This is a genomic window from Citrobacter sp. Cpo148 (assembly GCF_030332375.1).
Lineage (GTDB): Bacteria > Pseudomonadota > Gammaproteobacteria > Enterobacterales > Enterobacteriaceae > Citrobacter > Citrobacter portucalensis.
Genome location: NZ_JAOWHY010000049.1, coordinates 55,462 through 113,132 on the forward strand (window position 1 = coordinate 55,462; position 57,671 = coordinate 113,132).

Genomic DNA, 57,671 nt, shown 5'->3' on the forward strand with positions numbered 1-57,671 from the left:
GAGTCTGTTTACAGTATCATCAAAATTGAACTTACTAGGCAGCGTTTTTGTCCGCTCCGGCTTTCTCATCTGTCGTTCCTTTATTTATAGAATATTCATGAAAATACCCGCCAGCGAATGACGGGTATTGATAAATGCTAGCACAGTTATTTAGGCGTCACTTCGACAGAGCCCCAGCTGATACCATTTGGGTTGTTGTCTACCGGGAGCGTGTTCACTACCTTACGCTCATTAATGTCAATCATCGAGACAGAGTTTGCAAATGAGTTAGTTACGTAAGCATATTTGCCATTTTTATCGACAACCACGCCATGGGCCCCATTGCCAGTGGTGATAGTTTTCGCTACCGTAATGCTTGCGATATCAATCATGTTTATTGTGTTACCCGGCTTGCTCTTCGAGCCCTGATTGGTTACCAGCATGCTTTTACCATCCGGAGTGCCAAACAGCTGGATTGGTACGGTACCGACATTAATTTTCTTCACAACTTTACGCGTTGCTGTATCAATCACCGCTACAGCGTCTTCACCAGACAGGGAAACAAACACCCGTTTTCCGTCCGGTGAGAAACCTACCTGGGCTGGCATTTTACCTAATGGGATCTGCGCGACTTCTTTATTACTGGCTGTATCGACAACGGATACCGAGCCCCCTTTCATATTCGCGATATAAACTTCTTTACCGTCAGGACTCACTCTGAGGCCATGAGGGAATTTACCTACATTAATTGTCGTTAAATTTTTCAAATGTTCTGCATCAATCACGCTGATAGTGTTATCTGCACTATTTGAGATATACGCCATTTTCCCATCAGGGGTGACGACAACATGCGCAGGGTGTGCGCCAACCGGAAGTTTTGCAATAACCGTATCATTTTCGGCATTAATAACCCAAACTTCGCCATGTTCCTTTTTGCCTGCATGAGAATCTTTGCCCATATCCATTTTCTCAGAATGGGCATCTTTACTCATATCCATATGTTCAGAGCCTGATGAATGTGTCCCGTTAGCACCAAGGTTGGTTACCCAAACTGTTTTATTGTCTGGTGACACCTGAACGTTATGCGGCATTTTACCAACATGTACTTTATCTACAGTCTTTAAAGACGCAGCATCAAGTACATTAACTGAATCTGCACCTTCATTTGCTACATACACTCTGTCTGCTGCAAACGTATAACCAGACCATGCCAGCATACTAATTTGCATTGCAATTAAAATTTTATTTTTTCTTATCATCGCCGCCAATACCCCATTAGTTAAATATATTTACCGGATTAGTTTCAGCAACCAGCTATTGTAGGATTATTTAACATGTCACTAATATTACTCCATCGGGATCGTGTTAATTCTACCTATAACGAGTTACTGTATAAATTGCTTAGTCATTTCATTAATCAATCGCTATACATCATTGTATTAGATACTGCTATCCGTACTTGCGTATAAAGAGTATCAACCTTCCAGCAAGTGGAAGGTCAAGAAAAAAAGTAATAATTTAAAATAGCCTTACAAATCCGCAAGCTAAGCAATTGCCTAAGAATATCGCAGGAGAATTTATAAATATAAAGAGGTAGTCCGGTGCCGGGTAAAAATATAAAAGTTAACGATCAGTTCATCGATACTGAAAGCCAAACTTAACGACATGACAAACACCAGCCATATCGTTAAAGCTGGTACAAAGGATCCCGTGCCCGACCGGCGGTTAATTCACTGGCCTGCATCCGTACTACGTCCCACAGCGCCTGGGCCGCAGTCGATAAAGAACGATTTTTACGTCGTGCCAGCATCAATTGTCGTTCCACAACCGGCGTCAGGCGTTTAACCTGCAAATGGCTGCCCTGTGGCAGAGGAAGCGCCAGCGCAGGCAGCACGCTGATACCAATCCCCGCCTCAACCATCGGGAAAAGCGTGGCAGGGTGACCTATCTCCTGAACGATATTGGCCTCAATGGAAAAGTGAGCCAGTGCCGCATCGATCAACGGTCGACTGCCGGAAGCGTAATCCTGTAATACCAGGCGCTCATGATATAAATCCTGCCAATTTACCCATTCGCGTTGGGCTAGCGGATGATCCTCTCGACACAACAGCAGGAACGGTTCGGATAACACCGCTTCACACTGTAGATCGGTCACAGCACCTGGATCTATCACAATGCCAAAATCTACCTCGCCCTGACGAATACTCTCCAGCACCCACTGTTGCGGACGATCGTGCAGCACAAAATCGATTGCTGGATAAAGCTGATTACTCTGGGCAATACACTGTGGAATAAGGTGAGCAGATATTGTCTGGCTGGCGGCAACGCGCACCGTTCCGGTTAACTGCGTTCCCACCTGGCCTGCTTCGCGCAGCGTGCTGTGCAGTTCATCCAGAATACGTTCCAGCCGCGCCGCCAACTGGTGCCCTGCTTCCGTCAGCACCACTTCCCGCGTTGTTCTATCTAACAACCGCACACCCGTCTGCCCTTCCAGCTCTTTAACGCTGTGGCTGACCGCAGACTGGCTTAAGCCAATGATATCCCCCGCCCGGCTAAAGCTTTTGGCCTGAGCGACGGTAACAAAGATACGGAGCTGACGCAGAGAGTAATTCATCTATTCGATTCATATATGGATGCAATAAATCAATTTTATTTCTCAAACAGAAAAACGCAAAATGTTCCTACCGAATTTCAGGAGCTTTTATGAAACTTTTTCGTATCCTTGATCCGTTCACGATAACGTTGATTACGGTCGTTTTACTGGCGTCCTTTTTCCCGGCCGAGGGTGGCTTTGTACCTTTCTTTGAAGGCTTAACCACCGCCGCCATTGCCCTACTGTTTTTTATGCACGGGGCGAAGCTTTCGCGTGAAGCCATTATTGCCGGCGGTAGTCACTGGCGTTTACATCTGTGGGTGATGTGCAGCACGTTTGTTGTTTTCCCGGTGCTGGGCGTTCTGTTCGCCTGGTGGGCACCGGTAAGTGTTGACCCGATGCTGTACACCGGTTTCCTGTACCTGTGTATTTTGCCAGCCACGGTGCAGTCGGCAATCGCTTTTACGTCGCTGGCGGGGGGTAACGTTGCTGCCGCCGTGTGTTCCGCTTCGGCCTCCAGCCTGCTGGGTATTTTTCTCTCGCCATTGCTGGTTGGCCTGGTAATGAATATACACGGCGCAGAAGGCAGTCTGGAGCAGGTGGGGAAAATCATGCTGCAACTGTTGCTGCCGTTCGTACTGGGACATCTTTCACGTCCGTGGATTGGTAACTGGGTGTCCCGACATAAAAAATGGATCGCCAAAACGGACCAATCCTCCATCTTGCTGGTGGTGTACTCCGCCTTCAGTGAAGCCGTGGTTAACGGGATCTGGCACAAAGTGGGGATTGGTTCGCTGTTGTTTATCGTGGTGGTCAGCATCGTATTGCTGGCAATTGTGATTGGCATCAACGTCTTTGTTGCGCGGAAATGCGGCTTCAACAAAGCCGATGAGATCACCATTGTCTTTTGCGGATCGAAAAAGAGCCTGGCGAATGGGATCCCAATGGCAAATATTCTGTTCCCGACGTCAGTGATAGGAATGATGGTGCTGCCGTTGATGATCTTCCATCAAATTCAGCTGATGGTGTGTGCCGTGCTGGCACGTCGCTACAAGCAACAAACGGACGCATTGCAGGCGCAGCAGAAAAGCCGCGCCGCAAAGGCTTAGAGCGGGCGCTTCAGGGGCTGCACCAGTTGCGTCAGCCCTTCAGTTTTAATCAGCAGCGTGATTTGCATCAGCTCGCCGAGCTTGCCCGGCGGGAATTCATCTTTACGGGCAAACCACAGCAGATACTCTTCCGGTACATCAATCAGCCGACGCCCTTTATATTTGCCAAAGGGCATCACGGTATTGGCGATTTCAACCAGCTGCTCTTTTTCCATCTCAGGCACCCAGTAAGCGGATCATTTCAGCTTCATCGATCACGGCAATACCCAGTTCCTGCGCTTTTGCCAGCTTCGAACCCGCCGCTTCACCGGCAATCACCAGGTCGGTTTTCTTCGATACGCTGCCGGCCACTTTTGCACCCAACTCAGTCAGTCGCGCTTTGGCGTCATCGCGTGACATCAGGCTCAGGCTCCCGGTCAGCACCACCGTTTTCCCCGCGAAGGGGCTGTCGATTTCTTCAGCGTTGATGACCACCGGCGCTGGCCAGTGAATCCCCTGCGCCAGCAGTTGGACGATCACCTCGCGGTTACTCTCTTCAGCAAAGAAATTAAACACGTGGGTCGCTACCACAATGCCGACATCCGGCACTTTTTGCAGCTCTTCAATGGAAGCCGCTTCCAGCGCCTCAAGGGTGCCAAAATGCGCCGCCAGACCAGCCGCCGTGGCTTCACCGACTTCGCGAATACCCAGCGCGTAGAGGAAACGGGCAAACGTCGTTTCTTTCGCTTTTTCCAGCGCATTCACCACGTTTTGCGCCGATTTCGGCCCCATACGATCGAGTCCGGTCAGCTTGCCTGCCGTCAGAGTGAAGAGATCTGCTGGCGTATGGACATACTCTTTCTCGACCAGTTGATCGATAATTTTGTCGCCCATACCGTCAACATCGAGCGCGCGGCGAGAAACGAAGTGTTTCAGCGATTCCTTACGCTGCGCCCCGCAGATTAAACCACCGGTACAGCGAGTGACCGCTTCGCCTTCCACACGCTCAACGTCAGAGTTGCATACCGGACAGTGGGTGGGAAACTCAATTTCACGCGTATCGTCCGGGCGCTCGGAAAGCACGACATTCACTACCTGCGGGATGACATCGCCCGCACGGCGAATGACGACTTTATCGCCAATACGCAAACCAAGACGCTCAATTTCATCCGCATTGTGCAAGGTGGCGTTACTGACCAACACCCCGGCAACCTGAACTGGCTCAAGGCGGGCGACAGGCGTAATCGCCCCGGTGCGTCCAACCTGAAACTCAACATCACGTACGAAGGTCATCTGCTCTTGCGCCGGGAACTTAAAGGCCACAGCCCAGCGCGGCGCGCGGGCAACAAAACCCAGTTGTTCCTGCAACACCATAGAGTTGACTTTGATCACCACACCGTCGATATCGAATCCCAGCGTCGGTCGGTCTTCTTCAACCTTGTGATAGTAAGCAAGTACTTCCTCCGGAGAGTCGCAAAGCGTAACTCTGTCGCTCACCGGCAATCCCCACTCTTTAAATTGCAGCAGACGGCCCAGGTGGGTATCAGGCAGCACACCACCTTCCAGCACACCAACGCCATAGCAGAAGAAAGTAAGCGGTCGCTTCGCTGTGATACGCGGATCGAGCTGGCGCAATGACCCGGCCGCTGCGTTACGCGGGTTAGCAAACACTTTGTTGCCAGTGCGGCGGGCCTCTTCGTTAATTTTTTCAAATCCGGCCTGCGGCAGGAACACTTCACCGCGCACTTCCAGACGCGTCGGAATGTTATCGCCTCGCAGTTTTAACGGGATCGCACGAATGGTGCGCACGTTCGAGGTAATATCCTCACCCGTAGTACCATCACCACGCGTTGCGGCACTGACCAGCACACCGTTTTCATACAGGATACTGACCGCCAGCCCGTCCAGCTTCAGTTCGCAGCACCAGGTTAGTTTATCCGTACTCTTTAGTCTGTCCTGCACGCGCTTGTTGAAGGCGAGAAAACTCTCTTCATCAAACACGTTATCCAGCGACAGCATTGGCACTTCATGGCGAATCTGGCTGAACGCTGCTAACGGGGCGGCGCCAACACGTTGGGTTGGCGAGTCGGGGGTGATAAGTTCCGGATGCTGCGCTTCCAGCTCGCGCAGTTCACGCATCAGGCGATCGTATTCCGCATCGGGAATTTCCGGCGCATCCATCACATGGTAGAGATACTCATGATGGCGAAGCGTGGTTCGCAGTTCTGTCAGTTGTTGTTCGATTGATTCCATATCGCACCATCAATGATAAAAAACCCCCGACAGGCGGGGGTTTAGCAAGGATATGTCACGCCAGAGGAAAATCAGGCGTGAGATTCTTTAACTTCGCGGATGCGGTCCTGATACTCGCGCAGTTTCTGCGGCGTCATCATGCGACGTTGATCGTCGAGCACCACACCACCCACTTCATCGGCAATGTGCTGTGCGGACTGCAGCATCAGCTTAAAGTTTTGCAGCTCGTCACCGTAAGACGGAACCTGCATAAAAATAGTCACGCCAGGGGTGCTGAAATCACCCGTCATTTCGGGGTCAAACGTTCCTGGGTTAACCATATTGGCAAGGCTGAACAGCGAAGGACCGCTGCCATCCGGGCTCAAATGACGATGGAAAATATTCATATCGCCAAATTTAAAACCGGCTTGCTGAATGCTGTTGAGCAGCACTTCACCGTTGAGCTCACTACCGTGATGCGCCGCAACGTTCATAATAATGACCGCTTCTTTACGCTGCGGTTTTTCAGCAACAGGCGCTTCTTCAACTACCGGCTCAGGCTGCGGTTGATGTTCAACGGCAGGCTCTGCGGGCTGGAAAGCCTGCGGCGCAGGTTGCGGTGCTTGCTGCACGGGCTGCTGAACCTGCGGAGCAACGGGCTGATGCTGCATCGGCTGCTGCACAGGTTGTTGCTGAACAGGCTGATGCTGCACCGGCTGCTGCGGTTGTACAGGCTGCGGCTGCTGCTGAGCATGCGGCGGCGGTACCGGCGCTTGTGCAGGCTGCGGCGCGGGTTGACGCGGCTGAGCAGACGCATAAGGCGGCTGGTACTGGTGTTGCGGCGACTGAGGAGGAACACCATGTTCCTGCGCGTTACCGGGAGCATGATTCACACGATGAACGCGAACTTCGCCCACGCCTTCGTCTTCCTCGACGTTGTCGTCGAACGAATCCTCGTCTTCACGTTTAGACTTCATGCGTTTCAGTGGGCGATCGCGGAATATAGAAGACCGCTCTTTACGGCTAGTCCAAAAACCATGTACCAGTAAAGCGATTATGGCGATCGCGCCAACAATGATTAATATCAGACGCAAATCCTGCATCATTATATTCTCTGTTGTTCTAACACCTTGCCACCACGGCAAACATTTACTCACTAAGAGTATTTGTCGATTACGCCAAGTGCAAGTGCACTCTTGGCTTTCACGGCATAAAGATGAACAAAATTGTGCTTTTTGCTGTTTTTTCGAACATTTCTGAACAGCTTAACGCTCAACAACCCGGTAAGATACGCAAAGTTTACCAGAGCTTATATAACAAGGAGTATGTCCTGACCATGGTTTCATCATCTGCAGTCGTACCTCGCAGCGGCCTTTATTACTTTTCACAGGGATGGAAGCTCATCACCCAACCGGGCATTCGTCGCTTTGTCATCCTGCCTTTGCTGGTGAATATCCTGCTGATGGGCGGCGCATTCTGGTGGCTATTCACACAACTCGATAGCTGGATCCCCGCGCTGATGAGTCACGTCCCTGACTGGCTTCAGTGGCTCAGCTACTTGCTGTGGCCGATTGTCACTATCTCCGTACTACTGGTGTTCGGCTACCTGTTTTCCACCATAGCCAACTGGATTGCCGCGCCGTTTAACGGTCTGCTGGCAGAACAGCTGGAAGCACGCTTAACGGGCGCAACACCGCCTGACACCGGCGTTCTCGGCATCATGAAAGATGTTCCCCGTATTATGAAACGTGAATGGCAAAAGCTGGCGTGGTATCTCCCGCGCGCCGTCGTGTTGCTGATCCTCTATTTCATTCCGGGTATTGGTCAGACCGTAGCCCCGGTGCTGTGGTTCCTGTTCAGCGCGTGGATGCTGGCCATTCAGTACTGCGATTATCCGTTTGATAACCATAAGGTGCCTTTTAAGGAGATGCGCGTCGCGCTGCGCACACGCAAGGTCACCAATATGCAATTTGGCGCATTGACCAGCCTGTTCACCATGATTCCGGTGCTCAATCTGTTCATCATGCCGGTCGCGGTTTGTGGTGCCACGGCGATGTGGGTAGACTGCTATCGTGCTAAGCACGCGTTATGGAAGTAATGCAAAAATGTGTAAAAGCGGGCTGGCTTATGCCCGCTCTTATTCCATACTGCAACGCATTATTTCCTGGTGGCATATAGATATACGAATTCCTTACTTCCCCATACTTTCTCAACAGGTATGCTGAAGCGGTATCCCAATTTCATACAGTTAAGGACAGGCCATGAGTAAGATTTTTGAAGACAACTCGCTGACTATCGGTCATACGCCGCTGGTTCGACTGAACCGTATCGGTAACGGACGCATTCTGGCGAAGGTGGAATCACGCAACCCAAGCTTTAGCGTCAAATGCCGTATCGGTGCCAACATGATTTGGGATGCCGAAAAACGTGGTGTACTGAAACCGGGTGTAGAGCTGGTCGAACCAACCAGCGGCAACACAGGGATTGCGCTGGCCTACGTTGCCGCAGCTCGCGGTTACAAACTGACTCTGACCATGCCTGAAACCATGAGCATTGAGCGCCGCAAGCTCTTAAAAGCGCTGGGCGCAAACCTGGTGCTGACCGAAGGCGCAAAAGGTATGAAGGGCGCGATTCAGAAAGCGGAAGAAATTGTGGCCAGCGATCCGGAAAAATTCCTGCTGCTGCAGCAGTTCAGCAACCCGGCAAACCCGGAAATCCACGAAAAAACCACCGGCCCGGAAATCTGGGAAGATACCGATGGCCAGGTTGATGTCTTTATTTCCGGCGTCGGTACTGGCGGTACGTTGACTGGTGTGACCCGTTACATTAAAGGCACTAAAGGCAAAACCGATCTGATCACCGTCGCGGTTGAACCTACCGACTCCCCGGTTATCGCCCAGGCGCTGGCAGGTGAAGAACTCAAACCAGGCCCGCATAAAATTCAGGGCATTGGAGCAGGCTTCATTCCGGGTAACCTTGATCTGAAGCTTATCGATAAAGTCGTTGCCATCACTAATGATGAAGCTATTTCTACTGCGCGTCGTCTGATGGAAGAAGAAGGTATTCTGGCTGGGATCTCTTCCGGTGCTGCGGTTGCTGCCGCGCTTAAGCTCCAGGAAGATGAAACCTTTACCAATAAGAATATAGTGGTTATTCTACCGTCATCGGGTGAGCGTTATCTGAGCACTGCACTGTTTGCCGATCTCTTTACAGAGAAAGAACTGCAACAGTAGTGCCAGCATGTTAAAAACGCGTAAAAAAGCACCCTTTTGGGTGCTTTTTTGTGGCCTGCTTCAAAGTTTCAACTCGCCTGGCATTGATTCAGCCCGCCGGAACTGGTATTTAACCAAACTAATTATTTTGATGCGCGAAATTAATCGTTACAGGAAAAGCGCTAGCTGAATCGATTTTATGATTTGGTTCAACTCTTCCTTTCGCGGCATAATGTTTAATGACGAACGAAACGTCAGCGGCAAGAAGTTGCCAGCAACGGATTGCACCGAACTCCTTTTGTGTCGCGTCCAGTTTACGCCGATGCTAACAATACAGGCTAAAGTTGAGCCGCCAGGCTAGACTTTAGTTCCACAACACTAAACCTATAAGTTGGGGAAATATAATGTTCCAGCAAGAAGTTACCATTACCGCTCCGAACGGTCTGCATACTCGCCCTGCTGCTCAGTTTGTTAAAGAAGCAAAAGGCTTTACTTCTGAAATTACTGTGACTTCCAACGGCAAAAGCGCTAGCGCCAAAAGCCTGTTTAAACTGCAGACTCTGGGCCTGACTCAGGGTACCGTTGTCACCCTGTCCGCAGAAGGTGAAGACGAGCAGAAAGCAGTTGAGCATCTGGTTAAACTGATGGCTGAACTCGAGTAAGTTCAACGAGTTCTTTTAAATATCAGTCACAAGTAAGGTAGGGTTATGATTTCAGGCATTTTAGCATCCCCGGGTATCGCTTTCGGTAAAGCATTGCTGCTGAAAGAAGACGAGATCGTCATTGACCGGAAAAAAATTTCTGCCGACAAGGTTGATCAGGAAGTTGAACGTTTTCTGAGCGGTCGTGCCAAGGCATCTGCGCAACTGGAAGCGATCAAAACCAAAGCTGGTGAAACGTTCGGTGAAGAAAAAGAAGCCATCTTTGAAGGGCATATCATGCTGCTCGAAGATGAGGAGCTGGAGCAGGAAATCATAGCCCTGATTAAAGATAAGCACATGACGGCTGATGCAGCTGCGCATGAAGTTATCGAAGGTCAGGCCACAGCCCTGGAAGAGCTGGATGATGAATACCTGAAAGAACGTGCGGCTGACGTACGTGACATCGGTAAACGCCTGCTGCGTAACATTCTGGGTCTGGCAATTATTGATCTGAGCGCTATCCAGGACGAAGTTATCCTGGTTGCCGCAGACCTGACCCCGTCAGAAACCGCACAGCTGAACCTGAACAAGGTGCTGGGTTTCATCACTGACGCGGGCGGACGTACCTCTCATACCTCTATCATGGCGCGTTCTCTGGAACTGCCTGCCATCGTAGGTACGGGTAGCGTCACCTCTCAGGTGAAAAACGACGACTATCTGATTCTGGATGCCGTAAACAATCAGGTTTACGTCAATCCGACCAACGACGTTATTGAGCAACTGCGTGCCGTTCAGGAGCAGGTTGCAACCGAGAAAGCGGAACTCGCTAAGCTGAAAGATCTGCCGGCTATCACGCTGGACGGACATCAGGTTGAAGTTTGCGCCAACATCGGTACCGTTCGTGACGTTGAAGGCGCCGAGCGTAACGGCGCTGAAGGTGTGGGTCTGTACCGCACCGAATTCCTGTTCATGGACCGTGAATCGCTGCCAACTGAAGAAGAACAGTTTGCTGCGTATAAAGCCGTTGCTGAAGCCTGTGGCTCTCAGGCGGTCATCGTCCGTACCATGGACATCGGCGGCGATAAAGAACTGCCGTACATGAACTTCCCGAAAGAAGAGAACCCGTTCCTGGGCTGGCGTGCCGTGCGTATCGCCATGGATCGTAAAGAGATCCTGCGTGACCAGGTTCGCGCTATCCTGCGCGCCTCTGCTTTCGGCAAACTGCGTATCATGTTCCCAATGATCATCTCTGTTGAAGAAGTGCGTGCACTGCGCAAAGAGATCGAAATCTACAAACAGGAACTACGCGACGAAGGTAAAGCATTTGACGAGAGCATTGAGATTGGCGTGATGGTGGAAACACCAGCTGCGGCAACAATTGCGCGTCATTTAGCCAAAGAAGTTGATTTCTTTAGTATCGGCACCAATGATTTAACGCAGTACACCCTGGCAGTTGACCGTGGTAATGATATGATTTCACACCTTTACCAACCGATGTCGCCATCTGTGCTGACGCTGATCAAGCAAGTTATTGATGCTTCTCATGCTGAAGGCAAATGGACTGGCATGTGTGGTGAGCTTGCAGGCGACGAACGTGCTACACTTCTGTTGCTGGGGATGGGTCTGGACGAATTCTCTATGAGCGCCATTTCTATCCCGCGCATTAAGAAGATTATCCGTAACACGAACTTCGAAGATGCGAAGGTGTTAGCAGAGCAGGCTCTTGCTCAACCGACAACGGACGAGTTAATGACGCTGGTTAACAAGTTCATTGAAGAAAAAACAATCTGCTAATCCACGAGATGCGGCCCAATTTACTGCTTAGGAGAAGATCATGGGTTTGTTCGATAAACTGAAATCTCTGGTTTCTGATGATAAGAAAGACACCGGAACTATTGAGATCGTTGCTCCGCTCTCTGGCGAGATCGTCAACATCGAAGACGTGCCGGATGTAGTTTTTGCTGAAAAAATCGTTGGTGATGGCATTGCTATCAAACCAACCGGTAACAAAATGGTTGCTCCTGTTGATGGCACCATCGGCAAAATCTTTGAAACCAACCACGCTTTCTCTATCGAATCCGACAGCGGCATTGAGCTGTTTGTTCACTTCGGTATTGATACCGTTGAACTGAAAGGCGAAGGCTTCAAACGCATCGCTGAAGAAGGTCAGCGCGTGAAAGTGGGCGACCCGGTTATTGAATTCGATCTGCCGCTGCTGGAAGAAAAAGCCAAGTCTACCCTGACTCCGGTTGTTATCTCCAACATGGACGAAATCAAAGAGCTGATCAAACTGTCCGGTAGCGTGACAGTGGGTGAGACTCCGGTTATCCGCATCAAGAAGTAATTCTTTTTGCAGAGAAAAATGGCGCCATCAGGCGCCATTTTTTTTATCTGATGGATATCAAAACCCTGCCGGATGGCGCTACGCTTATCCGGCCTACAGCAAACTCCGTAACGTAGGCCGGATAAGACGTTCTCGTCGCCATCCGGCATTAAATCTGTGAGGTGACCGGTCGGTAACACGCCTCGCGCATCAGAATCTTCATCCCTTCCGGCCCGCTTTCCAGCATCCGTCGCTCCGAGTCTGCCACTAACAATTCACAGTCGTAGCCACCCGCAATACCAAACATGGCCCGCGCTACACAGATATCTTCCAGCGCTGCTGCCCCGTTGGTGTCAAAATGTCCAACCATACGCCCATTCTGGCGAACTACCAGCCGGTAACTCTTCATCGCGCCTCCCCTGCCGGTGGCAGAATTAATTCATCACAACCGCACAGGTGCGTCCACGTCATCACGTCCAGCACCCGCTGCGCGGCGTCGTGCGTCGCGGTCGTCAGCGCTTTCCCCAGTACAAGGCCGCTCACCAGCTCTGCACAAAACAGATCGCCAGTCCCCTTCAGATCCGTTTTCACTCGCGGATGGGCTAACACCTCAACCGTTTCAGCCGTCACCACCGCAACGTTAATAATCTCTTCGGTATCCCCCGGCGCGCTGGTTATTACCACCCATTTCAGGGTGTCATTGAGCAGTGATTGTGCCGCCGTAATGGCTTCATCAAGCGTACGACACGGCTTTCCGCTTAGCATTTGCAGCTCGAACACGTTCGGCGTCAGCCCCTGTGCCAACGGCAGCAGGTGCTGACGATAAGCTTCCGGGATTTCGGCTTTCACATACATGCCGCTATCCGTATCGCCAATCACGGGGTCGACCAAAATGCATAGGTCCGGATGCGTGGCCCGAACGGTTTCCAGCCACTGTGCCAGCAAGGCGATTTGCTCCGCGCTGCCCATGTATCCTGTTGTCACCGCCTTTAGCTCACGCAAGGCATCACGCTCGCTTAAGGCGCGGAGATAGCCGCTAAACCAGTCAGACGGAATAACGCCGCCGTAAAAGGTTTCATAATGCGGGGTATTACTGAACAGCACCGTGGGTACTGCCGTCACGCGTAACCCCTGCGCTTTAATGGCCGGGACGGCGATGCTGTTACCTACGCTGCCATACACCACCTGTGACTGGACGGCGACGATATCGGTCTGTAACGCCCGATTCGTGTCGTCAAAGAGCACTGACTGGATATCACTCTCCTGCTCCATAAATTTCTCCTCTCGCTGGACAGCGGGCCTACGCCTCACTATTATCGTCATATGCTAAAATTCATTTTGTCATAGGTCAATAATGATCGACGGAAAAACCGCTAACGAAATTTTTGACAGTATCCGTCAACATGTCACTACAGGCACGCTGGCAGCAGGCGAAACGTTGCCGCCAGTGCGGGAACTGGCAACGGAATTAAACGTGAACCGCAATACTGTCGCGGCGGCTTACAAACGCCTGGTCACCTCCGGGTTGGCGCAGAGCCTGGGACGCAACGGCACGGTGATTAAGGGGATTACTGCCCCCGTTGCGCTGGAAGGTGGTAATCCGGATACCCCGCTTATCGATCTTTCCGGCGGTAATCCAGCGCCCTCGCGTCTTCCTGACCTGAGTAGTTATTTCGCGAAGATAAATAAGAATCCGCGGTTGTACGGCGATGCCGCTGTATCACCAGGGCTTAAGGTATGGGCATCACAATGGATGCAAAATGCAATGCCCGGCAAAGGGGAAATTGATATCACCAGCGGCGCCATTGATGCTATCGAACGGCTACTGTGCGCCCATTTACTGCCTGGAGATAGCGTTGTCGTAGAAGATCCATGCTTTTTGAGCAGCATCAACATGCTGCGTTATGCTGGTTTCTCCGCCAGTCCGGCCAATGTTGACCACGAAGGCATGCTGCCGGACCAACTGGAACTCGCGCTACAGAAAGGTGCGCGGGCAGTGATTCTGACACCGCGCGCGCATAACCCGACAGGATGCAGCCTGAGCGCTTCACGCGCGGCGCAATTGCAGGAAATCCTGGCCCGCTATCCGCAGACGCTGGTGATCGTCGACGACCACTTTGCGCTGCTATCTGCTTGCCACTGGTATCCGGTGATTGCGAAGGAAACCACGCACTGGGCGATTGTCCGTTCGATGTCAAAAACGTTAGGTCCGGATTTACGCCTGGCCATTGTGGCCAGCGATCCGCTCACTTCAGGGAAGCTACGTTTACGGCTCAACTCCGGCAGTCAGTGGGTCAGCCACCTGCTGCAGGATTTGGCCTGCGCCTGCCTGAGTGACGAGACTTATCAACACACGCTGGCGCAAACTCAGCAGTTTTACGCCACCCAGCAGCAAAAGTTGACAGCAGCGCTACGGCGACATGGCATTGAGTTGCCCGTTGGTGACGGTCTGAATATGTGGCTACCGCTGGATGATAACAGCCAGGCGATCGCTTTTGCGCTGGCAAAGTCCGGCTGGCTGGTGCGGGAAGGCGAAGTTTTTGGCGTCAATACGCCTGCCCACGGCCTGCGTATTACGCTGTCAACCTTAACTGACAGCGACATTGATAAGCTGGCGGCTGATATTCATCAGGCGCTAAAACGCTAACAGGAGAGAAAAAGTGCGAGTTCATTTTGTTATTCATGAGTCTTTTGAATCTGCTGGCACGTACCTGCCGTGGGCCGAATCGCGCGGCTATACCATCACCTGGTCACGCGTATACGCCGGAGAAACAGTTCCCGCCAATGCCGATGGTTTCGATATGTTGGTGGTGTTTGGCGGTCCGCAGTCACCACGAACCACGCTGGCAGAGTGCCCGTACTTTGATTCTCAGGCCGAGCAGCATCTGATCAACCAGGCGATTGCGGCACGTAAAATTGTGGTGGGGATCTGCCTGGGTTCACAGTTAATCGGCGAAGCGCTGGGTGCGAAGGTGTGCCAGAGTCCGGAAAAAGAGATTGGTCACTACCCCATCGTTCTGACCGAAGCCGGTCAACAGCACCCGCTGTTCAGCCATTTCGGCTCACCGCTTACCGTCGGTCACTGGCACAACGACATGCCAGGATTAACCGACCAGGCGACCATTCTTGCTGCCAGCGAGGGCTGCCCACGACAAATCGTGCAATACGGTAATTTTGTTTATGGTTTTCAGTGCCATATGGAGTTTACGGCTGATGCTATAGAAGGGCTTATTCAACACTCCGAACAAGAACTGGCGGAAGCTAAAGGCAAGCGTTTCATCCGTTCCATTGAAGAGATGCGAGCATGGGATTATCAGCAGATGAATGAGAAACTGTGGCAATTCCTTGATAAGCTTGTGGAAAAACGTAACGATTGATTATGGCAGGCCGGATAAGACGCTTTACGTCGTCATCCGGCGCTCGTGCCGTACGTTTGCCAGATAGTGCTATGGTTATCAGGCTGAAAACTAAATCCCTAATCCCTGGTTAAAGTGCTCTTCGCCAAACACGCCGGTTGAAAGGTAGCGATCGCCGCGATCGCAGATGATCGCCACCACCACCGCTCCCGGGGTCGCGCGCGCCACACGTAACGCCCCCGCTACCGCGCCACCAGAACTGACACCACAGAAAATCCCTTCGCGCACGGCCAGTTCACGCATGGTGTTTTCCGCATCGTTCTGGTGAATATCCAGCACCTCATCCACCAGCGAGGCGTTAAAAATGCCTGGCATATACTCCGCAGGCCAGCGGCGAATTCCCGGAATACTACTGCCCTCTTCCGGCTGCAGGCCAACGATAGTGACCGCTTTTTCTTGCTCACGCAGAAAACGCGACACACCGGTAATGGTGCCTGTCGTTCCCATACTGGAGACAAAGTGGGTAATACGACCTGACGTCTGCTGCCAGATTTCCGGTCCGGTGGTAGTGTAATGCGCGTACGGGTTATCCGGATTATTAAACTGATCCAGCAGCTTGCCTTCTCCCCGCTGCGCCATCTCAAGGGCTAAATCGCGCGCGCCTTCCATCCCCTGCTCTTTGGTGACCAGAATCAGCTCGGCACCATAGGCGCGCATCGCCGCACGGCGCTCCTGGCTCATGTTGTCTGGCATCAGCAGCTTCATGCGATAGCCCTTCAGCGCGGCGATCATTGCCAGCGCAATTCCGGTATTACCGCTGGTCGCCTCAATCAGCACGTCGCCTGGCTTAATTTCTCCGCGCTTTTCCGCTTCGACGATCATCGACAACGCGGCGCGGTCTTTCACCGAACCTGCGGGATTATTGCCTTCCAGCTTGACCCAAATTTCACTACCGTTATCCGGCGCCAGACGTTGTAATTTCACCAGAGGCGTATTGCCAATTGTTTGTTCTAATGTGTTCACGTTTTCAGCTCAATAAAAATGCCGGGTGGCGCTGTACTTACCCGGCCTACAGGTCATGCTGCACCTGGTAAGCCCGGTAAGCGCAGCGCCACCGGATGATAACTATACGAATTAACCTATCAGGCGCTTTGCGCCAGGGCAAGTTCCTCTTCCCGCGTTTCAATACGCTGGTCGCCGTTATACAGGCGCGCATTTTGCAGCCCGACAAACAGACGTTCGCCGCGGCCAGGGGAATCATCGCCCTGCATGACTACCGTCAACGGTTCGTTATACCACCCCAGGGGTTGCACAACTAATTGGGTGTAGTGTCCTTTCGGGCTGGCTTCCAGCACTTGTACCGGCAACGGCGAATCCAGGCTGGTACGACGGCTCACGTCCACTTCCCACGGGCGCAGGAACAGATCCACCGGTCCCTGATAGCCAGGCGTATAACCCAGCGGCCAGCGGTGTGCGCCCACATGGAATTGGCCGCCACGAATCGTCCCCTGCAGGCGGTTAACCTCACCCATAAATTCCAGGACGAAACGAGTAGCCGGTTCGCGCCATACCTGATCCGGCGCATCAGCCTGTTCGATATGACCCTGACTCATCACCACCACGCGGTCTGCGACTTCCGTTGCTTCTTCCTGATCGTGGGTAACAAACACGCTGGTAAATTTCAGCTCTTCATGCAGCTGGCGCAGCCATCGACGCAGCTCTTTGCGCACCTGCGCATCAAGCGCACCAAACGGTTCGTCGAGCAGCAGGATCTGCGGCTCTACCGCCAGCGCACGCGCCAACGCCACGCGCTGTTTTTGCCCGCCGGAGAGCTGTGCCGGGAAACGGTCCGCCAGATGAGCCAGTTGAACCATTTCCAGCAGTTTGGTCACTTTTGCTTTGATGGCCGCCGAATTCGGGCGCTCACGCCGTGGCAGGACCGTCAGACCAAACGCGATATTGTCGAAAACGGTCATATGACGAAACAGCGCATAGTGCTGGAACACGAACCCCACCTTACGGTCGCGGGCGTGCAATCGGCTGACGTCGGTACCGTGAAAACGGATATGCCCGCTGGACTGATGCTCCAGCCCGGCAATAATGCGCAGCAGCGTGGTTTTGCCCGAGCCGGATGGCCCCAGCAGCGCGACCATCTGACCTGAAGGAATATCCAGCGAGATATCGTTCAGCACCTGGGTGCGACCAAAAGACTTCTTAATATTGGCAATCTCAATGCTCATGATTTTCCTCCTGCTGCGCGCGTTTTTCCTGGTTCTCCAGACGCCATTGCAACATGCTCTTCAAAAACAGGGTAATAATCGCCATCAGCGTTAATAGCGCCGCGGCGGTAAAGGAGCCGACCGTGTTGTAGTCCTGCTCCAGTAATTCAATCTGTAGCGGCAGCGATAAGGTTTCGCCGCGAATCGAGCCGGAAACCACTGACACCGCGCCAAACTCACCAATCGCACGGGCGTTGGTCAAAACCACACCGTACAGCAATGCCCAACGGATATTCGGCAGCGTAACGCGGCGGAACATCTGCCAGCCGGATGCACCCAGCAACACAGCCGCTTCATCTTCATTGCTGCCCTGGCTTAACATCACCGGCACCAGCTCACGCACCACAAACGGACAGGTCACGAACACTGTCACCAGCACCATCCCCGGCCAGGCAAACATAATTTGCAGGTTATGCTCATCCAGCCACCCACCAAGCGGGCCGTTAGAGCCGTAAAACAGCAGATAGACCAGACCGGCGACCACCGGCGAGACAGCAAATGGAATATCCAGTAACGTTAGTAGTAGTTGGCGTCCTGGGAAGTTAAAACGGGTCACCAGCCAGGCCAGCAACACACCAAACACCAGGTTCACCGGGACCGCAATCAGCGCAATCAGCACTGTCAGCCAGATGGCATGCAGCATGTCCGGATCCGCCAGGTTCTGTAATACCGGCATTAATCCCTTGCTGAACGCCTGCACGAAGATGTAAATCATCGGCACCAGCAAAATAAACGCGGAGACCAGCATGCCCGTGCCGATCAGAAACCATTTCCCCCAGTTGATGCGGGGTGCGCCATAGCGTTTCAATTGGGTAATGTCTGCCATCAGTGACCTACCACACGTCGACCAAAGCGACTTTGCAGAGTGTTAATTGAAAACAGCAGCAACAACGAAGCCCCGAGGATCACAGAAGCAATCGCGCTGGCGGCCGGGTAGTCAAACTCCTGCAAGCGAACAAAAATCATCAGCGAGGTCACTTCCGTCTTCCATGCGATGTTTCCGGCGATAAAAATAACCGCGCCAAACTCACCGAGGCTGCGGGTAAACGACAGCGCAACGCCCGCCACCAGCGCAGGAGACAGCTCCGGCAGCACTACTTTACGGAAACTTTGCCAGCGCGTAGCACCGAGCGTTTCAGCTGCTTCTTCATATTCCGGGCCTAACTCTTCCAGTACCGGTTGCACGGTACGCACCACAAACGGAATGCTGGTAAAGGCCATCGCTACCGCGATACCGAGCCAGGTGTAGGTCACCTTGATATCCAGCTTCGCCAGCCACTCGCCGTAGAAGCCATTAACCGAAAACAGTGACGCCAGCGTCAGACCTGCCACCGCCGTAGGCAGTGCGAACGGCAGGTCCATCAGCGCATCCAGCAGCGTACGGCCCGGAAAGCGATAGCGTGTTAAGATCCACGCCATCAGCAAACCGAACACGCCGTTAAAAATCGACGCCACAAACGCTGACAGCAGCGTCACTTTATAAGCCGCCACCACCTGCGGATTGGTAATCACATCCCAGTATTGCGCCCAGCTCATTTGCGCCAGTTGCATCACCAGCGCGCTCAGCGGCAGCAGCAATATCAGGCAGACAAACAGTAAGCTGGTGCCCAGGCTCAAAGTGAAGCCGGGCAGCACACGTCGGGAAGAAACAGCAAACATTTACTTACGCCCCGCCGCCAGCAGTTTGTCCAGCTCACCGCCGCTGACAAAGTGCGTTTTCATCACTTCAGGCCACGAGCCAAACTTATCTTCCACACGGAACAATTCGGTCTGCGGGAATTTATCTTTCAGCTTGTCCATTACCTGCGGGTTATTCACGCGGTAGTAGAAATCGGTAATGATGGTTTGCGCCTGCGGGCTGTACAGCCAGTTCAGGTAAGCTTTCGCCGCTTTTTCAGTACCGTTGGCCTGCACATTTTTATCTACCCAGGCCACCGGGAACTCCGCCAGAATGTTGACCTTCGGCACCACCACTTCGAAGCCCTGGTCTTCGTACTGTTTACGGATATTGTTCACTTCCGATTCAAAGGTAATCAGTACGTCGCCCAGACCGCGCTCCACGAAGGTGGTAGTTGCACCACGACCGCCGGTATCAAATACTTCCACGTTTTTCAGAAACTGGGTCATGAACTGTTCGGTTTTAGCTTTATCCCCACCGTCCGCTTTATCTGCCGCGCCCCACGCAGCCAGATAGGTATAGCGTGCGTTACCGGAGGTTTTCGGGTTCGGGAAAATCAGCTTCACGTCCGGGCGAACCAGATCGTTCCATTCGTGGATATTCTTCGGGTTGCCCTTACGCACCAAAAACGCCATGGTGGAATAGAATGGCGAACTGTTATTCGGCAGGCGGCTTTGCCAGTCGGCAGGGATCAGCTTGCCTTTGTCATGCAGGATCTGCACGTCGGTCACCTGGTTATAGGTCACGACGTCAGCTTTCAGCCCCTGCAAAATCGCCAACGCCTGTTTTGATGACCCGGCATGAGATTGTTTAATCGTCAGTTTGTCGCCGCCGTTATCCTTGGCCCATTGCTGTTCAAACGGCGGATTAAGGGCGGCAAACAGCTCGCGGGAAACATCGTATGAACTGTTCAGCAGTTCCGTTGCCTGCGCCTGCCCCACCAGCAACAGCATGGCTGCCAGCGTCAGTGTTCTTTTTTTCAGTAAGTTAACGGCCATTGCGCACCCTTATAAATTAAATGACTTTCTTATGGTCATCATATTTATAACCAGTGCTAAAGGAGTAACGGTTTTATATACCGTTTGATGATTTGAAAGTTGAAAAGAGAATAAGGGGTACCTCCTCCCCAGCACATGGGGAGGAGACCGGCATCAATCAGACGCCGACGCTTACGCTTTCAGGCAAAGTGCTGCCGCCATCAATCACGTTTTGCGTGCCAGTTAAATAACTGGACTCATCCGATGCCAGGAACGCCGCCAGTTCACCGACCTCAAGCGGGCAGGCCAGACGACGCATCGGGATCGCTTTCGCCATTTCGACTAAAACGGATTCAGGATCTTCCGGGTTAGACTGACGCGCAATGCTTTCCGCCATCGGCGTACGAACGTAGCCAGGGCAAATGGCATTCACGCGAATGCCGGACTGCGCATATTCTACCGCCAGGGATTTGGTCAAACCGATGATCGCGGCTTTCGACAGCGCGTAGGCCGTTTCGCCCGGGTCAGCAACCATATCGCCGGTCACCGATGACATCATCACGATGCGCCCATCTTTGCGCGCAATCATCTCCGGCAGAACGGCTTTCGTCACGTTCCAGACGCCTTTAATGTTGATATCAATGTGGAAATCGCGATCTTCATCGCTCATATCAAGGAAGTTGCCGAGGCGGCATACGCCGGCATTGTTCACCAGAATATCGATTTTGCCTTCAATCTGCTTCGCGCGCGTCACCGCTTCCTTGACCGACGCAAAATCTCTGACGTCAGCGTGAACGGCTGTGCAACGGTGCCCTCGCCCAGCCAACTCATCCGCCAGTTTTTCAATCTCATCGGAGATATCCAGCAGGATTAAGTTCGCACCATGGCGGGCAAACGTTCTGGCGATACCCTCGCCAATACCCTGAGATGCGCCCGTAATCAATGCTGTTTTGCCCGTGAGTTTTCCCATTTCAATATTCTCCTTTTGAATATGAAGCCTTCGCTTCATTCACGCAGAAGATACAGCAATAACAAATTAGTGCTGAGGAATAGCTCACTAAATCAGGTTAATCTCAGGTAAAAAAAATCCCCGACGATGCGGGGATGTCTATTTCGTGGCCGATAACAGGATCAGCTCGCCATTACAGCGCCATTAAACGGTCCAGCGACGGTGCAAAGTAATAGCCGCCGGTTACCGGTTTGGTGAAGCGCAGCATCGCATCACGCTTACCGTCGGTGTCACCAAACATGCTCAGCAATTGTTGTTCAATGTTGTGCAGACGAGCGCAGTAGGCGCAGAAATAGAGACCATGCGTGCCGCTGGCAGTACCGTATGGCAGGCTCTGGCGCACAATTTTCAGCCCTTTACCGTCTTCTTTTAGGTCAACACGGCTCAGGTGAGAGGTGACCGGACGGTCATCACCGTCGATCTCTTCGTTGGCTTCCTTGGTACGACCAATCATCATTTCCTGGTCATGGATGCTCATGCGATTAAGCTGCTTCAGGTTATGTTCCCAACGCTGCACAAACACATAGCTGCCACCGGCATCCACACCATCTTTGATAACGGCAACTTCACGGCGCGTTTCTTCGCCTGCCGGGTTTTCCGTACCGTCAACAAAGCCGCTGAGATCGCGCTCTTCGACCCAACGGAAACCGTGGATTTCTTCTTTAACTTCAATACAGTCGCCAAATGCTTCCATTGCCGCCTGTGCAACGGAGAAATTCACGTCATGACGCAAAGAGAGAATATGGATCAACACGTCATATTGGGTTGCTGGTGCCAGACCTTTACCGTAAGGGATAAAGTCTTTTAACTCTTCAGCACCGACGCCGCCGCTCAATGCACGCCAGGTGTTGTTGCCAAAAGCGACAACCGCGCCCAGATGCGCATCCGGGAACTTAGCTTCAAAGGTCGCCAGCTTATCGGCGAAGGTTTTGCTGGCCGCACGCAGGGCATCAACGTCGCCTTTAACATTGGCTTCAATCCAAATCGCCGCACGGCAATGTTCTGGCAAAATGCCACTCTGAACCTGAGACATTGTTCCTCCTGAAAAAAAGATGCCACGACATCGTGGCATTGATGGGCGCTATTCTACCTGTTTTTTTAACAAGCTGATTTGTTCAGACGCAAATTAACGCCGCCAGATAATTTTGCTTACTTTCCACGCTTTCAGCGTGTCGTCAGACGGCATTATATCCTCAGGCCCGCTCCATTCACCGGAAAAAATATAGCTAATATGTTGACTTCCTTCAGCTTTACACTCAACGCCCGCGCTGTCATCTCCGGTTGCTTTTTGGCAATTACCGAAAGCTTTAGTGTAAAGGTCACTAAACGGTGTACCGATTTCGACACCCGCGGCTGACGAAATATCGTGATCTAATACATCAATACGATTGATGGTTCCCTGGCTGCCGTTGATGACTATCGCCAGCTTGTCGTCTTTCATCGCTTCATAGAAGCGCACCACATTACCGTTATCGGTCTTCATTCCGCTACGCAGGCGGTAATCGCCGTCCAGCGCATCAGCAATGGCTTTTTCATCCAGCGGCGTAGCGCCCGTTAACGCTCCGACGCCCTGCTCTGTGACCTGCGTTGAAGAACCAAACCAGTTCCACGGATTGGCGGCAGACCAGTTCACCGAGGACAACGTTGAACACCCGGCCAGTAGCAGCGGCATCGTGCATAAAGTCAAACGCAGTGATTTCATTTCACTTCCTTCCTTATTTATCAACGGTGCTTGGAGTCCGGTTTCCCCAAAAAGTGCCGTTATTCTTTCTCAAGGGAAAAACAGGCACGCAGACGTTGATTGGTTAACAGCCAGATCAGCGCGACGATATCCGCCACCAGCAGCGCCAGCCCGACGCCGTTGAGCGGATCGCCTGCCAGCCACATCACCGGCTGCCAGCACAGCAGCACCAGTTGAGCGAGAATCAATAATCCGCGCAGCCAGCGCCAGATCACCGGAAACGCAAAGCGTCGCCCGCTGAGTAAAAACGCCAACACGGCGGGAACGCCGGGAAGCAACCCCAGCCAGAATGCGTCATGATCGGGATAAAACAGATTCAGCAAGGTGTTGCCCTGCTCACGGGAAGAACCGGCAATCACAAACAAAACCCAGGTGCGTGCCTGCAACAGCAGTACGCACCAGAAGAGAAAAGGCAGGCGCAGACGCCCATGACCGTCATAGTCGGCCGGATGAAACTCAGTACTCTTCATCTTCGATCAAACGCTTGCCCAGATTGAGTACATCCGCATGTTCATAGCCCAAACGTTCATACATGCCCTGTACGACGTCGTTATCGTCACGCACCATGATTTGAATCTTCGGACAACCGCGGGCAATGAGCTTTTTCTCCAGCCGGTTGAGCAGCGCATTGGCGATGCCGCGACCGCGAAACTCAGGATGCACGCCCAAGTAATAGGCGGAACCGCGATGCCCGTCGTATCCGCCCATCACCGTACCGACCACCTCACCGTTCACTTCAGCGACGAGGAACAAGCTGACGTCATGATTGACTTTACGTTCGATGTCCATTTCAGGGTCGTTCCATGGACGCAGCAAATCACAACGCTCCCAGAGGGTGATCACCTCTTCGAAATCTTCCTGGCGAAAAACGCGTATTTCCATGGTATTGGGTACCTTTTCAGGACGTTAAAAAGCGATTATGGCGCGAACGGCTGATTTAGCCAATATCTGACGCGAAGCGGCGGAAAAAATGGCATAATACGGAATTGTCACGTATTGAAATGAAAAGTAAAACAATTCTTATCTCGATCCGTCGCAACGGACTACGCGATACGATATAACGTTTAGAACCTTTTTTTTACAACTCAGGCCGTATGAGCACTTTTAAACCACTAAAAACACTCACATCGCGCCGCCAGGTGCTGAAAGCCGGGCTGGCCGCCCTGACGCTGTCAGGCATGTCACAAGCCATCGCTAAAGAAGAAGCGCTAAAGACCAGCAATGGACACAGCAAACCGAAAGCGAAAAAATCCGGTGCTAAGCGCGTTGTTGTCCTTGATCCGGGGCACGGAGGGATTGATACCGGCGCAATTGGTCGCAACGGCTCGAAAGAAAAGCACGTTGTGTTGGCTATTGCCAAAAACGTGCGCTCGATCCTACGTAACCAGGGGATTGATGCACGCCTGACCCGCTCCGGCGATACGTTTATTCCGCTCTACGATCGCGTCGAGATCGCCCACAAACATGGTGCCGATCTGTTCATGTCGATCCACGCCGACGGTTTTACCAATCCGAGCGCTGCGGGTGCTTCGGTCTTTGCCTTATCCAATCGCGGCGCCAGTAGCGCCATGGCGAAATATCTGTCCGATCGTGAAAACCGGGCCGATGAAGTCGCCGGAAAGAAGGCCACTGACAAAGATCATTTGTTGCAGCAGGTGCTATTCGATCTGGTGCAAACTGACACCATAAAAAACAGCCTGACGTTAGGCTCGCATATTCTTAAGAAGATCAAGCCGGTACACCGTCTGCACAGTCGCAGCACGGAACAGGCCGCCTTCGTGGTGCTAAAATCACCTTCGATTCCGTCGGTCCTGGTCGAAACCTCGTTCATCACCAACCCGGAAGAAGAACGATTGCTGGGTACGGCGGCGTTTCGTCAGAAAATCGCCACCGCTATCGCCAATGGCATCATCAGCTATTTCCACTGGTTTGATAACCAGAAAGCACACTCGAAGAAACGTTAACCATGAAGCCCGATGCACAGCGCGTAAAACAGTTCCTGCTCAGCCTGCAGGATGAAATTTGTCAGCAGTTATCCACCGTAGACGGCAGCGAATTTGTTGAGGATAACTGGCAACGCGAAGCGGGCGGCGGCGGGCGCAGTAGGGTGTTGCGTAACGGCGGTATTTTCGAGCAAGCAGGCGTCAACTTCTCCCACGTCCACGGCGATGCAATGCCGGCCTCGGCTACCGCGCATCGCCCGGAGCTTGCCGGGCGCAGCTTTGAAGCGATGGGCGTCTCGTTGGTGGTGCACCCGCAGAATCCCTACATTCCAACCAGTCATGCCAACGTACGGTTTTTTATCGCGGAAAAACCGGGGGCCGATCCCGTGTGGTGGTTTGGCGGCGGCTTTGACTTAACGCCCTACTACGGATTTGATGAGGATGCGGTTCACTGGCATCGCACGGCGCGGGATCTGTGCCAGCCGTTTGGCGATGACGTGTATCCACGTTACAAAAAGTGGTGCGATGACTACTTCTTCCTCAAGCACCGCAACGAACAGCGCGGCATTGGCGGGCTGTTTTTCGATGATTTGAATACCCCTGATTTCGACCACTGCTTCGCTTTTATGCAGGCGGTAGGTCAAGGATACACCGAGGCGTATCTGCCCATCGTCGAACGCCGCAAAATGATGAGCTGGGGCGAGCGCGAGCGTAATTTCCAGCTTTATCGTCGTGGGCGCTATGTGGAATTTAATCTGGTGTGGGATCGCGGCACGTTGTTCGGTTTGCAAACCGGCGGGCGCACGGAGTCGATTCTGATGTCGATGCCACCGCTGGTACGCTGGGAGTATGACTGGCAGCCGGAAGCGAACAGCCCGGAAGCTGCCCTTAGCGAGTTTATTCAGGTCCGCGACTGGGTGTAATTGCCTGATGGCGCTACGCTTATCAGGCCTACAACAACGGCAAACCCGTAGGCCGGATAAGACGCGTTAGCGTCGCATCCGGCACAATAATCTCATCATGCCCACTGGCGCATACGCTGATGCAGCGTCAACGACGGTTTCTCCGCAAACAGCTGCTGGTAGTCGGTGGCAAACTGCCCTAAATGCCAGAATCCCCACTGCATGGCGGCGTCTTTCACAGTCGCACTCTGCGACCATGGGCTTATCAACTCACGGCGCACGGCGTTCAGGCGAATACGTTTCAGCCAGGCATTCGGTCCAATACCGAGGATCGCGTGAAAGGCGTTTTGCAACGTCCGGCGGCTAACGTGCAGCTGATTGCATAAGTCGAGCACGGTCAGCGGCTCTGACATATTTTCCAGCACATATTCGCGCGCACGTGACAGCAAGCGACGATAGCTCTGATGGCTGATGCTCTCCGCAGTCATAATCGGCTGCGCTTCTTCCAGCATGGTGCCCATCGCCAGCAGCAGGTTATCCCCTAACACTTTACGCACCGCGGGTTGGTGAAGGTTTTCAGGATTCTCACTAAACGTCGCCAGCGCCTGCTGCACAAAGCCCCATAGCGCGGCTTTGTGTTGTTCTTTAACTTCCAGCGCCGACTGATTGCGCAGCATATGTAGCACCCTTTCCGGGTTATGCAGGAAGTTAGCCTGACGAGCAATGGCCTCTTCCGAAATGACGACACCCAAAATGGTGTAATCATCCGGCGTACTCAGTTCAAACTCCGTCCCGCCTGGGCGGGTGGCAATTTCAGCGCTACCCAAACACTGGGTACCAATAAATCCCTGCTCGCCGCGCGTGGCCGGAATGCCAAACCAAAATGAGTTTGGCCAGACAAGGCACGACTGACGCAGCGCCAGTCCGGTGTATTCACGGAACACCTGAATATCATCGAGCAGGATTTCCGTGAACTCGCCATGAAATTTTCCCGGATGCAGCTGGTCGTAGATCTGCTGCCAGGCGGTAATCGTCAGCGCGTGCTCATACACATCCGTTGTTCGCCGTTGGTGAACGTTGTCCACTTCCACTTTCGGCGTCAGTTTAACGTCTTCGGGTAATACTTCATGATAAAGATGGTGCAAGTTTGCAGTACGGTTCTTTTTCATGATCTTTTAAGCCGGAAGCTTCAACGAAGCCCCCGGCCCTCCGACAGGTTAATTTTTTAAGCGGTAGCGACTACTGCGTTTACGCAACGCTCCATCAGAAAAGAGCTGTTCCAGCGCATTTCTGGCTTCATCAAGTGACCAGCCAAAGTGGGCCGCCACTTCCCCTGCCGTCATTCCTTGACGGACCGATGCTAACAGCGTCAGAAGTTGGGCAGAGGATTCAGACGTCACTGGGGCGTCCTGTGTCTTCTCTGGTTTCACTTCTGTTTTCGCTTCTGGCTTCTGTTCAGGTTTCTTCGGCTGGCGTTTAAAACCGCCGATCAGCCACTGGGTGTCATCGTCCGGCCGGCCTATTTCCTTACGGCTGATAACACGGCCCGTACGCGCTGCGGCTGCACTGCCAGCATCCAGCGCTGCGCGGCATGCCGCCAGATCGCCTTCCACCACCAGCGTCAGCCGACCAGGATCGAGCACTTCGTGGCTAAGCAGACGCACGTTCGCGGCTTTCAGCATGGCATCGGCCGCGTCCACGGCAGCCACCATGCCATCCACTTCCAGTAATCCCAGTGCATTGATCATCACTACCTCTCTTACGCGCGCTGGATTGGATTACGGGCAATATCCAGAACGGCATCGGCAAAGGCGTTACATGCGGCTTTACAAGCGGCCTGGCTACCGGTCAAAAACGCGGCTGAATAGTTAGTTTCTGACGGCGGTGGTACATAGGTCACCAGTTGTACATCGGCAGATTTCAGCGCGGCATCAATACCAAATGTCGCTTCCAGCGGCGGTGCTACCAGATACGCCATCGGATCGCCCAGTCGGCATCCCGCGGTTGCGGAGAGATACGAACCGGTACGCGAAACCACATGCGCCAGGAAGGCGGTATCTTCTGCGTCATTCGCCCACTGGAATGCCGCCCCGCTTTCAATATTGGCCACCATCGCGTCCAGACCCGCGCGAACTTCGGCCGGGTTTGGTCCACCGAGCATAATCAGCACTTCGCCCGATGTTGGAGAGGGACTGTGCGCCGCACCGGCATACAGCGAGCGGCCATAAACCACTTCGACCATTGCCTGTTTTGTCGCTTCGTCTGCGGCAATATACGCCACGTCATCAGAATCTGCTGTGATGAGTCCGAGGCTACGTATATGTGGCGGTAATTTAAGTTCGCGGGCAAAACCGTCATTTACCGAGGCAATCACACGCATTGCGGTGACTGAAGGTCTAATTAAATCTAATGCTGGCATGATGCCTCCTTAACGGGTCATATTGATGCCGGATGCTTTTTGCTCCAGCATGCGCTTGGCCAAATCCACAATCACCGCCGCCGCTTCAACCGGTGGCGTACCGCCCTGGTGAATGTTCGAGATACAGGTACGATCAGCCTCAACGGTGGTCGCCACACGCGGCGAATAGACGGCATAGCAAGAAAGACTTTCCGACTGGCCGAGGCCCGGACGTTCACCAACCAGCAGGATCACCGCTTTTGCACCCAGCAGTTCGCCGATCTGATCTTCTATTTTCACGCGCCCATAGCGAACAAAGAACGGCGTCCCGACCTTCAATCCGGCCTGTTTTAAGCCCGACAACAGCGGCGGCAGGATCTCTTCATAGTTAGCGGTAATCGCGTCGGTAGACAGGCCATCAGAAATAATCACCTGCACATCCGGATTCATTACACACTGTGATTTCAGTGCTTCAATGGCTTCCGCACTCAGACGACGCCCCATATCCGGACGCGTCAGATACAGGTTTTTGTCGCTGATTTCCGAGCGCACTTCCAGTAGCCCCTGGGCTTTTACCCACTCTTCCGGCACTTCTTTCAATACCGTATCTTTCGAACGCGAGTGGTCAGCCAGGAAACGCAGCAGCGCCTGGGTACGCGGACGAGGACCGGCACGACCGGTACATACACGCGCAGCGGTGCTACGGCGAAGTTCAGTCAGCACCTCTGCACGGTGCGGATTCTCAACGCCAATCCATGCTTTGGCTTCGGCTGAGCCTAAGTCCATCGCGCAGCTTTCACCGGTCGGCGCGGCGCACTGCATGGTGCTGCATTTTGCTGGAGCTGACGGTTCTTGAGCCTGCGGTTGAGACTCACCCATTGACGCCATTACGCTGCGTACAATTTCTTCAATCTGTTTTTGATCCATCGTGTGTCATCCCCGCGTCATCAGAAGAACAGTGACGGATCGCCCGCCCGTTTGGTCAGGCGACCGTTTGCCATAATGCCCATGGTTTCCAGCCAGCGTTCAAACTCCGGCGACGGACGCAGGTTCAGCAGCTGACGCACGGTCGCGGTGTCATGGAAGGCGGTGGTCTGATAGTTGAGCATGATGTCGTCACCGAGCGGCATGCCCATGATGTAGTTGCAGCCAGCGGTGGCGAGCAGAATCATCAGGTTTTCGTTAAGGTTCTGGTCAGCATCAGCATGGTTGGTGTAGCAGCAGTCGCAGCCCATTGAGATGCCGCTCAGCTTGCCCATAAAGTGATCTTCCAGACCCGCGCGAATAATCTGACGGTCGTTGTAGAGATACTCCGGCCCGATAAAGCCCACCACGGTGTTCACCAGGAACGGATCATAGTGGCGTGCCAGCCCGTAGTTACGCGCTTCCATCGTCACCTGATCGGCGCCGAAGTTCGCGCCCGCGGAAAGTGCAGACCCTTGCCCGGTTTCGAAGTACAGGCAGTTTTCCCCGGCGATACGGTTGAACTCAGCGCCCACTGCGCGCGCTTCATCCAGCATGGCCAGCTCAACGCCAAACTCTTTTAAGCCTTTTTCGCTACCGCAGATACTCTGGAAAATCAGCCCGCCCGGCGCGCCGCGACGAATCGCTTCTATCTGGGTAGTCACGTGTGCCAGTACGCAGCCCTGGGTCGGGATGTTGAATTTGTCGATAACGCCGTACACGGTATCCAGTACGCGGCTTAAGTTTTCCACGTCATCCGTTACCGGGTTTACGCCGATCACCGCATCGCCCGCCCCGAAGGACAGTCCTTCGTAGATTTGTGCGGCAATACTCTGCACGTCATCACGGGTGTCGTTCGGCTGCAAACGGCAGCTGAAGGTGCCCGGCAGACCGATGGTGGTATTGGCCTTTTTGATCACCGGCATTTTCTTACCGCCGTAGATCAGGTCCGCGTTAGAGCAGATTTTTGCTACCGCAGCGACCACTTCCGACGTTAACCCTTTGCGCGTAAACGCAATGTCATCAACGGAGGTTTCATCGCTCAGCACGTACTCGCGCAGCTCGCTGATACTCCAGTTTTTGATACGGCTATAGGCCGTCTCGTTGACGTCATCCTGAATCAGACGAGTAACACAGTCCTCTTCATAGGAAATCACCGGGTTATTGCGGATATCCGCCACCGTCATTTCCGACAGTACCTGCTTGGCCGCCACGCGCTCCTGCGAACTGGTTGCGGCCACTCCTGCCAGCACATCCCCCGAACGCAGTTCGTTGGCTTTTGCCAGCACCTCTTTAACATCCTTAAACTGATAAACATTGCCGAACAATGTGGTCTTTAGTTTCATAAGTCGTTCCCTCAGGAAGGAAATGCGAGTGATTTCACCGTCACCGGCACAACCGATCCGCCAAAAAGAGGCGTACCAATGTCGATATAGTCCCCCGCCCGGACAACCACCTCATCGATGACTGCCAGCGGGTGTTGCTGTAACTGTGGGCGTAACAGCATGCCCAGGGCCTTACCAAAATCCTGCTCGGCTACCACCAGCAGGGGATGCGGATTCGGATAGCGCGCGACAAAGGCCAGCAGCGCATCAATCACCGTTAACAGCGCGGCATAGCGCACCGGCAGCGAACCGGGCAGCGCCAGCACGTAGGCGTCCGTTTGCGGGTCCAGATCGAGCTGCATTAGCGCCTGTTGCCAGGCGGCCACCAAATCAGCCTCATTAACCGGAATCGCCACCGGCAGATTGCGCAGCGGAAGCGCCACGCCTTCCAGCCAGATGGTGCTGCCCGAAAGCGACAGCGTATGCGCACCGGCGCCAATCACCGTGGCGCGCACGGTTTGCGCCGGGAACTGCACGTTCATCTCACGCAGGCGCGGATGTTCATGCAGTGCCGTTGCTAACAGCGGGCCAATGTCGGAAAAACAGAACGGATCGGCTGGTTGGTTGCGGTAGCACTCGCCCACCCCGCCGGACAACGTAATCACTTCCGGTTTCACGCCCGCCGGTAACAGGCCGGTTTGCATCAGCGCCTGCGCCAGCGGTGATAACGTGCCGTCAATCACCTCCACAATCAGCGCCGCCATCCGTCGGGCTACCTGAACAAGCTGCGCCGCATTGAGGGTTCGGGCGTCGGTGCCCGGACCAAATACGTCATCAACAATCATCTGCCCCGGCTGATGCGCATGTACTACTCGCCCCTGGCCGTCAGTTTCCAGCAGTCGTCCGCCGACGTTCAGGCAAGCCGAACCGCTGACCTTTCCGGCATCAAACAGAACGTAGTTTGACGTACCGCCACCAATGTCGATATTCAGTACGCGGCACAACTTCTGCTCGGACAGGGTTTGTGCCCCCGCACCGTGACCGGCAATCACCGATTCCAGATGCGGTCCGGCGCTGGCCACCACAAAATCCCCCAGCGACTGAGAGAGCGCCATCACCGCCGGACGCGCATTACGGGTTTTGGCACTTTCTCCGGTGATGATGATCGCGCCGGAATCGACAGTCTCAGGTGCAATACCCGCCGCCTGGTACTGGGCAAGGATCAGCGCCTTAAGTTCGGCCTCTTTCAACCCGCCCTGCTTATCAACGGGGGTAAAGAACACCGGGCTTTGCCAGCTAATTTCGCGTTTGATGAATTCGTAGCGCGGCACCTGCGACACTGCCGCACGGTTGACTAACTCAAGGCGCGAGAAAATCACCTGAGTGGTAGTGGTGCCGATATCGATACCGACGCTCAATAGCTGGCGAGTATTCACGATTGCGCCTCCGGGTTGGTTTCTACTTCTGCTGGCACATCTTCATCTTTCGGTACCAACAGCATAGCCACACCAATCGCCGTCACGCCGCCAATCAACTTGCCGACAATCATCGGGAAGATCATCGCGTTCATGTTGGCAGCGGCGAAGCCTAAGTGGTCACCCAGTGCAAAGGCCGCGGAGACCGCGAAGGCGCAGTTGATCACTTTGCCGCGGGTATCCATATTCTTCATCATGCCGAACATTGGGATGTTGTTCGCCAGCGTCGCAACCATACCGGCAGCCGCAATATTATTGATTTTTAACAGGTTACCGACGCTCATCAGCGGTTTTTCAAACCAGCGGGTCAGCAGCAGTACCATTGGGTACGCACCGAGCAGTACGCAGGAAATAGAACCGATAACTTCGATGGCGCGCATCACTTCACCCGGCTTGTCGCCCGGAGCCATGAAGATAGGATCAAGACCTGGGATCAGCTCCCAGCCGAGCAGGAATTTGACCACCGCTGCTGCCAGGCCGATGGTGATCAGCGCCACCAGGAATTTCGCGAAGATCTGGAAGCCGTTGATCATTTTTTCCGGGATGAATTTCAGTCCCAGCGCCACCAGCACAGCCACGATCAGCACCGGGATCATATTCATAAGGATCAGCGCGAAGGTGAACTCCACCGGCTGTCCGTTGATTTCGACGCCGGAGTACATCGCAATCAAACCGCCCGCAATACAACCAATCGGAATGGTGACAATACCCGCCAGCACGCCCAGCGCCAGATAACGACGGTCAGACGGTTCAATAATCCCCAGCGCAACCGGAATGGAGAAGACCAGCGTCGGCCCCATCATCGCCCCGAGGATCAGGCCAGAGTACAGCCACGCCGCAACGTCGCCGCCCGCCAGTTCTTTCGCCAGGAAGAAGCCGCCCATATCGCACGCCAGCAGCGTTCCGGCAAACATCGACGGGTTCGCGCCCAGCATTTCATACAGCGGAATAATTACTGGCCCGAGCACATGCGCCAGAACCGGTGCCAGCGCGGTCATACCGACCATCGCCAGACCCAGCGCGCCCATCGCCATAAAACCTTCTTCAAACTGGCCGCCCGATCCCTCAATACTCTTACCGAACTTACCGAGGAAGCGCGCCGAACCGCCGAACTGCGACAGGATCCTGTCCACGGCGGCAATCAGCATAAAGAACATCATGATGTACATGATGATTTCGTTAATTCCCATAGCCCCTACTCCCTGTCATTTGTGATTTGTAGGCCGGATAAGACGTTTACGTCGCCTCCGGCATTAACGCCGTGTTATTACCGGATGGTGGTGCGAGCACCTTATCCGGCCTACAGGCATTACCCGGCAGCCGCGTACAGGTCGATGATCTGTGTCTGCGTGGCGGTGCGTGGGTTACTGCGAATACAAATATCCTCCAGCGCGGCGTGAGCCCATGCGCTGTACTGCTCGGGCTTTGCCCCAACGTCAGAGAGTCGTTTGGTCTGGCCCACTTCGCTAATCAACTCGCTGACCGCGTTGATAGCATCACGATCGTCCGATTTCTTGTTGGTTAACGCGCGTCCGATATGGCTAAAGCGCTCACGACACACCATGCGGTTGAACCCCATTACCGTGGGAAGCAGCATGGCGTTAGCCTGTCCGTGTGGAATGTGCAACGTCGCCCCCGGCTGGTGCGCCATCGCATGGCACAGGCCAAGCCCCGCGCTGGAAAACGCCATCCCGGCCATACAGGAAGCCAGCAGCATGCTTTCGCGCGCCGCCAGATCCTGACCGTAGCCGACGGCCTTCGGCAGCGATTTACCGATCATCGCTATCGCACCAATCGCCAGGCTGTCGGTAAACGGCGTCGCGTTCAGGGCGCTATACGCTTCAACGGCGTGCGTCAGTGCATCAATCCCGGTCATCGCCGTTACGTGCGCAGGCACACCTTCCGTCAATGCAGCGTCAAGGATCGCCACATCCGGCATCAGGGTTGCGTGGGCCAGTACTTTTTTGAGTCCGGTCGCGGCGTCGATAATCACCGTGACGTTCGTGGTTTCTGAGCCCGTTCCGGCGGTAGTCGGTACGGCAATCAGCGGCAGACGCGGGCGTAACACGCTACGCTCGTCCATGTCAGCCAGCGTCTGGGTAGGATTGGTCACCAGCAACGCCACTGCCTTGGCGGCATCCAGCACGGAACCGCCGCCGAAAGCCACGACACCGTCGCACTTCGATTCACGCAGTTGCGCGACTGCCGCGCAGACGTCCGTAATGCACGGTTCACCTACCGGACATGGCCACAGCGTCATCGCCACGCCTTTCATCGCCAGGCTGCGCTCCAGTGCGGCGGTCATCCCCGCCTGATGCAGAAAGCTGTCAACCATGACGAACATATGCGTCAGTCCGCGCGTTTGTGCTTCCTGTCCGCAGGTACTAAGCGCTCCCAGTCCACATAACGTAACCGGGGGAACGCTAAACGTTTTTACGCGTTGCAGATTCAGGGTATCGAATGCCTGAAAGAGCGCGGTCTGCAATTCAGCTTGCATAGATTCCTTCCGCTTTTTCTTTTCCGCTGTTTGCAATCGCCAGCGGAGTCATAAACAGGCTGTGCTGGGGTAAATGCACCTGCAGTTCCGGGAAACGCTTACGGAACAGTTCATCAACGCCTGGCTGCATACAGGAGCCACCCGCCAGCCACAAATCAGCGACATCCTGTCCGGCAATATGGTGCGCCACGATTTCCGCCATCTTTTCGTAGACAGGCTTCACCACCGGCCAGATTTCTTTGCCATTGCTGCGCTTGTACTGCTCGGCTTCTTCCAACTGGATACGACGGTTCCCGGCCAGCGTCAGAGAGATATGGTGCCCGCCAGTCGCTTCATCAGCGGAGTAAGTCACTTTGCCCTGTTTAACAATCGCAATCCCGGTAGTGCCACCACCAATATCCACCACGCCGGCGTTATCAAGCTGCAACAGATCCGCCACCGCGGTTGGTTCGTCGAGGACATGGCTCACTTCAAGCCCGGCAGACTCCAGCACGTTAATAGAGATGCGTGGGTCAGTTCCCGGTGGAAACGAGGTTGCCGCATGGGTAAAACGGCAACCCAGTTGTTGTTCGAGCGTATCGAGATGGCGACGAACGATGGTCACCGCACCAAAGAAATCCCAGACGATGCCATCGCGCACGACATCGGCCCAGTCCAGGCAAACCGCGACCGGCTGTCCGTCACTGTCCACAACCATCGACACCACATCACACGTTCCCAAATCAATGCCCAACCACAGCGGTGAATCGCTCTTTGCGGGCGTCTGGTTACATAGCGTTGCCGCTTTTAGCAGTCTGGGTGTCAACCAACGTTGTTCGTCGTGCGCCATCTCATTTACTCCTTATACAATTCTGAAGGCGTCTACCAACACACAGCGACGCAGGCGCACAAACGTACGCGCACTGGTCACCCCTTCCCCGGTTGGTGTGGTAATGGTCATCGTGGTCCAGCCTTCACCGCCCAGTCCAAGACCGGCAATGCACGGCCCGTTCTTAACGAAGATGCTGGTATCTATGGCGTTTGCCATACTGTTCATATTTTCGATATTGCGTGAGTGCATCGCCGCCGTATGGTGGCAGCCGCCTTCCAGCTTGACCGCCAGTTCAATGGCTTCATCGACGTTGGCAACCCGCACGACCGGCAGCACCGGCATCATCAGTTCGGTAACGGCAAACGGATGCGTCGCGGAGGTTTCGACGAATAACAGACGGGTTTGCTCCGGTACGTTCAGACCAATCGCCGCAGCGATTTTTCCGGCATCGCGCCCGACCCAGTCACGACTGACTGTGCCTTTACCGCGCTCATCGATATTTTTCAGCAGCACCGGCTGCAGCTGTTCGGCCTGAGCCGCGGTCAGTTTCACCGCATGCTGGCTTTCCATCAGACGCATCAGTTCATCAGCGACGCTATCGACCACGATCAGCACTTTTTCATCGGCGCAGATGATGTTGTTGTCAAACGATGCACCTTTGACTATCGACTGCGCCGCGCGTGCCAGGTCAGCCGTTTCATCAACCACCACTGGCGGATTACCCGCACCAGCGGCAATCAGACGTTTGTTGGTGTGCTTACGCGCGGCGTCCACCACGGCTTCACCACCGGTCACCACCAGCAGGCCGATACCTGGGTACTTGAACAGACGCTGGGCAGTCTCGATATCCGGGTTGGCAACCGTCACCAACAGGTTTGCCGGACCGCCTGCGGCAACTACCGCCTGGTTAAGCAGAGTGATAGCGCGCTGAGAGACTTTTTTCGCCGCCGGATGCGGTGCGAAGACCACGCTGTTACCAGCGGCAATCAGGCTGATGGCGTTGTTAATGACGGTCGCGGCCGGGTTGGTGGATGGAGTTACCGAGGCCACCACGCCCCACGGTGCGTTTTCAATCAGCGTCAGACCGTTATCGCCGGTCAGAACCTGTGGAGACAGGCATTCCACACCCGGCGTGCCGCGCGCCTGCGCCACGTTTTTGGCAAATTTATCTTCGACGCGTCCCATGCCGGTTTCAGTGACGGCAAGTTCCGCTAATTCTCTGGCGTGCTTTTCGCCCGCCTCACGTAGGGCCGTGATAGCCAGTTGGCGCATGGTGACGCTTTTCAACCCCTGTTGGGCCAGTTTTGCTGCCGCCACTGCGTCATCCAGGGAGGCAAAAACGCCCATTTCTTGAACGGCACTGACGGGTTGGCTGCTGTCTTTCATTTTCAGCAGTACCGCTTTCACGACCTGTTCAATATCCTGTTGATTCATGATTTTCTGCCTTATTTATGGAAGATCACCTGACCACCTGCCACCACTTCATCGACAATGCCAATCACGCACAGATCGACAGGCGATGATTCATTCCGGTGCGCCTGACGGGCGGAGCTTCCGCTGACCAGCAGCACCCACTCTCCGGTTCCCGCCCCGATGCTGTCGATAGCAACAGCACATTGCCCGTCGGGATTTCCCTGGGCGTCAATCATTTCCACCATCAGCAACTTGTCGTGCGCGAGCCCCTGATGGCGTACGGTACAAACAATTTGTCCTGTAACGATTGCCAGTTTCATACGCGCCTCCGTGGCATATTTCAGGTAAAACCTCCCCCTACCCTCCGCAGAAGGTAATGTGAAAAGGAGAGAGGGTGACGCCAGCAATGAAGTCTGTGGCGTCACATGGACGACTTACATGTCGTTGCTGTCGCCTTTAAAGCTGATCGGGAACACTTCTTCCAGATCGCCGTGCGGACGTGGGATCACGTGTACTGAAACCAGCTCGCCAATACGCTGTGCTGCCGCAGCACCTGCGTCCGTTGCAGCTTTACATGCCGCTACATCGCCACGGACCATGGCAGTGACCAGACCGCCACCGATCTGCTTCACGCCAACCAGTTTCACGCGTGCCGCTTTAACCATTGCGTCAGAAGCCTCAATCAGTGCAACCAGGCCCCGGGTTTCAATCATTCCTAATGCTTCCATTATGCTTTCCTCTTAAGTCAAAGGGGGTCCAGAACGGGACCTTATACAACCAGTGTGTGCGAGGCGTTTTCACGACTCATGTCAGTCTGGCGCGGCACTGCTGCCACCAACGCCAGTTCGATAATTTCCTGTACGCTACAGCCACGAGAGAGATCATGAAGCGGTGCGGCAAGCCCTTGAATCAACGGACCTACTGCGCGATACCCTCCCAGACGCTGAGCGATTTTGTAGCCAATATTGCCTGCCTCCAGCGATGGGAAGACCATCACATTGGCATTGCCCTTTAACGGACTGGCGGGCGCTTTTTGCGCTGCGACATCCGGAACAAAGGCGGCATCAAATTGCAGTTCTCCGTCCACGGTAAGCTGCGGGGCACGCTCACGAACGATCTCGGTCGCCTGCTGCACGTTAGCGACGTTAGGATGGCGAGCACTGCCATTACTTGAAAACGACAGCATGGCGACGCGCGGCTCTTCACCTGTGATCGCCTGCCATGTCTGCGCGCTGGCAATTGCAATATCCGCCAACTGTGCAGCGGTGGGCTGCGGCACGACGCTGCAATCGGCAAAACCTAATGACGGACCAAGGTACTGCGGCAGCATCAGGAAAATTGACGACAGCGTTTTACAGCCAGGCTGTAGCCCGATAATGCGTAATCCGGCACGCAGCACGTTCGCTGTTGATGAGAGATTGCCCGCAATACAGACGTCAGCTTTACCCGCGCTGACCATTGCAGCGGCGAACATCAGCGGATCGTTGAGTTTTTCCAGCGCATCCGCAGGCGTTTTATCTCCCGCGCGAGCCAGCCAGCGCAGCGCAAACTCTTCGCGCATTGGCTGATTGCTTTGCGGATCGATAACCTGAATGCCATCCATTGCCACCCGGTGGCTGAGGGCAAACTGGCGCAGCGCAAACGGGCTGGCGACGAGAATGGGATGTGCCAGACCGTGCTGATGCAGGTAATTCGCCGCCTTCAACACCCGGACATCCAGCGCATCCGGGAACACCACCCGTGCCGGTGAGCGTTGGGCGAGTTGACGAGCACGTTCAATGATCATTGCTTCTCCCCCAGTCGCTGTTGAATTTGGTTAACCGTCAGCGGATGCTTCGCAACGCTCAGAATCATCATCACGTAGACCGTACTGGAAAGGCGGTTGAGCGCCTGCATAATGTCCGGTCGCATAACCTCAAAACTGCGAGTGATGAACACCTGGGCCGCCACCGTCTCCGTTTCACGGACTTTGGTACGCAGCAGATTAAGCAGCGCGCAATCACGTCCGTGGCTGGCTTCAGGCACCAGATGGTCGTGGTCCAGATAGCGCAGCGGTTGATGCGAAAGACGGTGTAAATCTTCGTCACTTAAACCCACGACAGCTTGTGCTGCCAGCGGCTCATCCATGGCGTCAGCGCGCATAATATTGCCCAGGCGCGAGCGGATATCCGCCAGCCACGGCTGCCACGGTTCTGCCATCTCAATCTGCAACCACACAGCCAGGGCGATGGTGCTGTCCAGCGCGGCGCGAAATCCCAGCCGGGGGTCACTTTTGGCGACCATCTTGTCCGCCGTCAGATGCGTCAGGGTGTCCGGTTTCTTCGCCACCGGTTGATGGCACAGTTCGCAGCTGGCCTGTGGATGCGTATCACTGCTGGTTAACCCATGCACCGGCTGCGGCTGCTGTTCTTCGTCATCAATAAACAGGCTGCCCTGCTCGTCGATAAACTTAATACGCAGATGTCGGCTTTCCAGTAATTCCCGGGCAGACGGCGTCAGGCGAGTGTCAGCGGGGAGATGAATTTCAGCCCCTTCGCTGAGCGTATGATTCGCTCTGAGCCATGCTTCGGTAATGAAATCCTTCATACATCCGCCTTAGCAGGACTGCCAGTTCGCAGGCCAGGCCACATACAGAAACTTCACCGTCGATGGCGTACCAAATTCGATGCTGGAACCTTTCGGGATAAACATGACGTCCCCGGCTTTTGCAATCATGGTTTCGCCTTCGTGGCGAACGTGCAGCTCGCCTTCCAGAATCATGTCGATTTCGTCGTAGTTCAGCGTCCATGGGAAAAAGGCGTTATCCCACTGCATAAACCCGGCGGCCATGCTGCTACCGTCCTGGTCGGTCACCAGATCGGTTAAGCCCACGCAGTGCGGCTGCGCGCCGTCAAAACGACCAAACTTCACGCTGCTACCGTCGATGACTTTGACGCCGCCTTTGCCGGTTACCGAGTTAAAGCTCGGCTGCATTCCGCCCTGCTCCAGCGACTGCTTCTCCTTCATAACTTTGTCCATCAGCTGGGCGACCAGGCTTTCGGTAAACTGCCCTTCCGGTAACTGCGCAATGATGGTTTCGCGAATGCGCTGGCTTTCCGTTTTGCCATCATCAACCGCCGCCGGTACAGCAGCAGTTGGCGCGGATTCATCGCATTCACTGATGGTAACGCCCAGCAGCTCCGCAACTTCGCGCGCCTCCGGGGTGATGATGCTGGCGCGCAGAACAACCGACATTTCCTGTTCGCCGCGTGCGTGGGCCGCACGAATATCGTTAGCTGTGATGAGTTTTTTCACCTGCCCTTTCCTCCTTTTGGCTGAGCTCAGTCAGATAATCCACCAGGTGCTGCACGCTGCGCGGGTCATGGCTATTGAGCTCAAAAATCGGCTCCTGAAACCCCATCCCGCGAAGTAGTTGTCGCGTTGCGGCGACGTCGGCATCCGGCATGTCCGTTTTACTGATAACGGCGATTTGTCGTTTACTGGCGCCGATATCCAACAGCCCGGCAGGTAAGCGACTTTCTTTGTCATTTGCCGCGTGTATATAAATCAACGTATCGACATCCTGCAGCGTGGTAATTAAGGCGTGATACCAGCGCGGATGGCTAAAATATTCCCCTGGCGTATCGATATCGCCATTTTCATTAAACTCCACGGCCTGTGTTTTTCTGGCGAGGGAATAATTCCCCTGTAGCGCATTAAAGAGCGTTGTTTTCCCCGCCCCCACCGTACCGACAAATGCAATACGTTTCATCGCCGCCTCTGATTAACTTTTTGTCAGGTTGCACAAAGTGAAATTTAATAATCGACCCAGACCACTTACCGTCTGTAATAACGCTTCTTCTACTGCGCCTACCGAACCGTAGATCACCAGTGCGCCGCTGAATCTATCGAGAAAACCGATATGTACATCCGCCGCCTTCATGGCTAAGTCACCGGCAATCATCGCGGTTTCGCCTGGCGTCAGCGTCATGATGCCGATAGCGCCCGCTTCGGGTACGCCGATCTTTTTCGCTAATTCCTCGCCGGGGTGCGCAATGAGATGCGCCAGCGTGACCTGTTTCCCCGGCACAAATTCCTGAATAATGCGTTCTTTTTCCATTGCTCACCGCCTCCGCTAAAACTGCCCTCATCGTGGCAATTTTTTGTCAGAGTAAATAACAAAATTCGGCAACCAGGTTTAAAAGGTGAAGTAGATCACTAAGAAAGGGAAAATAAAAAGGCGCGGGAGAAACCCGCGCCGGAAATAAATTAAAGTGAAATTACAGCGGCTGCGTTTGGGCTTCTACAACCGCCAGCGCCACCATATTAACGATACGACGAACAGAGGCGATCGGCGTTAATACGTGAACCGGTTTCGCAACCCCCATCAGCACCGGGCCAACCGTTACGCCTTCAGAACTGGAAACGCGTAGTAAGTTGTAACTAATACGGGCAGCTTCCATATTCGGCATCACCAGAATATTCGCTGAGCCTTTCAACGGACTGTCCGGCATGCGGTCATTACGGATGCTATCCACCAGCGCGGCGTCGCCGTGCATTTCGCCGTCAATCATCAACTCTGGCGCGCGCGCCTTAATCAGCTCCAGCGCGTCGCGCATTTTGCTGGCCGACGGACAGTTAGAGGAACCAAAGTTGGAGTGCGACAGCAACGCCACCTTCGGTTCGATACCAAAGCGACGCACGGTCTCTGCCGCCATCACGGCGATTTCCGCCAGTTGCTCAGGCGTAGGATCGTCGTTGACGTAGGTATCGGCGATAAAGGTGTTACCGCTTGGCAGCAGCAAGGCGTTCATCGCCCCGGCAGTATGCACGCCGTCGCGATGACCAAATACCTCTTTCACCACGCTGAAGTGCTCATGGTAGTCGCCAATCGTACCGCAGATCATCGCATCCGCTTCACCGCGCTGCACCATGATCGCGCCGATCACCGTAGTGTTGGCAATCACCGCACGCTGCGCCTGCTCCTGGGTAATCCCACGACGCTTCATAATCTGGTAGTACTCGCTCCAGTACTCTTTAAAGCGCGGATCGGACTCATTGTTGACGATTTCAAAATCGACGCCCGCTTTGATCTGCAGACCCAGTTTCTGGATGCGCATCTCGATCACGCTCGGACGACCGATCAGGATCGGTTTTGCCAGCCCTAACGTGATCAGCTCCTGGGTAGCGTGCAGTACGCGCGCTTCTTCCCCTTCGGTCAGCACCACGCGCTTCGGCGCTTTGCGTGCCAGGGAGAAAATCGGCTTCATGAACAGGTTGGTTTTGTAGACGAATTCAGTCAGCTTATCGATGTAAGCGTCAAAGTCGGCAATCGGACGCGTTGCCACGCCGGAGTCCATCGCCGCTTTCGCCACCGCGGGGGCGATTTTGACGATCAGACGCGGGTCGAACGGTTTCGGAATGATGTATTCAGGGCCGAAGCTCAGGTCCTGATCGCCATAAGCAGAGGCCACCACTTCACTCTGCTCGGCATGCGCCAGCTCAGCAATCGCGTGCACCGCCGCCAGTTTCATCTCTTCGTTGATGGCCGTCGCACCAACGTCCAGCGCACCGCGGAAGATGAACGGGAAGCACAGGACGTTGTTAACCTGGTTCGGGTAGTCTGAACGACCGGTACAGATGATGGCGTCGGAACGCACCTCTTTTGCCAGCGGCGGCAGGATTTCCGGCTCCGGGTTGGCGAGTGCCAGAATCATTGGCGCACGCGCCATCTTCTTAACCATTTCCTGCGTCAGCACTTTCGGGCCCGAGCAGCCGAGGAAAATATCTGCGCCGTCAATGACATCATCCAGCGTACGCTTACCGTCATCCACCACCGCGTAAGCCGCTTTGGTTTCCGCCATGTTCGGTTCGCGGTCTTTGTAAATCACACCTTTGGAGTCACAGACCACAATATTGTGTTTCTGCATACCCAGCGCTACCAGCAGGTTCATACAGGCAATCGCCGCCGCACCTGCACCAGACACCACCATGCGCACGTCAGAGATATTTTTCTCAACCACCCGCAGACCGTTCAGAATAGCGGCTGTACTGATGATTGCCGTACCGTGCTGATCATCGTGGAAGACCGGAATATTCATGCGCTCGCGCAGTTTTTGCTCAATGTAGAAGCACTCCGGCGCTTTAATATCTTCGAGGTTGATACCGCCAAACGTGGGCTCCAGGGCCGCAACCACATTGATAAACTTATCCGGATCGAGTTCATCGACTTCAATGTCGAACACGTCGATCCCGGCGAATTTCTTAAACAGAACGCCTTTACCTTCCATCACCGGTTTGCCGGCCAACGCGCCAATGTTGCCGAGACCCAGCACCGCTGTGCCGTTGGAAATAACCGCAACCAGGTTGCCGCGCGCGGTGTATTTGTAGGCTGCCAGCGGATCCTTTTCAATTTCAAGACACGGTGCAGCCACGCCCGGCGAGTAGGCCAGCGCCAGGTCGCGCTGCGTTGCCAGAGGCTTGGTCGGAGAAACCTGGATTTTACCGGGTACCGGAAATTCGTGGAAATCGAGGGCGCTTTGTTTTAACTGGTCATCCATCTTGTTGTTCCTTTCACGTATCTATCAAAAAAGTGGCGCGGGTAACCATTCTACTGAGCCGCACATTATCACCTCAGTCAACGGTACAAACTTTGAAGGTCCCCAAACTCTCACCATTCAAAGAAAGAATTTGTTATCAATTTATAACAACCATGTTACCTGCTTAATCCAGCAATACCATGCCTGTCTGCTATGCTTTTTGCTGACAACGCCCGCAATTTTCCCAAAAGTGTGAATCACAACACGCATCTAACACTTTACTTTTCAAGGAGTATTTCCTATGACCCGTAAAGAGCTTGCCAATGCCATTCGTGCGCTAAGTATGGATGCCGTCCAAAAAGCTAACTCCGGCCACCCTGGAGCACCAATGGGGATGGCCGATATCGCCGAAGTTCTGTGGAACGATTTTCTACGCCATAACCCGACCGATCCCACCTGGTACGATCGTGACCGATTTATTCTGTCCAACGGCCACGCCTCAATGCTGCTTTACAGCCTGTTGCATCTTTCCGGTTACGACCTGCCGATCGAAGAATTAAAGAACTTCCGTCAGCTCCATTCGAAGACGCCAGGGCACCCGGAAATTGGCTACACGCCAGGCGTGGAAACCACGACAGGACCGCTGGGTCAGGGTTTAGCCAACGCCGTCGGTATGGCCATTGCCGAGCGTACGCTGGCAGCGCAGTTTAACCAGCCGGACCATGAGATTGTTAACCACTTTACCTGGGTCTTTATGGGCGACGGCTGTCTGATGGAGGGTATTTCGCACGAGGCTTGTTCGCTGGCGGGCACGCTGGGGCTTGGCAAACTCATTGGCTTCTACGATCACAACGGCATCTCAATTGACGGTGAAACTGACGGCTGGTTTACCGACGATACTGCAAAACGCTTTGAGGCTTATCACTGGCATGTGGTACACGACATTGACGGTCATGACCCAGAGGCGGTGAAAAAAGCCATTCAGGAAGCGCAGGCTGTTACCGATAAACCATCGCTGATTATCTGCCGCACGGTGATTGGTTTTGGCTCACCAAATAAAGCCGGAAAAGAAGAAGCGCACGGCGCTGCGCTGGGCGAAGAAGAGGTGGCACTGACCCGGCAGAAGCTGGGGTGGCATCATCCTGCTTTTGAGATCCCCAAAGAGATTTACCGGGCGTGGGACGCACGCGAGAAAGGCGAAAAAGCGCAACAGGGCTGGAAGGAGAAATTCGCAGCTTACCAACAAGCCTACCCGGAACTGGCGGCAGAGTTTTCTCGCCGGATGAGCGGTGGGCTGCCGAAAGAGTGGGAGGCAACAACCCAGAAATATATTACCGAGCTGCAGGCCAATCCGGCCAAAATCGCCACCCGTAAGGCCTCGCAAAATACCCTTAACACCTACGGGCCTATACTGCCAGAGCTGCTTGGCGGATCGGCGGATTTGGCCCCCAGCAACCTGACCATCTGGAAAGGCTCCTCCTCTCTTAAAGAGGATCATGCAGGAAACTACATCCACTACGGCGTGCGTGAATTTGGTATGACGGCGATTGCCAACGGTATCGCCCATCACGGGGGCTTCGTACCGTACACCGCCACGTTCCTGATGTTTGTCGAATATGCCCGAAATGCCGCGCGTATGGCGGCGCTGATGAAGGCCCGACAAATCATGGTTTATACCCACGACTCAATTGGTCTGGGGGAAGATGGTCCTACGCACCAGGCCGTTGAACAGCTCGCCAGCCTGCGCCTGACGCCTAATTTCAGTACCTGGCGACCGTGCGATCAGGTGGAGGCGGCAGTAGGCTGGAAGCTGGCAGTCGAACGTCATGACGGGCCAACGGCGCTGATCCTCTCGCGGCAGAATCTGGCACAGGTTGAGCGCACGCCAGAGCAGGTACAGCAAATTGCCCGCGGCGGCTATGTGCTGAAGGATGGCGGCGGTAAGCCGGATGTTATTTTGATTGCTACCGGTTCAGAAATGGAAATCACGCTGCTGGCAGCGGAAAAACTGACCGGCGAAGGTCGTAACGTGCGAGTGGTTTCTCTGCCCTCAACCGATATCTTCGACGCCCAGGATGAGGCGTACCGGGAATCGGTCCTACCAGCAAACGTCAGCGCTCGCGTGGCGGTAGAAGCAGGAATTGCTGACTACTGGTACAAATATGTCGGGCTGAAAGGGGCAATTGTTGGGATGACGGGTTATGGAGAGTCGGCTCCAGCGGACAAACTGTTCCCGTTCTTCGGCTTTACGGTAGATAACATCGTCGACAAAGCGCACAAGGTGCTTAACGCGTGATCCACAGTGTGGGCCAGGCATCTGGCCCATGCCAGTTATCGCAGCTTGGCTCCTGGGCATAGCGCACCAGGCGAAAACGTTGACCGTCGTAGCGCCAGCGGGTCTGGATACCGCAATCTGCCAACCCTCGTCCTTTAGCGAGGGTGACCAGCTCCCGCGACTTCTCGTCAAACGTAGCGTTGGTCAACTCCATATCGCGACTTTCTGCATCCGTTTTAAACGGCAGGCTTAACCGTACCGCGCGTGAAGTCAACGGAGTCGTACGTGAAACCACCCACGCCAGATCGATGGTGTTATACGCCCCGGCCTCACAGCCAATCATCAGCAGCGCTTTATCATCCGTTAGGGCCGTGACGCGCATCTCGCGACGCAGCGGATCGATAGAGCAACGAATACCGTTGATCCGCCAGTTACCATAGTCCAGCAGTTCACTGCGCTCCTGCTGTGTGAGAGGCGTTGGCGTTGGATTAATGACCGCTACACCTTTCAGCGCGGGGGCCGGAGGTACGCTGAGCGGAGGCTCGTCACCTTTTTCAATCCATGCGGTTTCGCTCCCCACCCGTTTTTGCTGGGCGTCGATAAACAACAATGCGGCTTTTAGCCCGACCAGCGAAAGGTTTTGCGCACCTTTTTGCAGGGTAATCGCCTTCGCGTCCTGTACGGTTTGTAAAAATGCGCTGATGGTGGCGGGATCATCGGTCGTCAGCTGCCAGGGAGTTATGCGCCAGTGCTCGCCGCTCAGCGAGAGTGGCGCACCATCCAACAGCAGACGCGGCGCAATATCGCTCTCTTTGACGCTGGACGATTCCAGCCCGCCCAGCTCAATACGCAACACGGCGTCGGTATGTGCCCCGGCGCTGCGGCTCAAGGTCATGACCAGGCCGTGGTGCTCTCCGGTATTACGCGCCACGCAAAAATTTTGGTTATTACACGTTACCTGCCAGTCAGAAAATGCCTGTTGCGCGGGCGCAGCCCACAGCAATCGGGCGGGTAGCAACCCGAGCAGGAAAAGGAGAATAACGCGATAGCGCATGGACGGTACAACCCCGAAGTCAAAACACACAGCCTAAGCGGTATCTTCCTTGCGCGACTGATGTGGCTCAATAAGAATCGTCGGATTGGCCGTAAATTTGTAAAGAAATATAAATCCCGCGCATTAGTCCATGAGATGCGATGACTGCAAATAGTTCAGCAATAGCACCGTTTTACCGTCACGGATCTCACCCGTTTTGATCATTTCCAGCGCCTGTGTGAACGGCAGTTCCAGAACTTCAATATCTTCATCTTCCACGCCGCCACCCGCGTTTGTCCGCTGACTGTCACGGTATTGCGCGATGAAGAAGTGGATTATTTCCGTCACACCGCCCGGCGACATGTATAGCTCAAACAGTTTACGTACTTCACCCACTTCAAAGCCGGTCTCTTCAATCGCCTCTTTTCGAATACATGCTTCCGGTTCGTCGTTATCCAGCAGCCCGGCGCAGGTTTCAATCAGTTGACCGTCTTCGTTACCGTTGACCCATGTCGCAACGCGAAACTGGCGGATGAGCACCACCGTTTTCTTCTCCGGGTTATACAGCAGAATTGTGGCGCCGTTGCCACGATCGTAAACCTCACGTTTGTGACGGATCACCTCTCCATTCTTACGGGTCAGGTCATAAGTGATATTGCGCAGGACGAAGTAGTTATCGGAAAGGACTTTATCTTTGATGAGGGTAATTTTTTGCGACATACCGGCTCCACAGCAAGAAGTGAGAAATAATACTACGCCGCGAAACCGGGTTTGTCTTGGAACAATGTAGGCCTGATAAGCAAAGCGCCATCAGGCATTCATGCGGCACATTGCCGGATGGCAACGCTAACGCGTTTTATCCGGCCTACTCGCCGATTAATGAGATTTGACTGATTTTACGCCCAGCCAGTCGACGATCCCCTGGGCGGCATGCCGCCCTTCCGCCATAGCCGTCACCACCAGGTCTGCACCGCGTACCGCGTCACCACCGGCAAAGATTTTCGGGTTACTGGTTTGATAACGGTATGCACTTTCAACATCGGCGGCAATGCGCCCCCAGTTATCGACCTTAACGCCATGCGACTCCAGCCACGGCATGCCGTGTGGGTGAAAACCAAACGCCATAATCACCGCATCTGCGGGCATCACAAACTCACTCCCGGCAATGGGAACCGGGCGGCGACGGCCCTGCGCATCAGGTTCGCCAAGTTGAGTACGTAAGAAACGCACACCGCTGACTCGCCCATCGGCATGCAACACCAGCTCAACCGGCTGAACGTTAAACTCGAAATTTGCCCCCTCTTCCCGGGCGTTCTTCACCTCTTTTTTCGAGCCGGGCATGTTGGCTTCATCACGACGATAGGCGCAGGTTACCTGGCTTGCGCCATGACGCAGGGCGGTTCGCACACAGTCCATTGCCGTATCGCCTCCGCCCAGCACAACCACGTTTAGTCCGGCGGTATCGATAAATGGTTCTTCAGGCAGTTCCTCCAGCCCCATCACCTGCTTGGTGTTGGCGATCAGGAACGGCAGCGCATCATACACGCCAGGCGCATCTTCATTTGGCAGGTCCGCCTTCATGGAACGATAGGTTCCTACGCCCACGAACACGGCATCGTAATCCTCCAGCAGCTTTTCAAGCGCGACATCCTTACCCACTTCACAGTTAAGTTCAAAATGAATGCCCATGGCGCTGAAGATTTCACGGCGACGCGCCAGCAGCGATTTGTCCAGCTTGAAGGCCGGAATACCGAACGTCAGCAAACCGCCAATTTCAGGATGGCGATCGTAAACGGTAGCGCTGACGCCGCTGCGCGCAAGCACATCCGCACAGGCCAGACCCGCCGGACCCGCACCGATGATGGCAACACGCTTGTCCACTTTCTGCACATGGCTTAAGTCCGGTCGCCATCCTTTACTCAGCGCCCGATCGGAGATGTAACGCTCAATATTACCGATGGTAACTGCGCCATGCTCGCTACGCACCGTACATGCCCCTTCGCAGAGTCGATCCTGCGGGCATACGCGTCCGGTCACCTCCGGCAGGCAGTTGGTCTGGTGAGAAAGCTCAACCGCCGCGTCGATATTCCCGGCTTTGACCAGTTCAATCCACTGCGGAATGTGGTTATGCAGTGGACAGGTCCATTCGCAAATACTGTGGTCGCCGCATTTCAGGCAGCGAGAGGCTTCGCGCTCCGCCTGCGCCGTACGAAACGGCAGATAGATCTCTTCAAAGCTGGTTTTCCGGGCCTCAATCGCCAGTTTATCCGGCTCCCCGCGCGCAGGCGTCGCCTGCATTTGCTCACGTTTAGTGATGACATGCGGAACAAAATCGGTAGTGCTGGCATGCCATGGCTGGCTTTCCAAACTTGCGGTACGCAGCCTGCGCGCTTTTGACAGACCGGTAAGCGAATTTTCCGTCACCAGCTGTAACGCCTGCGCCGGACAGTTCTCTACGCAGGCGGGTCCCTGTTCACGCCCCTGGCACAGATCGCATTTGTGCGCGGTAGCTTTCACCTTCCCTTTGGCGACGGGAGTGAGTACGATCTGCATCGTGCCGAAAGGACAGGCTACAACGCACGATTTACAGCCAATACACTTTTGCGGGTTCACCTGAACGCTGTCGTTATCATGGCTAATTGCCCCGTTTGGGCAACTTCTGGCGCAGGATGCATCTTCGCAGTGGTGGCAGGTCACCGCGCTGCGCTGCTGCTGATGCTTAATGACGGTAATTCGGGGCTGAAAATGCCGTTGGCTCAGGACATGCTGTTCGCCATTGTGAGCCATGACGCAGGCGACCTCACAGGCATGGCATCCCAGGCACTGCTGGCTATTGACCATAATAAAACGATTCATGGCTTCCTTCTTTTTTGGTTGCAAAAACCTTATTCTTTATAAGAGTGTTATTAACCGACACGGAAGGAAGCGGCAATGTTCATTTGCCCAGGAAGCACAACTATTTATCCAGAACCTGTGGCAGATCAATTTATTTCATCGCATATGAAATTGTGTTTCAGTTACCATCCAGTTTCATGGCGTTTTATTAACATTTATCAAATACACCGCATCGTTCACGCTGTTTTCAGGCGCGACGTGTATTGTGTGAGGATGCACAAGTGACGGTAAAGCGTCCGGTCTCGGCCAGTCTGGCTAAAGCTTTTTTCTACATAGTGATGCTGTCGATTCTCTCAACGGGTATTGCGCTGCTCACGCTGACCAGCAGCTTGCGAGATGCGGAAGCCATCAACGTTGCTGGCTCATTGCGCATGCAAAGCTACCGTCTGGGTTACGATCTACAAAGCCAGAGCCCGCAGCTTAACGCCCACCGCCAGCTTTTCCAGCAGGCGCTAAACTCGCCAGCATTACAGAATCTGAACGCGTGGTATGTGCCACAAGCGGTAAAAAGCCGCTATGGACGTCTGCATGCTAACTGGCTGGAAATGAACGCCCGCCTGATCGACGGCGATTTAAAATGGTACCAGGCCAACATCAACAACTACGTCGATCAGATCGATCTCTTCGTGCTGGCGTTGCAGCATTATGCCGAGCGTAAAGTAATGCTGGTATTTGGCATCTCGCTGGCGGGCGGGATCGGCATATTCACCCTCGTCTTCTTTACCCTGCGGCGCATTCGCCAGCAGGTGGTGCGTCCGCTGAATAAACTGGTGATGGCCAGTCAGCAAATTGAACACGGTCAATTTGATATCCCACCGCTGGATACCGGTTTGCCTAATGAACTGGGGTTGCTGGGCAAAACATTTAGCCAGATGTCGAGTGAATTACACAAACTGTATCGCTCGCTGGAAGCGTCTGTGGCCGAGAAAACTCACGATCTCCACGAAGCCAATCGCCGTCTGGAGGTGTTGTATCAGTGCTCGCAGGCGTTAAATACCAGCCAGATTGACGTGCACTGCTTCCGCCATATTTTACAGATCGTCCGCGAACATGACGCCGCGTATTTCCTTGAACTCACCGTCGGTGATAACTGGCGGATTAGCGAAGGGACTAAAAGCCTCGAGCTACCGATGCAGATCCTGCCTGTCACCATGCAGGAAACCGTCTACGGCGAACTGCACTGGCAAAGTCCAAACGTCAATGCTTCTACTCCGCTGCTCAACAGCGTCTCCTCGATGCTGGGACGCGGGTTGTACTTCAACCAGGCGCAAAAACATTTTCAGCAGCTGTTGTTAATGGAGGAGCGAGCGACGATTGCACGCGAGCTGCACGACTCGCTGGCGCAGGTGCTCTCTTATTTACGCATTCAGCTCACGTTGCTTAAACGTTCAATCCCGGAGGATAACGCCCCGGCGCAAAGCATTATGGCGGATTTCTCCCAGGCGCTGAATGATGCCTATCGTCAATTGCGCGAGCTGCTGACCACCTTCCGTCTGACCTTACAGCAGGCAGACTTACCCTCCGCCCTGCATGAAATGCTGGAAACGCTGCAAAATCAAACCTCAGCTAAACTCACACTCGACTGTCGGTTACCCACGCTGGCGTTGGATGCGCAAATGCAGGTGCACCTGTTGCAGATCATCCGCGAAGCGGTGCTGAACGCCATTAAGCATGCCAGCGCGAGCGAAATTGCCGTCAGCTGCGTAACGGCTCCGGACGGCAACCACACGGTTTATATCCGCGATAACGGCATCGGCATTGGCGAACCACACGAGCCTACGGGGCACTACGGTTTAAATATTATGCGCGAACGAGCGGAAAGACTGAGCGGCACGCTGACCTTCTCTCAACCCTCCGGAGGGGGCACGCTGGTGAGCATCAGTTTCCGTTCGGCTGAATCAGACAGTGAGCTAACGTAAAGAACCGCAAAGCGCCGTCGGGTCTGGATCCAGGCCTGACGGCGTTGGCACGAAAGGTATGCTGTAAACGGGCATGATAATTTACATTATCTTCTTTTTTTCTCCACGTTTGACCCGTACCTTGCCGCTAAAGTGAAGCAAGCCATACCCATAACGATACGCAGAAACACGAGGTCCTCTTTTAATGGCGAATTTTTTCATCGATCGCCCCATTTTTGCCTGGGTGTTAGCTATCCTGTTGTGCCTGACAGGAGCCCTGGCTATTTTTTCACTGCCCGTTGAGCAATATCCCGATCTGGCACCGCCAAACGTGCGGGTCACCGCCAACTATCCTGGCGCTTCGGCTCAGACTCTGGAAAACACCGTCACCCAGGTTATCGAGCAGAACATGACCGGTCTCGATAACCTGATGTACATGTCATCGCAGAGCAGCGGGACAGGTCAGGCTACGGTTACGTTGAGCTTCGTTGCCGGAACCGATCCTGACGAGGCCGTCCAGCAGGTGCAAAACCAGCTGCAATCGGCAATGCGTAAACTGCCGCAGGCGGTACAGGATCAGGGGGTCACGGTGCGTAAGACCGGGGACACCAATATTCTGACTATCGCCTTTGTCTCCACCGATGGCTCAATGGATAAGCAGGACATCGCCGACTACGTCGCCAGTAACATTCAGGATCCACTCAGCCGTATTAACGGCGTGGGAGATATTGACGCTTACGGCTCACAGTACTCCATGCGTATCTGGCTTGACCCGGCCAAACTGAACAGTTTCCAGATGACCGCTAAAGATGTGACCGACGCTATCGAGTCACAGAATGCGCAGATTGCCGTCGGACAACTTGGCGGTACGCCTTCGGTGGACAAGCAGGCGCTGAACGCGACGATCAACGCCCAGTCGCTACTGCAGACTCCGGATGAATTCCGCGCCATTACGCTACGCGTCAACCAGGATGGTTCAGAAGTTAAACTGGGCGATGTGGCGACGGTCGAAATGGGTGCTGAAAAGTATGATTACCTCAGCCGCTTTAATGGAAATCCTGCCTCCGGCCTGGGCGTGAAGCTGGCTTCAGGCGCCAATGAAATGGCGACAGCAACGCTGGTCATTAACCGTCTGAACGAGCTGTCACAGTATTTTCCGCATGGGCTGGAATATAAGGTGGCTTATGAAACCACCTCCTTTGTCAAAGCCTCAATCATCGACGTGGTAAAAACCCTGCTGGAAGCTATTGCACTGGTATTCCTCGTGATGTACCTGTTCCTGCAAAACTTCCGCGCCACGCTGATTCCCACCATCGCCGTTCCCGTCGTCCTGATGGGTACCTTCTCCGTGCTTTACGCCTTTGGCTATAGCGTTAATACCTTGACGATGTTTGCGATGGTGCTGGCGATCGGCCTGCTGGTCGATGACGCCATTGTGGTAGTGGAAAACGTCGAGCGTATTATGAGTGAGGAAGGACTCTCACCTCGGGAAGCGACACGGAAATCGATGGGGCAAATCCAGGGTGCGCTGGTCGGTATCGCCATGGTGCTGTCAGCGGTGTTTATCCCGATGGCCTTCTTCGGCGGCACTACCGGGGCTATTTACCGCCAGTTCTCGATTACTATCGTCTCCGCCATGGTGCTGTCTGTTCTGGTGGCGATGATCCTGACCCCCGCTCTGTGCGCCACCCTGCTCAAACCGCTGCATAAGGGCGAGCATCACGGACAAACCGGTTTCTTCGGCTGGTTTAACCGGATGTTTAATCGCAACGCTGAGCGCTACGAAAAAGGCGTTGCCAGGATCCTGCACCGCAGTCTGCGCTGGATACTGATCTACGTCCTGCTGCTCGGTGGAATGGTTTTCCTGTTCCTGCGCCTGCCAACCTCCTTCCTACCGCTGGAAGACCGCGGCATGTTTACCACCTCGGTACAGCTGCCCAGCGGCTCCACACAGCAGCAAACATTGAAAGTGGTTGAGGAAGTGGAGAAGTATTACTTCACCCATGAGAAAGACAACATTATGTCAGTCTTTTCCACGGTCGGTTCTGGCCCTGGCGGGAACGGTCAAAACGTGGCACGTATGTTTGTCCGCTTAAAAGACTGGGATGAGCGCGACACCACTACCGGAACCTCTTTCGCCATCATCGAACGTGCGACCAAAGCCTTTAATAAGATTAAAGAAGCCCGCGTCTTCGCCAGCAGCCCTCCGGCTATCAGCGGCCTCGGAAGCTCTGCCGGTTTCGATATGGAGCTGCAGGATCACGCCGGTGCGGGCCATGATGCGTTAATGGCCGCGCGCGACAAACTCATTGAGCTGGCCGGGAAAGACACGTCCCTGACCCGCGTTCGTCATAACGGTCTGGACGACAGCCCACAGTTGCAAATTGATATCGATCAGCGCAAAGCCCAGGCGCTGGGCGTTTCCATCGACGACATCAACGACACATTGCAAACGGCCTGGGGTTCCAGCTACGTCAATGACTTTATGGACCGGGGCCGCGTGAAGAAGGTTTACGTGCAGGCGGCAGCAAAATATCGCATGCTCCCGGACGACATTAACTTGTGGTACGTCCGCAATAACAACGGTGGCATGGTGCCTTTCTCGGCCTTTGCGACTTCACGCTGGGAAACCGGTTCACCACGTCTGGAGCGCTATAACGGCTACTCCGCGGTCGAGATTGTCGGCGAAGCCGCGCCTGGCGTCAGTACCGGTACGGCAATGGACATAATGGAATCGCTGGTGCGCCAGTTACCGACAGGGTTTGGCCTCGAATGGACTGCGATGTCTTATCAGGAACGGCTATCGGGCTCTCAGGCCCCTGCCCTGTACGCCATTTCTCTGCTGGTCGTGTTCCTGTGTCTGGCGGCACTGTACGAAAGCTGGTCGGTACCCTTCTCCGTCATGCTGGTCGTGCCATTGGGGGTTATTGGCGCGCTACTGGCGACCTGGATGCGCGGCCTGGAAAACGATGTTTATTTCCAGGTCGGGTTACTTACCGTGATCGGGCTATCGGCGAAGAACGCAATATTGATTGTTGAATTCGCCAATGAGATGAACGAGAAAGGACACGATCTGCTCGACGCCACGCTCCATGCTTGTCGCCAACGTTTACGCCCAATTCTGATGACGTCACTGGCGTTTATCTTCGGGGTGCTGCCGATGACCATCAGCAGTGGCGCTGGTTCTGGCGGTCAACATGCGGTGGGGACTGGCGTAATGGGCGGGATGATTTCAGCCACGCTCCTGGCGATTTACTTCGTTCCCCTGTTCTTTGTGCTGGTGCGCAGACGCTTCCCATTGAAGCCACGCCCAGAATAATCGGACACAAAAAAGGCGACTTACGTTGAGTCGCCTTTTTTTATCCTTTACAGGATATGAATTTCTTCCAGAAAATTATTTACGAAGCATCACTTCGATAAAGTCTTTCCAGTTCCCCAGTTCACGTTCAATCATAACAACCTCTCTTATTATTATGGGAATTCTACGAAATCATCATCATTAAAAGAAGGCAATTTAACCGATGGTTGCGATTGATTCCTCCAGTGTTTGGGGTTTATGTGATCACTATGCGCTATACCCATAAATTTTATGTGACTTACTGCAATATTTTGAAATATTCATACATCATCTACTACTTTTGCAATTCTGATGGAAAAACAGGCTGATGCAAACAGGCAGATTCTGATTTTTAGTTATACGGTATTTTTTGGAGCTTTCAGGAATCATTATTCACTGTTGTTCAACAATGTTATATTTTTCTATAACGATTGAATGACAATATGTATTATTCATTGCCACAGAATAAAAGAATAAATATTCAAGTTACGTCAATAAGGATTCAAATGATCACCCTTTACGGCATTAAGAATTGCGACACGATTAAAAAAGCCAGACGCTGGTTGGAGGCTCAAGGTATTGACTACCGCTTTCATGATTATCGCGTCGACGGTCTGGACAACACGCTCTTACAGTCCTTTATCAGCGAATTAGGTTGGGAGGCGCTGCTCAATACGCGTGGAACCACCTGGCGTAAACTCGATGAATCCACGCGCAGTCAAATCACCGATGCGGCTTCCGCCGCCGCGTTGATGATTGAAATGCCAGCAATTATCAAACGCCCATTGCTCTGCGCGCCGGGTAAGCCTATGCTGCTTGGTTTCAGTGAATCCAGTTATACTCTGTTTTTTAATGAGGTGTAGTCTATGTCGTGCCCGGTCATTGAGCTGACACAGCAGCTTATTCGCCGTCCTTCCCTGAGCCCGGATGATGCCGGGTGCCAGGCGTTAATGATTGAACGCCTGCGCGCGGTAGGTTTTACCGTTGAGCGAATGGACTTTGGTGACACACAGAATTTTTGGGCATGGCGCGGTAAAGGTGAGACCCTGGCATTTGCCGGTCACACCGACGTAGTGCCTGCCGGCGATGTCGATCGCTGGATCAATCCACCGTTCGAACCGACCATTCGCGATGGCATGTTGTTCGGGCGTGGCGCTGCCGATATGAAGGGTTCACTGGCGGCGATGGTCGTGGCCGCAGAACGTTTTGTCGCCCAGCATCCAAACCATCAGGGTCGTCTGGCCTTTTTGATAACGTCTGACGAAGAAGCCAGCGCCAAAAACGGCACCGTGAAGGTGGTTGAAGCGTTGATGGCGCGTAATGAACGACTGGATTATTGTCTGGTGGGTGAGCCATCCAGCACGGAAATCGTTGGCGACGTGGTGAAAAACGGACGTCGTGGTTCACTGACCTGCAACCTGACCATTCATGGCGTGCAGGGCCACGTGGCCTATCCGCATCTGGCCGATAACCCGGTACACCGCGCAGCCCCCATGCTCAATGAACTGGTGGCGATCGAGTGGGATCAGGGTAACGAATTCTTCCCGGCGACCAGCATGCAGATTGCCAATATCCAGGCTGGAACCGGCAGCAACAACGTTATCCCTGGAGAACTGTTTATCCAGTTCAACTTCCGTTTCAGCACTGAGCTGACCGATGAGATGATTAAAGCACGGGTTCACGCGCTGCTGGAGAAACATCAGCTGCGTTATACCGTCGACTGGTGGCTTTCCGGTCAGCCGTTCCTGACCGAAAGCGGTAAACTGGTGGATGCAGTGGTGAACGCCATTGAGCACTATAATGAGATTAAACCGCAGTTACTGACTACAGGCGGGACGTCCGACGGGCGTTTTATTGCCCGCATGGGGGCGCAGGTAGTAGAACTTGGGCCGGTCAACGCCACTATTCATAAAATTAATGAATGTGTTAATGCCGCCGACCTGCAGCTGCTTGCCCGTATGTATCAACGTATCATGGAGCAACTCGTCGCCTGATGAGTGTTCCTGTAAGAGGAAATGAGCATGGACTGGCTGGCAAAATATTGGTGGATTCTGGTGTTGGTGTTTCTGGTAGGCGTGCTGCTGAACGTGATTAAAGATCTCAAGCGCGTCGATCACAAGAAATTTCTTGCCAACAAGCCGGAGCTTCCCCCGCATCGTGACTTTAACGATAAATGGGATGACGACGACGATTGGCCGAATAAGGACCAACCGAAGAAATAATTAGTAGGCCGATAAGTCCCGTAGGCCCGGTAAGCGTTAGCGCCACCGGGCATTACGTGCCGGATGGCAACGCTTCGCGTTTTATCCGGCCTACGGTGATCAATCAGATCATGGCAATCACATCATCATCGTGAGGCTTACTGCCGCTCAGCGCTTCATCAAAGTAGTGCTTCGGTACGGTAAAACGCAGATGATCGAGCGCAAACTGCATGCTGCGTTCATCAATGGCGTGCCCCAGATTTTCGACGATATCCAGCGTCACATCCCCACCGGCGCGAATTAACGCTTCCTGCGCGGCAACGGCATGAGATAACTCAATTACCCGGTCTTCACCACCGTGAATCAAATGCACCGTCGTCGCGGTGGTTGCAGCCTCTGGCAAGGTGGCATAGCGGCCATTGAAGGCGATAACCCGCGACGCCAGCCCCGGCTCAGCTTTGATGCTCTCAAGTGACATAATCGCCCCCTGAGAAAAGCCAATCAGCGCGGTTGCCTGCGGCGAAACGCCGCTGTGCTTCTGCCAGTAGCGCACGGTTTCGATAAACACCGGCATAATGGCGTCAACACGAGCCTGACGATTCTCTTCTGTTACGCCCTGCACCGAAAACCACTGACGTCCGGAAGTCGTACCGTAAGGCTCTGCTCCACCAATGCTAAC

Annotated in this window: 57 protein-coding genes (2 of these 57 only partly in view); 16 read left to right on the plus strand and 41 right to left on the minus strand. The window is 54.1% G+C overall.

Annotated elements, in window-relative coordinates; genetic code table 11:
• From OGY10_RS20510 to OGY10_RS20520, 3 genes are all read right to left on the minus strand, one after another.
• Positions 1-69, minus strand: partial view of a DUF302 domain-containing protein gene (locus OGY10_RS20510; RefSeq protein WP_048234776.1) — the 5' portion only. The gene continues 327 nt to the left of window position 1, outside the view; only the first 69 of its 396 coding nucleotides appear in the window; it begins with the start codon at positions 67-69; its stop codon lies beyond the left edge, outside the window.
• A gap of 77 nt (positions 70-146) precedes the next feature.
• Positions 147-1,238, minus strand: coding sequence for a YVTN family beta-propeller repeat protein (locus OGY10_RS20515; RefSeq protein ID WP_100272055.1), 1,092 nt, complete (start codon positions 1,236-1,238; stop codon positions 147-149).
• 428 nt (positions 1,239-1,666) lie between these two features.
• A complete protein-coding gene (locus OGY10_RS20520; RefSeq protein ID WP_003834913.1) occupies positions 1,667-2,593 on the minus strand; it encodes a LysR family transcriptional regulator in 927 nt (308 codons plus the stop codon).
• 89 nt (positions 2,594-2,682) lie between these two features.
• On the opposite strand from OGY10_RS20520, the gene OGY10_RS20525 reads away from it, so the two are divergent.
• Positions 2,683-3,681: a bile acid:sodium symporter family protein gene (locus tag OGY10_RS20525; RefSeq protein WP_100272054.1), complete on the plus strand. Its 999-nt coding sequence runs from the start codon at positions 2,683-2,685 to the stop codon at positions 3,679-3,681.
• Here OGY10_RS20525 and OGY10_RS20530 read toward each other — a convergent pair.
• The 3 genes from OGY10_RS20530 to zipA all read right to left on the minus strand — a co-directional run bounded on the left by OGY10_RS20530 (position 3,678) and on the right by zipA (position 6,998).
• Positions 3,678-3,896: a DUF3820 family protein gene (locus tag OGY10_RS20530; RefSeq protein WP_003038102.1), complete on the minus strand. Its 219-nt coding sequence runs from the start codon at positions 3,894-3,896 to the stop codon at positions 3,678-3,680. The genes OGY10_RS20525 and OGY10_RS20530 overlap by 4 nt on opposite strands.
• Before the next feature lies 1 nt (position 3,897).
• Complete coding sequence (gene ligA, locus OGY10_RS20535) at positions 3,898-5,913, minus strand: NAD-dependent DNA ligase LigA (RefSeq protein WP_060683464.1); 2,016 nt, start codon at positions 5,911-5,913, stop codon at positions 3,898-3,900.
• A 71-nt stretch (positions 5,914-5,984) separates the two neighbouring features.
• Positions 5,985-6,998, minus strand: a complete 1,014-nt coding sequence (gene zipA / locus OGY10_RS20540; RefSeq protein ID WP_100272053.1) for a cell division protein ZipA — start codon at positions 6,996-6,998, stop codon at positions 5,985-5,987.
• Positions 6,999-7,228: 230 nt separating this feature from the next.
• Here zipA and cysZ point away from each other — a divergent pair, with 230 nt between their 5' ends.
• The 5 genes from cysZ (at position 7,229) to crr (ending at position 12,089) form a co-directional block, all read left to right on the plus strand.
• Positions 7,229-7,990 carry a sulfate transporter CysZ gene (gene cysZ / locus OGY10_RS20545; RefSeq protein ID WP_057066948.1) on the plus strand — a complete coding sequence of 254 codons (762 nt, stop codon included), beginning with the start codon at positions 7,229-7,231 and terminating at the stop codon, positions 7,988-7,990.
• 163 nt (positions 7,991-8,153) lie between these two features.
• Complete coding sequence (gene cysK, locus OGY10_RS20550) at positions 8,154-9,125, plus strand: cysteine synthase A (RefSeq protein WP_003038091.1); 972 nt, start codon at positions 8,154-8,156, stop codon at positions 9,123-9,125.
• Between the two features lie 383 nt (positions 9,126-9,508).
• The gene (ptsH, locus tag OGY10_RS20555; RefSeq protein WP_002913505.1) at positions 9,509-9,766 is read left to right on the plus strand and encodes a phosphocarrier protein Hpr; all 258 of its coding nucleotides are present in this window, start codon (positions 9,509-9,511) and stop codon (positions 9,764-9,766) included.
• A gap of 45 nt (positions 9,767-9,811) precedes the next feature.
• Positions 9,812-11,539, plus strand: coding sequence for a phosphoenolpyruvate-protein phosphotransferase PtsI (gene ptsI, locus OGY10_RS20560; protein ID WP_008785405.1), 1,728 nt, complete (start codon positions 9,812-9,814; stop codon positions 11,537-11,539).
• Between the two features lie 40 nt (positions 11,540-11,579).
• Complete coding sequence (gene crr, locus OGY10_RS20565) at positions 11,580-12,089, plus strand: PTS glucose transporter subunit IIA (protein ID WP_000522253.1); 510 nt, start codon at positions 11,580-11,582, stop codon at positions 12,087-12,089.
• A 148-nt stretch (positions 12,090-12,237) separates the two neighbouring features.
• On the opposite strand, the gene OGY10_RS20570 is transcribed toward crr, so the two are convergent.
• Entirely contained in the window at positions 12,238-12,477 is a 240-nt protein-coding gene (locus OGY10_RS20570) for a hypothetical protein (RefSeq protein WP_008785406.1), read from the minus strand.
• On the minus strand, positions 12,474-13,340 hold the full coding sequence (gene pdxK, locus OGY10_RS20575; protein ID WP_167820180.1) for a pyridoxine/pyridoxal/pyridoxamine kinase: 867 nt from the start codon (positions 13,338-13,340) through the stop codon (positions 12,474-12,476). The genes OGY10_RS20570 and pdxK overlap by 4 nt, the downstream gene beginning before the upstream one ends.
• Positions 13,341-13,422: 82 nt before the next feature.
• Here pdxK and ptsJ point away from each other — a divergent pair, with 82 nt between their 5' ends.
• Together ptsJ and OGY10_RS20585 are read left to right on the plus strand one after the other, a co-directional pair.
• Positions 13,423-14,715: a MocR-like B6 salvage transcription factor PtsJ gene (gene ptsJ / locus OGY10_RS20580; RefSeq protein WP_191226952.1), complete on the plus strand. Its 1,293-nt coding sequence runs from the start codon at positions 13,423-13,425 to the stop codon at positions 14,713-14,715.
• 13 nt (positions 14,716-14,728) lie between these two features.
• Positions 14,729-15,445 (plus strand): type 1 glutamine amidotransferase, encoded by a 717-nt coding sequence (locus OGY10_RS20585; RefSeq protein ID WP_167820182.1) that lies wholly within the window; start codon positions 14,729-14,731, stop codon positions 15,443-15,445.
• Positions 15,446-15,535: 90 nt separating this feature from the next.
• Here OGY10_RS20585 and cysM read toward each other — a convergent pair whose 3' ends face one another.
• From cysM to OGY10_RS20635, 10 genes are all read right to left on the minus strand, one after another.
• Positions 15,536-16,447, minus strand: a complete 912-nt coding sequence (cysM, locus tag OGY10_RS20590; RefSeq protein WP_003835014.1) for a cysteine synthase CysM — start codon at positions 16,445-16,447, stop codon at positions 15,536-15,538.
• Positions 16,448-16,566: 119 nt separating this feature from the next.
• A complete protein-coding gene (cysA, locus tag OGY10_RS20595) occupies positions 16,567-17,664 on the minus strand; it encodes a sulfate/thiosulfate ABC transporter ATP-binding protein CysA (RefSeq protein WP_191226951.1) in 1,098 nt (365 codons plus the stop codon).
• The gene (gene cysW / locus OGY10_RS20600; protein WP_003038064.1) at positions 17,654-18,529 is read right to left on the minus strand and encodes a sulfate/thiosulfate ABC transporter permease CysW; all 876 of its coding nucleotides are present in this window, start codon (positions 18,527-18,529) and stop codon (positions 17,654-17,656) included. The genes cysA and cysW overlap by 11 nt, the downstream gene beginning before the upstream one ends.
• Positions 18,529-19,362, minus strand: coding sequence for a sulfate/thiosulfate ABC transporter permease CysT (gene cysT, locus OGY10_RS20605; protein WP_003038061.1), 834 nt, complete (start codon positions 19,360-19,362; stop codon positions 18,529-18,531). Before cysT ends, cysW begins: the two co-directional genes overlap by 1 nt.
• Positions 19,363-20,379, minus strand: coding sequence for a thiosulfate/sulfate ABC transporter substrate-binding protein CysP (gene cysP, locus OGY10_RS20610; protein ID WP_003835019.1), 1,017 nt, complete (start codon positions 20,377-20,379; stop codon positions 19,363-19,365).
• A 157-nt stretch (positions 20,380-20,536) separates the two neighbouring features.
• Positions 20,537-21,328, minus strand: a complete 792-nt coding sequence (ucpA, locus tag OGY10_RS20615) for an SDR family oxidoreductase UcpA (protein ID WP_003835020.1) — start codon at positions 21,326-21,328, stop codon at positions 20,537-20,539.
• Between the two features lie 172 nt (positions 21,329-21,500).
• Positions 21,501-22,400: a porphyrinogen peroxidase gene (gene yfeX, locus OGY10_RS20620; protein WP_003835022.1), complete on the minus strand. Its 900-nt coding sequence runs from the start codon at positions 22,398-22,400 to the stop codon at positions 21,501-21,503.
• 93 nt (positions 22,401-22,493) lie between these two features.
• The gene (locus OGY10_RS20625; RefSeq protein WP_286577342.1) at positions 22,494-23,069 is read right to left on the minus strand and encodes an RpoE-regulated lipoprotein; all 576 of its coding nucleotides are present in this window, start codon (positions 23,067-23,069) and stop codon (positions 22,494-22,496) included.
• Positions 23,070-23,128: 59 nt separating this feature from the next.
• Positions 23,129-23,578, minus strand: a complete 450-nt coding sequence (locus tag OGY10_RS20630) for a DUF2919 domain-containing protein (RefSeq protein ID WP_003835027.1) — start codon at positions 23,576-23,578, stop codon at positions 23,129-23,131.
• The gene (locus OGY10_RS20635; protein ID WP_003038048.1) at positions 23,565-23,990 is read right to left on the minus strand and encodes a GNAT family acetyltransferase; all 426 of its coding nucleotides are present in this window, start codon (positions 23,988-23,990) and stop codon (positions 23,565-23,567) included. The genes OGY10_RS20630 and OGY10_RS20635 overlap by 14 nt, the downstream gene beginning before the upstream one ends.
• Positions 23,991-24,202: 212 nt before the next feature.
• Between OGY10_RS20635 and amiA the strand changes: the two genes are divergently transcribed.
• Positions 24,203-25,072: an N-acetylmuramoyl-L-alanine amidase AmiA gene (amiA, locus tag OGY10_RS20640; protein WP_003038046.1), complete on the plus strand. Its 870-nt coding sequence runs from the start codon at positions 24,203-24,205 to the stop codon at positions 25,070-25,072.
• Between the two features lie 2 nt (positions 25,073-25,074).
• Positions 25,075-25,974: an oxygen-dependent coproporphyrinogen oxidase gene (hemF, locus tag OGY10_RS20645; RefSeq protein WP_048224960.1), complete on the plus strand. Its 900-nt coding sequence runs from the start codon at positions 25,075-25,077 to the stop codon at positions 25,972-25,974.
• Positions 25,975-26,069: 95 nt separating this feature from the next.
• Here hemF and eutR read toward each other — a convergent pair whose 3' ends face one another.
• From eutR to maeB, 18 genes are all read right to left on the minus strand, one after another.
• A complete protein-coding gene (eutR, locus tag OGY10_RS20650; protein WP_003835032.1) occupies positions 26,070-27,122 on the minus strand; it encodes an HTH-type transcriptional regulator EutR in 1,053 nt (350 codons plus the stop codon).
• A gap of 48 nt (positions 27,123-27,170) precedes the next feature.
• On the minus strand, positions 27,171-27,701 hold the full coding sequence (eutK, locus tag OGY10_RS20655; RefSeq protein WP_003835033.1) for an ethanolamine utilization microcompartment protein EutK: 531 nt from the start codon (positions 27,699-27,701) through the stop codon (positions 27,171-27,173).
• An 11-nt stretch (positions 27,702-27,712) separates the two neighbouring features.
• Positions 27,713-28,372 (minus strand): ethanolamine utilization microcompartment protein EutL, encoded by a 660-nt coding sequence (gene eutL, locus OGY10_RS20660; protein WP_003838537.1) that lies wholly within the window; start codon positions 28,370-28,372, stop codon positions 27,713-27,715.
• A gap of 9 nt (positions 28,373-28,381) precedes the next feature.
• Positions 28,382-29,278: an ethanolamine ammonia-lyase subunit EutC gene (gene eutC / locus OGY10_RS20665; protein WP_284878537.1), complete on the minus strand. Its 897-nt coding sequence runs from the start codon at positions 29,276-29,278 to the stop codon at positions 28,382-28,384.
• Positions 29,279-29,298: 20 nt separating this feature from the next.
• Positions 29,299-30,660, minus strand: coding sequence for an ethanolamine ammonia-lyase subunit alpha (eutB, locus tag OGY10_RS20670; protein ID WP_167820184.1), 1,362 nt, complete (start codon positions 30,658-30,660; stop codon positions 29,299-29,301).
• A gap of 11 nt (positions 30,661-30,671) precedes the next feature.
• A complete protein-coding gene (gene eutA / locus OGY10_RS20675) occupies positions 30,672-32,075 on the minus strand; it encodes an ethanolamine ammonia-lyase reactivating factor EutA (RefSeq protein ID WP_153752511.1) in 1,404 nt (467 codons plus the stop codon).
• On the minus strand, positions 32,072-33,304 hold the full coding sequence (gene eutH / locus OGY10_RS20680; protein WP_003835043.1) for an ethanolamine utilization protein EutH: 1,233 nt from the start codon (positions 33,302-33,304) through the stop codon (positions 32,072-32,074). Before eutH ends, eutA begins: the two co-directional genes overlap by 4 nt.
• 119 nt (positions 33,305-33,423) lie before the next feature.
• Positions 33,424-34,611, minus strand: coding sequence for an ethanolamine utilization ethanol dehydrogenase EutG (gene eutG / locus OGY10_RS20685; RefSeq protein ID WP_148361673.1), 1,188 nt, complete (start codon positions 34,609-34,611; stop codon positions 33,424-33,426).
• On the minus strand, positions 34,601-35,440 hold the full coding sequence (gene eutJ, locus OGY10_RS20690; protein WP_048234757.1) for an ethanolamine utilization protein EutJ: 840 nt from the start codon (positions 35,438-35,440) through the stop codon (positions 34,601-34,603). Before eutJ ends, eutG begins: the two co-directional genes overlap by 11 nt.
• Before the next feature lie 12 nt (positions 35,441-35,452).
• Positions 35,453-36,856, minus strand: coding sequence for an aldehyde dehydrogenase family protein (locus OGY10_RS20695; RefSeq protein WP_286577345.1), 1,404 nt, complete (start codon positions 36,854-36,856; stop codon positions 35,453-35,455).
• A gap of 11 nt (positions 36,857-36,867) precedes the next feature.
• Positions 36,868-37,155, minus strand: coding sequence for an ethanolamine utilization microcompartment protein EutN (eutN, locus tag OGY10_RS20700; protein WP_003038011.1), 288 nt, complete (start codon positions 37,153-37,155; stop codon positions 36,868-36,870).
• 114 nt (positions 37,156-37,269) lie between these two features.
• Positions 37,270-37,563 (minus strand): ethanolamine utilization microcompartment protein EutM, encoded by a 294-nt coding sequence (gene eutM / locus OGY10_RS20705; protein WP_003835054.1) that lies wholly within the window; start codon positions 37,561-37,563, stop codon positions 37,270-37,272.
• Between the two features lie 41 nt (positions 37,564-37,604).
• The gene (gene pta, locus OGY10_RS20710; RefSeq protein WP_048224970.1) at positions 37,605-38,621 is read right to left on the minus strand and encodes a phosphate acetyltransferase; all 1,017 of its coding nucleotides are present in this window, start codon (positions 38,619-38,621) and stop codon (positions 37,605-37,607) included.
• Entirely contained in the window at positions 38,618-39,421 is an 804-nt protein-coding gene (gene eutT / locus OGY10_RS20715; RefSeq protein WP_286577347.1) for an ethanolamine utilization cob(I)yrinic acid a,c-diamide adenosyltransferase EutT, read from the minus strand. Before eutT ends, pta begins: the two co-directional genes overlap by 4 nt.
• 9 nt (positions 39,422-39,430) lie before the next feature.
• Positions 39,431-40,129 (minus strand): ethanolamine utilization acetate kinase EutQ, encoded by a 699-nt coding sequence (eutQ, locus tag OGY10_RS20720; protein ID WP_032944171.1) that lies wholly within the window; start codon positions 40,127-40,129, stop codon positions 39,431-39,433.
• A complete protein-coding gene (gene eutP, locus OGY10_RS20725) occupies positions 40,107-40,586 on the minus strand; it encodes an ethanolamine utilization acetate kinase EutP (protein WP_003037998.1) in 480 nt (159 codons plus the stop codon). The genes eutQ and eutP overlap by 23 nt, the downstream gene beginning before the upstream one ends.
• 12 nt (positions 40,587-40,598) lie before the next feature.
• On the minus strand, positions 40,599-40,934 hold the full coding sequence (gene eutS / locus OGY10_RS20730; protein ID WP_003037995.1) for an ethanolamine utilization microcompartment protein EutS: 336 nt from the start codon (positions 40,932-40,934) through the stop codon (positions 40,599-40,601).
• 160 nt (positions 40,935-41,094) lie between these two features.
• On the minus strand, positions 41,095-43,374 hold the full coding sequence (gene maeB / locus OGY10_RS20735) for an NADP-dependent oxaloacetate-decarboxylating malate dehydrogenase (RefSeq protein ID WP_286577349.1): 2,280 nt from the start codon (positions 43,372-43,374) through the stop codon (positions 41,095-41,097).
• A gap of 280 nt (positions 43,375-43,654) precedes the next feature.
• Here maeB and tkt point away from each other — a divergent pair, with 280 nt between their 5' ends.
• Positions 43,655-45,649, plus strand: a complete 1,995-nt coding sequence (gene tkt / locus OGY10_RS20740; protein ID WP_057066929.1) for a transketolase — start codon at positions 43,655-43,657, stop codon at positions 45,647-45,649.
• On the opposite strand, the gene OGY10_RS20745 is transcribed toward tkt, so the two are convergent.
• The 3 genes from OGY10_RS20745 to aegA form a co-directional block, all read right to left on the minus strand.
• On the minus strand, positions 45,639-46,682 hold the full coding sequence (locus OGY10_RS20745; RefSeq protein WP_008785425.1) for a DUF1176 domain-containing protein: 1,044 nt from the start codon (positions 46,680-46,682) through the stop codon (positions 45,639-45,641). The two genes, tkt and OGY10_RS20745, sit on opposite strands and share 11 nt — an antisense overlap.
• Positions 46,683-46,805: 123 nt before the next feature.
• On the minus strand, positions 46,806-47,381 hold the full coding sequence (nudK, locus tag OGY10_RS20750) for a GDP-mannose pyrophosphatase NudK (RefSeq protein WP_008785426.1): 576 nt from the start codon (positions 47,379-47,381) through the stop codon (positions 46,806-46,808).
• Between the two features lie 156 nt (positions 47,382-47,537).
• Positions 47,538-49,517: a formate-dependent uric acid utilization protein AegA gene (gene aegA, locus OGY10_RS20755; RefSeq protein WP_286577352.1), complete on the minus strand. Its 1,980-nt coding sequence runs from the start codon at positions 49,515-49,517 to the stop codon at positions 47,538-47,540.
• Between the two features lie 260 nt (positions 49,518-49,777).
• Between aegA and narQ the strand changes: the two genes are divergently transcribed.
• Both narQ and acrD read left to right on the plus strand, forming a co-directional pair.
• Positions 49,778-51,475 carry a nitrate/nitrite two-component system sensor histidine kinase NarQ gene (narQ, locus tag OGY10_RS20760; RefSeq protein ID WP_020996701.1) on the plus strand — a complete coding sequence of 566 codons (1,698 nt, stop codon included), beginning with the start codon at positions 49,778-49,780 and terminating at the stop codon, positions 51,473-51,475.
• Positions 51,476-51,659: 184 nt separating this feature from the next.
• A complete protein-coding gene (gene acrD, locus OGY10_RS20765) occupies positions 51,660-54,773 on the plus strand; it encodes a multidrug efflux RND transporter permease AcrD (protein ID WP_286577354.1) in 3,114 nt (1,037 codons plus the stop codon).
• Positions 54,774-54,848: 75 nt separating this feature from the next.
• Here the strand turns inward: acrD and ypfM are convergent, their stop codons facing one another.
• Positions 54,849-54,908, minus strand: a complete 60-nt coding sequence (gene ypfM, locus OGY10_RS20770) for a protein YpfM (RefSeq protein WP_001386977.1) — start codon at positions 54,906-54,908, stop codon at positions 54,849-54,851.
• Between the two features lie 389 nt (positions 54,909-55,297).
• On the opposite strand from ypfM, the gene OGY10_RS20775 reads away from it, so the two are divergent.
• The 3 genes from OGY10_RS20775 to OGY10_RS20785 are packed head-to-tail and all read left to right on the plus strand — an operon-like array spanning position 55,298 to position 57,013.
• The gene (locus OGY10_RS20775) at positions 55,298-55,654 is read left to right on the plus strand and encodes an ArsC family reductase (protein ID WP_003835078.1); all 357 of its coding nucleotides are present in this window, start codon (positions 55,298-55,300) and stop codon (positions 55,652-55,654) included.
• Positions 55,655-55,657: 3 nt separating this feature from the next.
• Positions 55,658-56,785, plus strand: coding sequence for a succinyl-diaminopimelate desuccinylase (gene dapE / locus OGY10_RS20780; protein ID WP_191226944.1), 1,128 nt, complete (start codon positions 55,658-55,660; stop codon positions 56,783-56,785).
• Positions 56,786-56,812: 27 nt separating this feature from the next.
• Positions 56,813-57,013, plus strand: coding sequence for a YpfN family protein (locus tag OGY10_RS20785; RefSeq protein ID WP_003835080.1), 201 nt, complete (start codon positions 56,813-56,815; stop codon positions 57,011-57,013).
• Positions 57,014-57,116: 103 nt separating this feature from the next.
• Here OGY10_RS20785 and ypfH read toward each other — a convergent pair whose 3' ends face one another.
• On the minus strand, positions 57,117-57,671 hold the 3' portion of the coding sequence (gene ypfH, locus OGY10_RS20790; protein ID WP_048234750.1) for an esterase. The gene runs 144 nt beyond the window's last position; only the last 555 of its 699 coding nucleotides appear in the window; its start codon lies off the right edge, out of view; its stop codon occupies positions 57,117-57,119.

Coding starts and splice junctions, on each gene's coding strand:
- OGY10_RS20515 (WP_100272055.1), bottom strand. CDS start 1,238: ATGATAAGAAAAAATAAAATTTTAATTGCAATGCAAATTAGTATGCTG.
- OGY10_RS20520 (WP_003834913.1), bottom strand. CDS start 2,593: ATGAATTACTCTCTGCGTCAGCTCCGTATCTTTGTTACCGTCGCTCAG.
- OGY10_RS20525 (WP_100272054.1), top strand. CDS start 2,683: ATGAAACTTTTTCGTATCCTTGATCCGTTCACGATAACGTTGATTACG.
- OGY10_RS20530 (WP_003038102.1), bottom strand. CDS start 3,896: ATGGAAAAAGAGCAGCTGGTTGAAATCGCCAATACCGTGATGCCCTTT.
- ligA (WP_060683464.1), bottom strand. CDS start 5,913: ATGGAATCAATCGAACAACAACTGACAGAACTGCGAACCACGCTTCGC.
- zipA (WP_100272053.1), bottom strand. CDS start 6,998: ATGATGCAGGATTTGCGTCTGATATTAATCATTGTTGGCGCGATCGCC.
- cysZ (WP_057066948.1), top strand. CDS start 7,229: ATGGTTTCATCATCTGCAGTCGTACCTCGCAGCGGCCTTTATTACTTT.
- cysK (WP_003038091.1), top strand. CDS start 8,154: ATGAGTAAGATTTTTGAAGACAACTCGCTGACTATCGGTCATACGCCG.
- ptsH (WP_002913505.1), top strand. CDS start 9,509: ATGTTCCAGCAAGAAGTTACCATTACCGCTCCGAACGGTCTGCATACT.
- ptsI (WP_008785405.1), top strand. CDS start 9,812: ATGATTTCAGGCATTTTAGCATCCCCGGGTATCGCTTTCGGTAAAGCA.
- crr (WP_000522253.1), top strand. CDS start 11,580: ATGGGTTTGTTCGATAAACTGAAATCTCTGGTTTCTGATGATAAGAAA.
- OGY10_RS20570 (WP_008785406.1), bottom strand. CDS start 12,477: ATGAAGAGTTACCGGCTGGTAGTTCGCCAGAATGGGCGTATGGTTGGA.
- pdxK (WP_167820180.1), bottom strand. CDS start 13,340: ATGGAGCAGGAGAGTGATATCCAGTCAGTGCTCTTTGACGACACGAAT.
- ptsJ (WP_191226952.1), top strand. CDS start 13,423: ATGATCGACGGAAAAACCGCTAACGAAATTTTTGACAGTATCCGTCAA.
- cysA (WP_191226951.1), bottom strand. CDS start 17,664: ATGAGCATTGAGATTGCCAATATTAAGAAGTCTTTTGGTCGCACCCAG.
- cysW (WP_003038064.1), bottom strand. CDS start 18,529: ATGGCAGACATTACCCAATTGAAACGCTATGGCGCACCCCGCATCAAC.
- cysT (WP_003038061.1), bottom strand. CDS start 19,362: ATGTTTGCTGTTTCTTCCCGACGTGTGCTGCCCGGCTTCACTTTGAGC.
- cysP (WP_003835019.1), bottom strand. CDS start 20,379: ATGGCCGTTAACTTACTGAAAAAAAGAACACTGACGCTGGCAGCCATG.
- ucpA (WP_003835020.1), bottom strand. CDS start 21,328: ATGGGAAAACTCACGGGCAAAACAGCATTGATTACGGGCGCATCTCAG.
- yfeX (WP_003835022.1), bottom strand. CDS start 22,400: ATGTCTCAGGTTCAGAGTGGCATTTTGCCAGAACATTGCCGTGCGGCG.
- OGY10_RS20625 (WP_286577342.1), bottom strand. CDS start 23,069: ATGAAATCACTGCGTTTGACTTTATGCACGATGCCGCTGCTACTGGCC.
- OGY10_RS20630 (WP_003835027.1), bottom strand. CDS start 23,578: ATGAAGAGTACTGAGTTTCATCCGGCCGACTATGACGGTCATGGGCGT.
- OGY10_RS20635 (WP_003038048.1), bottom strand. CDS start 23,990: ATGGAAATACGCGTTTTTCGCCAGGAAGATTTCGAAGAGGTGATCACC.
- amiA (WP_003038046.1), top strand. CDS start 24,203: ATGAGCACTTTTAAACCACTAAAAACACTCACATCGCGCCGCCAGGTG.
- hemF (WP_048224960.1), top strand. CDS start 25,075: ATGAAGCCCGATGCACAGCGCGTAAAACAGTTCCTGCTCAGCCTGCAG.
- eutR (WP_003835032.1), bottom strand. CDS start 27,122: ATGAAAAAGAACCGTACTGCAAACTTGCACCATCTTTATCATGAAGTA.
- eutK (WP_003835033.1), bottom strand. CDS start 27,701: ATGATCAATGCACTGGGATTACTGGAAGTGGATGGCATGGTGGCTGCC.
- eutL (WP_003838537.1), bottom strand. CDS start 28,372: ATGCCAGCATTAGATTTAATTAGACCTTCAGTCACCGCAATGCGTGTG.
- eutC (WP_284878537.1), bottom strand. CDS start 29,278: ATGGATCAAAAACAGATTGAAGAAATTGTACGCAGCGTAATGGCGTCA.
- eutB (WP_167820184.1), bottom strand. CDS start 30,660: ATGAAACTAAAGACCACATTGTTCGGCAATGTTTATCAGTTTAAGGAT.
- eutH (WP_003835043.1), bottom strand. CDS start 33,304: ATGGGAATTAACGAAATCATCATGTACATCATGATGTTCTTTATGCTG.
- eutG (WP_148361673.1), bottom strand. CDS start 34,611: ATGCAAGCTGAATTGCAGACCGCGCTCTTTCAGGCATTCGATACCCTG.
- eutJ (WP_048234757.1), bottom strand. CDS start 35,440: ATGGCGCACGACGAACAACGTTGGTTGACACCCAGACTGCTAAAAGCG.
- OGY10_RS20695 (WP_286577345.1), bottom strand. CDS start 36,856: ATGAATCAACAGGATATTGAACAGGTCGTGAAAGCGGTACTGCTGAAA.
- eutN (WP_003038011.1), bottom strand. CDS start 37,155: ATGAAACTGGCAATCGTTACAGGACAAATTGTTTGTACCGTACGCCAT.
- eutM (WP_003835054.1), bottom strand. CDS start 37,563: ATGGAAGCATTAGGAATGATTGAAACCCGGGGCCTGGTTGCACTGATT.
- pta (WP_048224970.1), bottom strand. CDS start 38,621: ATGATCATTGAACGTGCTCGTCAACTCGCCCAACGCTCACCGGCACGG.
- eutT (WP_286577347.1), bottom strand. CDS start 39,421: ATGAAGGATTTCATTACCGAAGCATGGCTCAGAGCGAATCATACGCTC.
- eutP (WP_003037998.1), bottom strand. CDS start 40,586: ATGAAACGTATTGCATTTGTCGGTACGGTGGGGGCGGGGAAAACAACG.
- eutS (WP_003037995.1), bottom strand. CDS start 40,934: ATGGAAAAAGAACGCATTATTCAGGAATTTGTGCCGGGGAAACAGGTC.
- maeB (WP_286577349.1), bottom strand. CDS start 43,374: ATGGATGACCAGTTAAAACAAAGCGCCCTCGATTTCCACGAATTTCCG.
- tkt (WP_057066929.1), top strand. CDS start 43,655: ATGACCCGTAAAGAGCTTGCCAATGCCATTCGTGCGCTAAGTATGGAT.
- OGY10_RS20745 (WP_008785425.1), bottom strand. CDS start 46,682: ATGCGCTATCGCGTTATTCTCCTTTTCCTGCTCGGGTTGCTACCCGCC.
- nudK (WP_008785426.1), bottom strand. CDS start 47,381: ATGTCGCAAAAAATTACCCTCATCAAAGATAAAGTCCTTTCCGATAAC.
- aegA (WP_286577352.1), bottom strand. CDS start 49,517: ATGAATCGTTTTATTATGGTCAATAGCCAGCAGTGCCTGGGATGCCAT.
- acrD (WP_286577354.1), top strand. CDS start 51,660: ATGGCGAATTTTTTCATCGATCGCCCCATTTTTGCCTGGGTGTTAGCT.
- OGY10_RS20775 (WP_003835078.1), top strand. CDS start 55,298: ATGATCACCCTTTACGGCATTAAGAATTGCGACACGATTAAAAAAGCC.
- dapE (WP_191226944.1), top strand. CDS start 55,658: ATGTCGTGCCCGGTCATTGAGCTGACACAGCAGCTTATTCGCCGTCCT.
- OGY10_RS20785 (WP_003835080.1), top strand. CDS start 56,813: ATGGACTGGCTGGCAAAATATTGGTGGATTCTGGTGTTGGTGTTTCTG.